This is a genomic window from Novosphingobium sp. Chol11 (assembly GCF_945870625.1).
Classification (GTDB): Bacteria; Pseudomonadota; Alphaproteobacteria; order Sphingomonadales; family Sphingomonadaceae; genus Novosphingobium.
Window position 1 is genome coordinate 1 of record NZ_CAMBTS010000002.1, and the last position, 56,356, is coordinate 56,356.

General features: G+C 63.7%; 53 protein-coding genes and 2 tRNA genes (1 of these 55 cut by a window edge). 22 read left to right on the forward strand and 33 right to left on the reverse strand.

The features are described 5' to 3' along the window. Positions 1-476 (reverse strand): crossover junction endodeoxyribonuclease RuvC (ruvC, locus tag Q0O40_RS00635; RefSeq protein ID WP_295524878.1); only part of this gene is annotated, 476 nt, incomplete at its 3' end. A 106-nt stretch (positions 477-582) separates the two neighbouring features. Beyond that, positions 583-1,347 carry a YebC/PmpR family DNA-binding transcriptional regulator gene (locus tag Q0O40_RS00640; RefSeq protein ID WP_295524881.1) on the reverse strand — a complete coding sequence of 255 codons (765 nt, stop codon included), beginning with the start codon at positions 1,345-1,347 and terminating at the stop codon, positions 583-585. Positions 1,348-1,466: 119 nt separating this feature from the next. Here Q0O40_RS00640 and Q0O40_RS00645 point away from each other — a divergent pair, with 119 nt between their 5' ends. Further along, positions 1,467-1,736, forward strand: a complete 270-nt coding sequence (locus Q0O40_RS00645) for a hypothetical protein (RefSeq protein WP_295524883.1) — start codon at positions 1,467-1,469, stop codon at positions 1,734-1,736. A gap of 84 nt (positions 1,737-1,820) precedes the next feature. Beyond that, positions 1,821-2,168 carry a hypothetical protein gene (locus tag Q0O40_RS00650; protein WP_367183701.1) on the forward strand — a complete coding sequence of 116 codons (348 nt, stop codon included), beginning with the start codon at positions 1,821-1,823 and terminating at the stop codon, positions 2,166-2,168. A 39-nt stretch (positions 2,169-2,207) separates the two neighbouring features. On the opposite strand, the gene Q0O40_RS00655 is transcribed toward Q0O40_RS00650, so the two are convergent. The 4 genes from Q0O40_RS00655 to Q0O40_RS00670 all read right to left on the reverse strand — a co-directional run bounded on the left by Q0O40_RS00655 (position 2,208) and on the right by Q0O40_RS00670 (position 5,043). Continuing rightward, on the reverse strand, positions 2,208-2,702 hold the full coding sequence (locus Q0O40_RS00655) for a GNAT family N-acetyltransferase (protein ID WP_295524885.1): 495 nt from the start codon (positions 2,700-2,702) through the stop codon (positions 2,208-2,210). 61 nt (positions 2,703-2,763) lie between these two features. Then, on the reverse strand, positions 2,764-3,006 hold the full coding sequence (locus tag Q0O40_RS00660; protein ID WP_295524887.1) for a DUF2312 domain-containing protein: 243 nt from the start codon (positions 3,004-3,006) through the stop codon (positions 2,764-2,766). Positions 3,007-3,098: 92 nt separating this feature from the next. Further along, entirely contained in the window at positions 3,099-3,770 is a 672-nt protein-coding gene (locus Q0O40_RS00665; protein ID WP_295524890.1) for an RlmE family RNA methyltransferase, read from the reverse strand. 10 nt (positions 3,771-3,780) lie between these two features. After that, on the reverse strand, positions 3,781-5,043 hold the full coding sequence (locus Q0O40_RS00670) for a Ppx/GppA family phosphatase (RefSeq protein WP_295524892.1): 1,263 nt from the start codon (positions 5,041-5,043) through the stop codon (positions 3,781-3,783). Between the two features lie 191 nt (positions 5,044-5,234). Between Q0O40_RS00670 and Q0O40_RS00675 the strand changes: the two genes are divergently transcribed. Together Q0O40_RS00675 and Q0O40_RS00680 are read left to right on the forward strand one after the other, a co-directional pair. Continuing rightward, positions 5,235-5,308 (forward strand) — tRNA-Gln (locus Q0O40_RS00675). 271 nt (positions 5,309-5,579) lie between these two features. Continuing rightward, positions 5,580-5,762 carry a Flp family type IVb pilin gene (locus Q0O40_RS00680; RefSeq protein ID WP_295524894.1) on the forward strand — a complete coding sequence of 61 codons (183 nt, stop codon included), beginning with the start codon at positions 5,580-5,582 and terminating at the stop codon, positions 5,760-5,762. 25 nt (positions 5,763-5,787) lie between these two features. On the opposite strand, the gene Q0O40_RS00685 is transcribed toward Q0O40_RS00680, so the two are convergent. Next, positions 5,788-6,771, reverse strand: a complete 984-nt coding sequence (locus tag Q0O40_RS00685; protein WP_295524896.1) for a rhodanese-related sulfurtransferase — start codon at positions 6,769-6,771, stop codon at positions 5,788-5,790. Positions 6,772-6,892: 121 nt separating this feature from the next. Here Q0O40_RS00685 and Q0O40_RS00690 point away from each other — a divergent pair, with 121 nt between their 5' ends. Together Q0O40_RS00690 and Q0O40_RS00695 are read left to right on the forward strand one after the other, a co-directional pair. Then, on the forward strand, positions 6,893-7,774 hold the full coding sequence (locus Q0O40_RS00690; RefSeq protein WP_295524897.1) for a TIGR00730 family Rossman fold protein: 882 nt from the start codon (positions 6,893-6,895) through the stop codon (positions 7,772-7,774). Between the two features lie 16 nt (positions 7,775-7,790). Then, complete coding sequence (locus Q0O40_RS00695) at positions 7,791-8,315, forward strand: GNAT family N-acetyltransferase (protein WP_295524900.1); 525 nt, start codon at positions 7,791-7,793, stop codon at positions 8,313-8,315. Here Q0O40_RS00695 and thiD read toward each other — a convergent pair. The 3 genes from thiD to glmM are packed head-to-tail and all read right to left on the reverse strand — an operon-like array spanning position 8,300 to position 10,625. After that, positions 8,300-9,052, reverse strand: a complete 753-nt coding sequence (gene thiD / locus Q0O40_RS00700; RefSeq protein WP_295524903.1) for a bifunctional hydroxymethylpyrimidine kinase/phosphomethylpyrimidine kinase — start codon at positions 9,050-9,052, stop codon at positions 8,300-8,302. The genes Q0O40_RS00695 and thiD overlap by 16 nt on opposite strands. Then, complete coding sequence (locus Q0O40_RS00705) at positions 9,049-9,276, reverse strand: DUF1272 domain-containing protein (protein WP_295524906.1); 228 nt, start codon at positions 9,274-9,276, stop codon at positions 9,049-9,051. Before Q0O40_RS00705 ends, thiD begins: the two co-directional genes overlap by 4 nt. A gap of 11 nt (positions 9,277-9,287) precedes the next feature. After that, a complete protein-coding gene (glmM, locus tag Q0O40_RS00710) occupies positions 9,288-10,625 on the reverse strand; it encodes a phosphoglucosamine mutase (RefSeq protein ID WP_295524909.1) in 1,338 nt (445 codons plus the stop codon). A gap of 85 nt (positions 10,626-10,710) precedes the next feature. Here glmM and Q0O40_RS00715 point away from each other — a divergent pair, with 85 nt between their 5' ends. Further along, positions 10,711-12,048, forward strand: coding sequence for a cation:dicarboxylase symporter family transporter (locus tag Q0O40_RS00715; RefSeq protein ID WP_295524912.1), 1,338 nt, complete (start codon positions 10,711-10,713; stop codon positions 12,046-12,048). Here Q0O40_RS00715 and Q0O40_RS00720 read toward each other — a convergent pair. Next, positions 11,997-13,208, reverse strand: coding sequence for an AI-2E family transporter (locus Q0O40_RS00720; RefSeq protein WP_295524914.1), 1,212 nt, complete (start codon positions 13,206-13,208; stop codon positions 11,997-11,999). The genes Q0O40_RS00715 and Q0O40_RS00720 overlap by 52 nt on opposite strands. Before the next feature lie 107 nt (positions 13,209-13,315). Continuing rightward, positions 13,316-14,494: an N-acetyltransferase gene (locus Q0O40_RS00725; RefSeq protein ID WP_295524917.1), complete on the reverse strand. Its 1,179-nt coding sequence runs from the start codon at positions 14,492-14,494 to the stop codon at positions 13,316-13,318. Between the two features lie 147 nt (positions 14,495-14,641). Here Q0O40_RS00725 and Q0O40_RS00730 point away from each other — a divergent pair, with 147 nt between their 5' ends. Then, positions 14,642-15,748, forward strand: a complete 1,107-nt coding sequence (locus Q0O40_RS00730) for a fatty acid desaturase (RefSeq protein WP_295524919.1) — start codon at positions 14,642-14,644, stop codon at positions 15,746-15,748. A gap of 4 nt (positions 15,749-15,752) precedes the next feature. Here Q0O40_RS00730 and lptG read toward each other — a convergent pair whose 3' ends face one another. From lptG to Q0O40_RS00750, 4 genes are all read right to left on the reverse strand, one after another. Continuing rightward, a complete protein-coding gene (gene lptG / locus Q0O40_RS00735) occupies positions 15,753-16,853 on the reverse strand; it encodes an LPS export ABC transporter permease LptG (protein ID WP_295524920.1) in 1,101 nt (366 codons plus the stop codon). Beyond that, the gene (lptF, locus tag Q0O40_RS00740) at positions 16,843-18,087 is read right to left on the reverse strand and encodes an LPS export ABC transporter permease LptF (RefSeq protein ID WP_295525065.1); all 1,245 of its coding nucleotides are present in this window, start codon (positions 18,085-18,087) and stop codon (positions 16,843-16,845) included. Before lptF ends, lptG begins: the two co-directional genes overlap by 11 nt. Positions 18,088-18,223: 136 nt before the next feature. Continuing rightward, the gene (gene clpS / locus Q0O40_RS00745; protein WP_295525068.1) at positions 18,224-18,571 is read right to left on the reverse strand and encodes an ATP-dependent Clp protease adapter ClpS; all 348 of its coding nucleotides are present in this window, start codon (positions 18,569-18,571) and stop codon (positions 18,224-18,226) included. Positions 18,572-18,845: 274 nt separating this feature from the next. Next, on the reverse strand, positions 18,846-19,283 hold the full coding sequence (locus tag Q0O40_RS00750; RefSeq protein ID WP_295524922.1) for a phasin family protein: 438 nt from the start codon (positions 19,281-19,283) through the stop codon (positions 18,846-18,848). Here Q0O40_RS00750 and Q0O40_RS00755 point away from each other — a divergent pair. Then, the gene (locus Q0O40_RS00755) at positions 19,276-19,815 is read left to right on the forward strand and encodes a hypothetical protein (protein ID WP_295524924.1); all 540 of its coding nucleotides are present in this window, start codon (positions 19,276-19,278) and stop codon (positions 19,813-19,815) included. The genes Q0O40_RS00750 and Q0O40_RS00755 overlap by 8 nt on opposite strands. Before the next feature lie 84 nt (positions 19,816-19,899). Here the strand turns inward: Q0O40_RS00755 and Q0O40_RS00760 are convergent, their stop codons facing one another. Next, a complete protein-coding gene (locus Q0O40_RS00760) occupies positions 19,900-21,777 on the reverse strand; it encodes a class I poly(R)-hydroxyalkanoic acid synthase (RefSeq protein ID WP_295524926.1) in 1,878 nt (625 codons plus the stop codon). Positions 21,778-21,922: 145 nt separating this feature from the next. Here Q0O40_RS00760 and Q0O40_RS00765 point away from each other — a divergent pair, with 145 nt between their 5' ends. From Q0O40_RS00765 to Q0O40_RS00775, 3 genes are all read left to right on the forward strand, one after another. After that, positions 21,923-23,122: an LL-diaminopimelate aminotransferase gene (locus tag Q0O40_RS00765; RefSeq protein WP_295524929.1), complete on the forward strand. Its 1,200-nt coding sequence runs from the start codon at positions 21,923-21,925 to the stop codon at positions 23,120-23,122. Positions 23,123-23,163: 41 nt separating this feature from the next. Next, complete coding sequence (locus Q0O40_RS00770; RefSeq protein ID WP_295524932.1) at positions 23,164-23,955, forward strand: crotonase/enoyl-CoA hydratase family protein; 792 nt, start codon at positions 23,164-23,166, stop codon at positions 23,953-23,955. Positions 23,956-24,040: 85 nt separating this feature from the next. Further along, positions 24,041-24,114, forward strand: a tRNA-Cys gene (locus tag Q0O40_RS00775). Positions 24,115-24,127: 13 nt separating this feature from the next. Here Q0O40_RS00775 and Q0O40_RS00780 read toward each other — a convergent pair. The 5 genes from Q0O40_RS00780 to Q0O40_RS00800 all read right to left on the reverse strand — a co-directional run bounded on the left by Q0O40_RS00780 (position 24,128) and on the right by Q0O40_RS00800 (position 30,422). Next, a complete protein-coding gene (locus Q0O40_RS00780; protein WP_295524934.1) occupies positions 24,128-25,591 on the reverse strand; it encodes a hypothetical protein in 1,464 nt (487 codons plus the stop codon). Between the two features lie 134 nt (positions 25,592-25,725). After that, on the reverse strand, positions 25,726-26,280 hold the full coding sequence (locus Q0O40_RS00785; protein ID WP_295524937.1) for a TetR/AcrR family transcriptional regulator: 555 nt from the start codon (positions 26,278-26,280) through the stop codon (positions 25,726-25,728). Between the two features lie 129 nt (positions 26,281-26,409). Next, positions 26,410-27,660 carry a thiolase family protein gene (locus Q0O40_RS00790; RefSeq protein WP_295524939.1) on the reverse strand — a complete coding sequence of 417 codons (1,251 nt, stop codon included), beginning with the start codon at positions 27,658-27,660 and terminating at the stop codon, positions 26,410-26,412. Next, the gene (locus Q0O40_RS00795) at positions 27,657-29,192 is read right to left on the reverse strand and encodes a class I adenylate-forming enzyme family protein (RefSeq protein ID WP_295524943.1); all 1,536 of its coding nucleotides are present in this window, start codon (positions 29,190-29,192) and stop codon (positions 27,657-27,659) included. The genes Q0O40_RS00790 and Q0O40_RS00795 overlap by 4 nt, the downstream gene beginning before the upstream one ends. 6 nt (positions 29,193-29,198) lie before the next feature. Continuing rightward, positions 29,199-30,422, reverse strand: a complete 1,224-nt coding sequence (locus Q0O40_RS00800) for a cytochrome P450 (protein WP_295524946.1) — start codon at positions 30,420-30,422, stop codon at positions 29,199-29,201. A gap of 146 nt (positions 30,423-30,568) precedes the next feature. On the opposite strand from Q0O40_RS00800, the gene Q0O40_RS00805 reads away from it, so the two are divergent. Next, positions 30,569-30,886 (forward strand): EthD family reductase, encoded by a 318-nt coding sequence (locus Q0O40_RS00805; protein WP_295524949.1) that lies wholly within the window; start codon positions 30,569-30,571, stop codon positions 30,884-30,886. Positions 30,887-30,895: 9 nt separating this feature from the next. Further along, positions 30,896-31,636, forward strand: coding sequence for an SDR family oxidoreductase (locus Q0O40_RS00810; RefSeq protein ID WP_295524951.1), 741 nt, complete (start codon positions 30,896-30,898; stop codon positions 31,634-31,636). Positions 31,637-31,649: 13 nt separating this feature from the next. Here Q0O40_RS00810 and Q0O40_RS00815 read toward each other — a convergent pair whose 3' ends face one another. The 3 genes from Q0O40_RS00815 to Q0O40_RS00825 all read right to left on the reverse strand — a co-directional run bounded on the left by Q0O40_RS00815 (position 31,650) and on the right by Q0O40_RS00825 (position 36,755). Continuing rightward, positions 31,650-33,233, reverse strand: coding sequence for a fatty acyl-CoA synthetase (locus Q0O40_RS00815; RefSeq protein ID WP_295524953.1), 1,584 nt, complete (start codon positions 33,231-33,233; stop codon positions 31,650-31,652). A gap of 95 nt (positions 33,234-33,328) precedes the next feature. Continuing rightward, a complete protein-coding gene (locus Q0O40_RS00820) occupies positions 33,329-35,740 on the reverse strand; it encodes a TonB-dependent receptor (RefSeq protein ID WP_295524956.1) in 2,412 nt (803 codons plus the stop codon). A gap of 88 nt (positions 35,741-35,828) precedes the next feature. Continuing rightward, complete coding sequence (locus tag Q0O40_RS00825; RefSeq protein ID WP_295524959.1) at positions 35,829-36,755, reverse strand: alpha/beta hydrolase; 927 nt, start codon at positions 36,753-36,755, stop codon at positions 35,829-35,831. A 327-nt stretch (positions 36,756-37,082) separates the two neighbouring features. On the opposite strand from Q0O40_RS00825, the gene Q0O40_RS00830 reads away from it, so the two are divergent. Further along, the gene (locus tag Q0O40_RS00830; RefSeq protein WP_295524962.1) at positions 37,083-38,111 is read left to right on the forward strand and encodes an AraC family transcriptional regulator; all 1,029 of its coding nucleotides are present in this window, start codon (positions 37,083-37,085) and stop codon (positions 38,109-38,111) included. A gap of 77 nt (positions 38,112-38,188) precedes the next feature. Here Q0O40_RS00830 and Q0O40_RS00835 read toward each other — a convergent pair whose 3' ends face one another. Continuing rightward, entirely contained in the window at positions 38,189-39,769 is a 1,581-nt protein-coding gene (locus Q0O40_RS00835) for an NAD(P)/FAD-dependent oxidoreductase (protein WP_295524963.1), read from the reverse strand. Positions 39,770-39,958: 189 nt separating this feature from the next. Here Q0O40_RS00835 and Q0O40_RS00840 point away from each other — a divergent pair, with 189 nt between their 5' ends. The 3 genes from Q0O40_RS00840 (at position 39,959) to Q0O40_RS00850 (ending at position 43,509) form a co-directional block, all read left to right on the forward strand. Continuing rightward, positions 39,959-40,432: a (2Fe-2S)-binding protein gene (locus tag Q0O40_RS00840; RefSeq protein WP_295524966.1), complete on the forward strand. Its 474-nt coding sequence runs from the start codon at positions 39,959-39,961 to the stop codon at positions 40,430-40,432. Between the two features lie 18 nt (positions 40,433-40,450). Continuing rightward, positions 40,451-42,643 (forward strand): molybdopterin cofactor-binding domain-containing protein, encoded by a 2,193-nt coding sequence (locus tag Q0O40_RS00845; RefSeq protein WP_295524968.1) that lies wholly within the window; start codon positions 40,451-40,453, stop codon positions 42,641-42,643. 317 nt (positions 42,644-42,960) lie between these two features. Then, positions 42,961-43,509 carry a cytochrome c family protein gene (locus tag Q0O40_RS00850; protein WP_295524971.1) on the forward strand — a complete coding sequence of 183 codons (549 nt, stop codon included), beginning with the start codon at positions 42,961-42,963 and terminating at the stop codon, positions 43,507-43,509. Between the two features lie 86 nt (positions 43,510-43,595). Here Q0O40_RS00850 and Q0O40_RS00855 read toward each other — a convergent pair whose 3' ends face one another. From Q0O40_RS00855 to Q0O40_RS00885, 7 genes are all read right to left on the reverse strand, one after another. Then, positions 43,596-43,883 (reverse strand): hypothetical protein, encoded by a 288-nt coding sequence (locus Q0O40_RS00855; protein ID WP_295524974.1) that lies wholly within the window; start codon positions 43,881-43,883, stop codon positions 43,596-43,598. Positions 43,884-43,888: 5 nt separating this feature from the next. After that, positions 43,889-44,374, reverse strand: a complete 486-nt coding sequence (locus tag Q0O40_RS00860) for a TspO/MBR family protein (protein WP_295524977.1) — start codon at positions 44,372-44,374, stop codon at positions 43,889-43,891. 4 nt (positions 44,375-44,378) lie between these two features. Then, positions 44,379-44,630 (reverse strand): hypothetical protein, encoded by a 252-nt coding sequence (locus tag Q0O40_RS00865; RefSeq protein WP_295524980.1) that lies wholly within the window; start codon positions 44,628-44,630, stop codon positions 44,379-44,381. Further along, positions 44,627-46,006, reverse strand: coding sequence for a BCD family MFS transporter (locus Q0O40_RS00870; RefSeq protein WP_295524983.1), 1,380 nt, complete (start codon positions 46,004-46,006; stop codon positions 44,627-44,629). The genes Q0O40_RS00865 and Q0O40_RS00870 overlap by 4 nt, the downstream gene beginning before the upstream one ends. Next, on the reverse strand, positions 46,003-46,911 hold the full coding sequence (chlG, locus tag Q0O40_RS00875) for a chlorophyll synthase ChlG (RefSeq protein ID WP_295524985.1): 909 nt from the start codon (positions 46,909-46,911) through the stop codon (positions 46,003-46,005). The genes Q0O40_RS00870 and chlG overlap by 4 nt, the downstream gene beginning before the upstream one ends. Positions 46,912-47,062: 151 nt before the next feature. Beyond that, a complete protein-coding gene (ppsR, locus tag Q0O40_RS00880) occupies positions 47,063-48,442 on the reverse strand; it encodes a transcriptional regulator PpsR (protein ID WP_295524988.1) in 1,380 nt (459 codons plus the stop codon). A gap of 82 nt (positions 48,443-48,524) precedes the next feature. Beyond that, entirely contained in the window at positions 48,525-49,421 is an 897-nt protein-coding gene (locus Q0O40_RS00885) for a cobalamin-dependent protein (protein WP_295524991.1), read from the reverse strand. Between the two features lie 296 nt (positions 49,422-49,717). On the opposite strand from Q0O40_RS00885, the gene bchF reads away from it, so the two are divergent. The 4 genes in view from bchF to Q0O40_RS00905 are tightly spaced (at most 4 nt apart) and all read left to right on the forward strand, a layout consistent with a single transcriptional unit that may run on beyond the window. After that, the gene (gene bchF / locus Q0O40_RS00890) at positions 49,718-50,278 is read left to right on the forward strand and encodes a 2-vinyl bacteriochlorophyllide hydratase (RefSeq protein WP_295525070.1); all 561 of its coding nucleotides are present in this window, start codon (positions 49,718-49,720) and stop codon (positions 50,276-50,278) included. Then, entirely contained in the window at positions 50,275-51,552 is a 1,278-nt protein-coding gene (locus Q0O40_RS00895; RefSeq protein WP_295524994.1) for a ferredoxin:protochlorophyllide reductase (ATP-dependent) subunit N, read from the forward strand. Before bchF ends, Q0O40_RS00895 begins: the two co-directional genes overlap by 4 nt. Before the next feature lie 4 nt (positions 51,553-51,556). Further along, on the forward strand, positions 51,557-53,140 hold the full coding sequence (gene bchB / locus Q0O40_RS00900; protein ID WP_295524996.1) for a ferredoxin:protochlorophyllide reductase (ATP-dependent) subunit B: 1,584 nt from the start codon (positions 51,557-51,559) through the stop codon (positions 53,138-53,140). Next, on the forward strand, positions 53,130-56,356 hold the 5' portion of the coding sequence (locus Q0O40_RS00905) for a magnesium chelatase subunit H (protein ID WP_295524999.1). 451 nt of this gene lie beyond the right edge of the window; 3,227 of the gene's 3,678 nt are visible here — the first part of the coding sequence; it begins with the start codon at positions 53,130-53,132; the stop codon falls past the right edge of the window. The genes bchB and Q0O40_RS00905 overlap by 11 nt, the downstream gene beginning before the upstream one ends.

Genomic DNA, 56,356 nt, shown 5'->3' on the forward strand with positions numbered 1-56,356 from the left:
CAGCGGTGACTGCCTAGCATGTTGGCATGGGTGATCGCCACCGCGAGCGCGTCCGCCGCGTCTGCGCCTGCCAGCTTCACGCCGGGGAGCAACACTTTGAGCATGGCCTGCACTTGCTCTTTTTCGGCCTTGCCAGTGCCGACCAGCGCCTGCTTGATCAGCCGGGTGGCATATTCGGCGACCGGCATCCCGGCGCGCGCCAGGCTGAGCATCGCCACCCCGCGCGCCTGCCCCAGTTTGAGCGTGGATTGCGGGTTCACGTTGACGAACACTTCCTCGACAGCGCCGGAATCGGGCCGGTGCAGCAGGATCACGTCGGTGAGCGCGGCATCGAGTTCGACGAGGCGCTCGGCCATTGAAAGCTTGGTATCGGTGCGGATCTGGCCGTTGGCAACGTGGCTCAAACGGCTGCCCGCCTTGGCGACAATGCCCCAGCCAGTGCAAGTGAGGCCGGGATCGATGCCGATGATGATCATGCTGCGCCGCCCGCCGCCCGCAGCAAGGGGCCGGAGGGCGGATTGATCCAGCGACGCGCAAACGGCGGCCCACCCCAAACCCCTCCCGCAAGCGGAAGGGGCTTTTTCAACCCAGCTGCTCCATCACTTCGTCGGGGATTTCATAATTGCCCCAGACGGTCTGGACGTCGTCGTCATCGTCGAGCACGTCGATCAGCTTAAGCAGGGTCGCGGCGGTTTCGGCGTCGACCGTGGTCTTCATGTTGGGCTTCCACGCGAGCTTGACGCCTTCGGCCTCGCCCAGCGTCTTTTCAAGCTCGCGCGCGACAGGGTGAAGCTGCTCGATCGCGACCCAGATCTGGTGGCTGCCGGGGTTCTCGTCGCCGTCGCCCATGTCGGATTCGACGTCTTCCGCGCCCGCTTCGATCGCGGCTTCGAGCACTTTCTCCTCATCGCCGACTTTGCCGGGATATTCGATCAGGCCCAGCCGCTCGAACCCATGGCTCACCGCGCCCGAAGCGCCGAGATTGCCGCCGTTCTTTGAAAAGGCGATGCGCACATTGGTGGCGGTGCGGTTGCGGTTGTCGGTCAACGCTTCGACGATGATCGATACGCCGCCGGGGCCATAGCCTTCATAGCGCACTTCTTCATAGTTCTCGCCGTCGCCCTTGCTCGCCTTGTCGATCGCGCGCTGGATATTGTCCTTGGGCACCGATTGCGCCTTGGCCGCGTTGACCGCGGCGCGCAGACGCGGGTTCATGTCCGGATCGGGCATGCCCATCTTGGCCGCCACGGTGATTTCGCGGCTGAGCTTGGAAAATTGCGCCGAGCGCTTTTTGTCCTGCGCACCCTTGCGGTGCATGATGTTCTTGAATTTGGAATGGCCTGCCATGGTCTGCTTCTTGGCGTCTTTCAGGGTGGGATGCGCGCTCCCTAGCCGAGGCGCGGGCAAACGGCAATCTTGCGGCGCGGTATCCCTGTTTTAACGCTTGGGCGGGCATAAAGCGCGCCATGAATACCGCCTCGCCCTCCGTGCGCCAAGACTTTGCCCGGTTTTTGCGCAGCCCCCGCTTGCTGACCCCGAGCGGACTGCGCTCGCCCGAAGCGCGCCGCGCATGGGCCGCGATGCTGGCGCTGCATCTGGGGGTGCTGCTGCTGATCGTGCTGCCGCTGATCAAGGGCTGGCAAGTGCTGTTCGGCCTGCCTTCGCCCGATGCGTTCGGCAAGATTCCGCCGATGCTGCTGGTGCCTGCGGTCGTGCTGGTGGCACCGCTGGCCTAGGAGATCATTTTTCGCGGATGGCAGACCGGGCGGCCGCGCGCGCTGTGGCTTACGCTGAGCGCCGCGCTGGGCATCGCCGCGATTGTGACCGCAGAACGCGCCGGATCAGACCTAGGCGTCGTCACCACTTTCTTTGGCGGTCTGCTGATCACCATCGGAGGCTGGGTGGCCATGCGCAAAATGCGCGCGGTGCCGCGCTGGTTTGCGGCGGGCTTTCCGGCGATCTTCTATCTGGTCGCGGGCGGCTTTGCGCTGGCGCATCTGGGCAATTATCCGGCATTCTCGCTGGTGGCGGTGCCGATGGTGTTGCCCCAGCTGTGGGCCGGGCTGACGCTCGGCTACATGCGCCAGCGCTTTGGCCTTGCCGCTTCGATCCTCGCGCATGCCTGCGCCAATGGCGCCGCAATCGCGCTGGCGTTCGTGATTGGCTAAACCTTTCGCGCCTTCCAGCCGCAGAGCAGGGCCAGGTGCCTAAAGCAGCCGCTGAAACCACGCGACATCGCGCCAAGCGCCAAGTTTCCAGCCCACTTCACGATAGGTCCCGACCGGCGCGAACCCGGCGGACAGATGCAAGGCCACACTGGCCGGATTGGGCTGGGCGATACCGGCAAATGCCGCATGGTAGCCGCGTTCGCGCAGCATGGGCAGCAGCGCGCCGTAGAGCAGACGCCCCAGACCCCTGCCTGCCGCCGCCGCCGCCACATAAATCGCCACATCGCACGAGCTGGCATAAGCAGCGCGCGAACGATGCGGGCAGCCATAGGCATACCCCGCGACGACCCCGTCCACTTCGGCAACAAACCACGCGTGACTGGCACCGTAGTCTTCGATCCGGCGCGCCATTTCGGCGTCGTCTGGCGGATCGAGCTCGAAACTGGCCCACGTGCCAGTAACATAAGGCCGATAAATCGCGCCGCAGGCACCGGCATCGTGCCAGGCGGCGGGGCGCAGCAGCGGCGCATTCATCGCGCCGCCATCCCGCGCACATCGCCAAGAAGCAGCTTCACCGCCCCGCTCTGCCCAAGCCTCAGGCGATGCCCAGCGCCGCCTTGTAGGTATCGAGCAGCATATCCATTTCGCGCCGGTCGTCAGACTTCATTTTGCGCAGCCGCACGATCTGGCGCATAATCTTGGCATCATAGCCTGCCGACTTTGCCTCGCTGTAAACATCCTTGATATCATCGCCGATGCCCTTTTTCTCTTCCTCAAGGCGCTCGATCCGCTCGATCAGCAGGCGCAGGCGTTCATCGGTGGTGGTGGCATCGGACATGGAACAGGCTCCGCACGGGCAAAGGAAATATCAAACACCGCCCTTAAGCTGCCCGCGCTGATTCGCGCAAAACCTGTCCTGTGGAAATCGCGCTATTCCGCCGCGCGCCCCTTGAACCCTTGCGCGATCACATACCATTCGGACGAATCCTTGCGGCTGGCAGGGGGTTTGGCGTGTTTCACCGTGGTGAAATTGCGCTTGAGAATGGTCAGCAGTTCGCCGTCCGTGCCCCCCGCAAACACTTTGGCGACGAACGCCCCGCCGGGAGCCAGCGCATGAATGGCATAGTCCACCGCCGTCTCGACCAGCCCCATCGTGCGCAGGTGGTCGGTCGATTTGTGGCCCACGGTGTTGGCCGCCATATCCGACAGCACCAGATCGGGCGGACCTTCGAGCGCGCCAGCCAGCGCGGCAGGGGCCTCATCGGCCATGAAATCCATTTCGAAGATCGTCACGCCATCGAGCGGCTCGGTCGGCAGGAGATCGATGCCCACCACCCGCGCGGCCGGGGCCTGCTTGCGCACGACCTGGCTCCACCCACCCGGCGCGATCCCCAGATCGACCACGCGCCGCGCGCCGCGCAGCAGGGCGAACTTCGCATCGAGCTCGATCAGCTTGAACGCCGAGCGGCTGCGCCAGCCATCGGCCTTGGCCTGCTTGACATAAGGATCGTTGATCTGGCGCGCGAGCCAGCGATTGGACGAGGCGGTGCGCCCTTTGCCCGTCTTGACCCGCTCGCCCGGATCGCGGCCAGAACGGCTCATAGGGTGCGGCTCATAAAGTGCGCTTGGCGCGGGCTTGGCCGGACGCACGCACCGCGGCGTGGCCCCGGTCGCCCTCGCCATTGGTGGCCATCAGGCTGCGCAGGATGCCCTCGCGGATGCCGCGATCGGCAATGCCGAGCCGCTCGGCGGGCCAGATATCGCAGATCGATTCAAGGATCGCGCAGCCCGCCACCACCAGATCGGCCCGGTCGCGCCCGATGCAGGGCACCGCCACACGCCCGGCATGCGACAGGCTGGCCAGCCGCTGGCTGACATCGCGCATCGCGGCGGCGGGCACGATCACGCCATCGACCGCGCGGCGATCATAGTGCGGCAGATCGAGATAAAGGCTGGCCAGCGTGGTCACCGTGCCGCTGGTGCCGAGCAGGCGCAGCGCGCCGCCCTCGCGCTCAGGCGCGATCCGCGCGGCGAAATCGGCGAAGTCCGCGTCCACCCGTGCGCGCATTGCGGCATAGGCGGCGGCGCGGGCTTCGGGCGAATCCGCGATCTCGCCGATCACTTCGGTGAGCGAGACCACGCCCCATGGCACCGATTGCCAATCGAGAATGCGCGGCGCGGCCTCGCTGGTATCGACCAGCACCACCTCGGTCGAACCGCCGCCGATATCAAAGATCATCGCCGGGCCATCGCCGTGTTCGAGCAGGATGTGGCAGCCCAGCACCGCCAGCCGCGCTTCTTCCTGCGCCGTAATGATATTGAGCCGGATGCCGGTTTCGCGGTGGACGCGCTCGATGAACGCTTCGCCATTGGCCGCCCGGCGGCAGGCCTCGGTCGCCACCGAGCGGGCGAGGTTGACGTTGCGCTTGCGCAGTTTCTCGGCGCAGATATGCAGCGCGGCGAGCGCGCGGTCCATCGCCGCATCGGACAGGCGGCCCGATTGCGCGAGCCCTTCGCCCAGCCGCACCGCGCGGCTGAACGCATCGATTACCATGAAATGATCGCCCGATGGCCGCGCGATAAGCAGGCGGCAATTGTTGGTGCCCAGATCGATCGCGGCATAAGCCTGACGATGCGCGGGCGGGGGTTTTTGCCACATCGGCTGGCCGGGGCTGGTCTTGGCCGCAGGCGCGGCCACGCGGACCTCCTGATCGGGCTCGGCCGGATCGGGATTTGGGCACGGCTGGCCCGCAGGGGTGCCGACGGCAGCGGCGGGGCGCGGCGCATGGCCAGAATCGACTTGCGGGGGAAACTTCCCCTGCTTCCGGCCAGGACGCGGATCCTGCGCACTCGTCGGCGGATCAAACTCCGCCATGACTTGCAATTCGCTTATGTTTTCCCGCCAGAATAATGCCCGGCGAGTACTTGACAACGATCCTAGCGTTAGTGCGCGTGCGCGGCAAGGTGTCACGACGATGTAAGGGGGAGACATACGTGGCTACGGGGGTATACGGGCCCGGATCACCTTGACTTGAAGCGTCGCCGCGCATATACGCGCGCCTCCTCTGCCCCGTCGTCTAATGGTAAGACACCGGATTCTGATTCCGTTTATCGAGGTTCGAGTCCTCGCGGGGCATCCAGTTTTTTGCGAATATTTGTGTGAACTATCAGTCGCCTAGACTGATCGTGGGCGCTTGGTTGCGGCCTGTTGCCCGCTGCGGGATGGGATGCCCGGTGCGGCGCTGCGCGCAGGGGCGCTGGCTGGCCCGATCACTGCTTTTGGCAGTGCGATTTTCCGCATTCACTGGCACCGAGTTGTTTGCGCGGCCTTCAGCGTCACGTTGCGTTTACTTTTTAGCAGCAAGTCTATGCGATACCCAAGCCACTGAATTCAGGCTTAGGGATCTGCAAATGTCAATTTTCAAGTCGGTGCTGCAAGATGAGACGGCCGCGACTGCGATCGAATATGGCCTGATCGCCGCACTGATTGCGGTGGCTGCAATCTCTGCCATGGGCGCGCTGGGCAATTCGCTTTCGAACACGTTCGTAACGGTTTCAGGCCGCATGAACAACGCTTCGGACGGCAAGCTCTAACAATCCGGACGCTTTGCCGCCTACCCTAGTTGCCGCCTGCATCCCCCACATGCACGCGGCCCCGGGCGGCGGCGAGCTGCTCCTGACGGTGGCGTTCGCGGTAGCCTGCGCGCTGCGCGGCGCTGCGTTCGCCGTGGCACGCCGGGCAGCTTTCGCCCTCGATATAAAGCGGTGAGGCCTGATCGGCGGGTGAAACCGGGCGGCGGCAGGCGTGGCACAGCACATGCGTTCCCGGCGCAAGACCATGCCCCACCGCCACGCGCTGATCGAATACGAAGCATTCGCCCTGCCACAGGCTTTGTTCGGGCGGGATCGTCTCAAGATACTTGAGAATGCCGCCCTCGAGATGAAACACTTCATCCACCCCTTCGGCTTTCAGGAACGCGGTCGACTTTTCGCAGCGGATGCCGCCGGTGCAGAACATCGCCACTCTGGGCGGCTTGCCTTCGCCTAACAAGCGCGCGCGCTCGCGGCGGAACCAGCCGGGAAAATCGCTAAAGCTTTGCGTTTTGGGATCGATTGCGCCGGTAAAGGTGCCAGCGGCAACCTCATAATCGTTGCGCGTATCGATCACGATGGTGGCGGGATCGGCAATCAGCGCGTTCCAATCGGTGGGTGCGACATAGGTGCCGACGCTGCCCAAGGCATCGATGCCCGGCTCGCCCATCGTCACGATCTCACGCTTGATCCGCACCTTCATGCGGTGGAACGGCATGGCCGCCGCCGCCGCGAACTTGACGCCGATCTGCGCGCAGCCGGGCATGGCGCGGATATGATCCAGCACCTGCGCCATGCCTGCGGGCGCGCCGGCGATGGTGCCGTTGATCCCTTCGCGGGCCAGCAGCAGCGTGCCCTTGATGCCATGCGCGCGGCAAACGCCGAGCAGCGGGCCGCGCAGGCCCGCAAGGTCGGCAAACGGGGTGAACTGATAGAGCGCGGCCACCACGATGGGGGCCGGATCGGCTGATGCCAGCCTCAATGCTTCATCCTGATCCATAAGCGCCGCCATTTCGCACGCCGCCGCGCGATCGGCCAGTCTGATTTGGCCCCGGACGTTTTTAGCCCCGCACGTTTTAACCCCGCACGATTTAACCTTGCGATGCAGCGTACCGCACGCGACAGCATGCCGTATGACCGAAGACGAAATCAATCACGAGCTGACCGAGCGCAAGTTCTATCCGGCCGAGCAGGAAGCGGTGTTTGCCGAATCGCATGCGCGGCTGACCCCGCAGCAGCAGGACCCGGCCTACCGGCTCGCGTTTCGCGATATCGATTTCCTGCTGCGCGAGGAATTGCGCCCGGTGCGCTTTCAGCTGGAATTGCTGAAGCCCGAAATGCTGCTCGATGAGGCAGAGATCGGCTCGACCCTAGTGGTCTATGGCTCGGCGCGCATCCCCTCGCCCGCCGATGCCAAGGCGGCGGTGGCGGCAGCGACAAGCCCTGAGCGCAAGGCGGTGGCCGAGCGGCTGGCGGCCAAAGCGCGCTATTACGAAGAAGCGCGCAAGCTGGGCTTCATCGCCAGCAAATGCGCGGTGGTAGAGGACGGCAAGCGCCAGTTCGTGATCTGCTCGGGCGGCGGCCCATCGATCATGGAGGCGGCCAACCGCGGCGCGCACGATGCGGGCGCAGACACGATCGGGCTCAACATCGTGTTGCAACACGAGCAGATGCCCAATCCCTATGTGACGCCGCACCTTTCGTTCCAGTTTCACTACTTCGCGCTGCGCAAGATGCATTTCCTGCTGCGCGCGCGGGCGGTGGCGGTTTTTCCGGGCGGGTTTGGCACGTTCGACGAGTTTTTCGAGCTGTTGACGCTGGTCCAGACTGGCAAGATGCAGCCGATCCCGATCCTGCTGTTCGGCGCAGAATATTGGAACAGGGTGATCAATTTCGCAGCGCTGGCCGAAGAGGGCGTGATCAACCCCGAGGATTTGAAGCTGTTTCACATGGTGGAAACAGCCGAGGAAGCGTGGGCGTTTATTGTCGGGTTTTACAATCTGGGATGTGATTGAGCTTCGGAGCGACGCGATGACGGTGATACAAACGCAGCGCCTTACCCTGCGCCCTGCGCGCGCCGACGATCTGGACGCGCTCTATGCAATCATGCGGCAGCCGCGGGCGATGGCCTACTGGTCAACCCCGCCACATGAACATCCAGATCAGACGGCCGATTTTCTCGAGGGAATGATGACGATCCCTTCAGACTTGGGCGAGGACTTCATCGCCGAGAATGAAGGCCGATTGATCGGCAAGGTTGGGCTCTATCGCTTTCCCGAACTTGGCTACCTGTTTGATCCCGATTTCTGGGGCAAGGGCTTTGCGCGCGAAGCGATGGTCGCGGTCATCACCCGCGCATTTGAAGTCCATTCCTTGCCGCGCCTGACTGCCGATGTTGATCCGCGTAACGACGCGTCAATTCGTTTGCTCGAGCGGTTGGGCTTTTGCGAAACCCACCGCGCCACGAAAACCATTCTGGTGGGTGAACAGTGGTGTGACAGCGTTTACTTCGCCCTTGACCGCGAGTCTTGGTCAGCGCTTCAACGCACGGCTTGATGGCCGAGCGGGCCATGGCCTGCACCATAGCCGGGGGCATGCTGCAGCGCTGCGCGGACGAACTGGCGCGCGCGCTCGATGGCTTCGGGCAGCGCGAGGCCTAGGCCCAGATACGTGGCGATCGCGCTTGATAGCGTGCAGCCGGTGCCGTGGGTGTGGCGGGTGGCGATGCGCGGGGCAGACCATGTGCGGTCGGGCTCGCCCGGCATGACCAGCCGATCGGTAACTTCCGGCCCATCCGCATCGCCGCCTTTGGCAAGATAGGAGCGGCCGCGCGCGCGCATGGCATCATCGCCGCCGAGCGCGGCCAATTCGGGCACATTGGGCGTGGTCAAGGTGGCCAGCTGCATCAGCCGCGCAAACGCGGCGATGGTCGCGGGGTCTGCCAGCGCCGCGCCGCTGCTGGCGATCATCACCGGATCGAACACGATCGGCACGCCGAGGGGCTCCAGCCGATCCGCCACCACGGCGGCGATTTCGGGCGAGCCGAGCATGCCGATCTTGACCGCGTCCACGCCGATATCGCCGAGGCAAGCATCGATCTGCGCGGCGACCATCGCTGGATCAACCGCCAGCACGCTCTGCACGCCCACGGTATTCTGCGCGGTCAAGGCGGTGATCGCGGTCATCGCATAGCCGCCGAGCATCGTGATGGTCTTGAGATCGGCCTGAATGCCCGCGCCGCCGCTGGAATCGGAGCCCGCGATGCTGAGAATGCGGGGGGGCTGGCCGGTCATTTGGCCTTGAACTTGCGCTCGGCAGATGGCGGAAACTTCGCGTGCAGCGCTTTGGCGCGGGTGGGACGGTCGGTCAGCTCGCCGCCGCAATTGGGGCAGCGATCATCGAGCGCCTCGGCGCATTCAGCGCAGAAGGTGCATTCGAACGAGCAGATGAAGCCGCCCGGCGCTTCGGCCGGAAGGTCGCTGCCGCAGCGTTCGCAATCGGGGCGCATGTCGAGCATGGGAATTCCTTTCAGGCGGCTTTTCGCACAGCCTCGCAGATCGTGTCGACCACTTGCGCGACTTCGCCCGCATCGTCGCCTTCGGCCATCACACGGATCACCGGCTCGGTGCCCGAGGGGCGGATCACCAGCCGGCCATGCCCCGCCAGCCGGGCCTCGCCTGCGGCAATCGCAGCTTTAACGCTGTCGGCCTCAAGCGGCTTGCCGCCGGCAAAACGCACGTTCTTGAGCAATTGCGGCACCGGATCGAACAGATGCAGCATCTCGCTGGCCGATTTGCCCGAAGCGACCAGCGCGGCAAGCACTTGCAGCGCGGCCACGGTGCCATCGCCGGTGGTGCCATGATCGGTCAGGATCATATGGCCCGATTGCTCGCCGCCCACATTATACCCGCCCTCGCGCATTTTTTCGAGCACGTAGCGGTCGCCGACCGCCGTGCGCACGAGATCGAGGCCAAGACCATTCAGATAGCGCTCCAGCCCCAGATTGGACATGACCGTGGCGACCACGCCGCCGCCGCGCAGCGCGCCCTGTTCGTGCAGCCGCCCGCCGATCAGCGCCATGATCTGGTCGCCGTCCACCGCCTGAGCCTTTTCATCGACCACGATCAGCCGGTCGGCATCGCCATCGAGCGCAATGCCGATATCGGCGCGCACTTCGCGCACGCGGGCCTTCAGCGCATCAAGATGGGTCGAGCCGACCCCGGCGTTGATGTTCTTGCCATTGGGCTCGACCCCGATGGCGATTACCTCGGCGCCGAGTTCCCACAGCGCGGAAGGGGCGACATGATAGGCCGCGCCATTGGCGCAATCGACGACGATGCGCAGTCCATCGAGCCGGACATTGTGCGGCAGCGAACCCTTGACCGCATGGATATAGCGCCCGCGCGCATCCTCGATCCGGCGCGCACGGCCAACATCGTCCGCATCGGCGAGCGGCAGATCCTGCTCGATCAGCGCCTCGATCGCCAGCTCCGCCTCGTCCGAAAGCTTGTAGCCATCGGGGCCGAACAGCTTGATGCCGTTATCCTCGAACGGATTGTGGCTGGCCGAAATCATCACGCCGACATCGGCGCGCATTTCGCGGGTGAGCAGCGCGACGGCGGGCGTGGGCATCGGCCCCAGCAGCACCACGTCCATGCCCACGCTGGTAAAGCCTGCGGTCATCGCGGTTTCGAGCATATAGCCCGAAAGGCGGGTGTCCTTGCCGATCACCACGCGGTGGCGATGATCGCCGCGCAGAAAATAGGTGCCAGCGGCCTGGCCGACTTTCATTGCGGTGGCGGCGGTCATCACACCAGCGTTGGTGCGGCCTCTGATCCCGTCGGTGCCGAAAAATTTGCGTCCCATGAAGCTTCGTCATTCCCTCGTTGCGCGCTGGTCCCTGCACGCTCCTCATTGCCTTATGGGCCTACACGATTAGTCTGACCATCCTATGAACCAAGCCAGACACGATCCGGCGGTGCCCGCCACCCCCGCGTTCACCCTCCCCCCGATCACCCAGATCCCCGCCGGATGGACTTTCGCCGCGCTGGTTTGCGGATTGGCGGGCGGATTGGCGCTGGCGTTTGCAGCGCCGGGCGCGCTGCCGCAGGTACTTGCGGTGGCAGAGCCGGTGGGCGAACTGTGGCTGCGCGCCTTGCAGGCCACGATCGTGCCGCTGGTGGCCGCGCTGCTTTTTACAGGGGTGGTGCAGACGGTGGCGACCGCCAATGCCGGCGCACTGGCGCGGCGCAGCCTCGGCATGTTTCTGGCCGTGCTCAGTTTCAGCGCGGTGGTCGCGCTGTTCGTGACCCCGCTTCTGCTGACATGGCTGCCGATCCCCGGTGCCGCAGGCGCAGCGCTGCGCTCCAGCTTTGGCGCGGTAACGAGCAGCGCGGCCCCGACCGTGGTGCCTACGGTGGCCGACTATCTGCGCTCGATCGTGCCGACCAATGTGCTCGATGCCGCCGCACATGACCGGATGCTGCCGATGATCCTGTTCATGGCGGTTTTTGCGCTGGCCACGACCCGGCTTGAGCCGCGCCAACGCGATCTGATGGCCGGATTTTTTGCAGCGCTGGCGGCGGCCATGCTCGTGGTGATCGGCTGGGTCATGGCGCTGGCGCCGGTGGGCGTGCTGGCGCTCAGCGTGTCCGTCGCTGCCCAGAGCGGCCCGGCAGCGATCGGCGCGCTGGCGCATTATGCGCTGATCATGATCCTGAGCGGGGGCGTGGTGTGGCTGAGCGGCTATCCGCTGGCCGCGATCCTGGCCCGGGTACCGCTTGGCCGGTTTGTAAAGGCGATGGTGCCGGTGCAGGTCTTTGCGCTGTCCACCCAGTCGTCGCTCGCCTCGCTCCCGGTCATGCTCGGGGCCTGCGCACAAATGGGCGTGCGCACCGTGACCGCCGAATTCGTGATGCCTCTGGCGGTCTCGCTGTTTCGCGCGACCAGCCCGGCGGTGAACCTGGCGGTCGTGGTCTATGTCGCAAACTGGTATGGCGTGGCGCTGTCGCCGGGCATGATGATCTCGGGCTTTCTGGTGGCGATCATGGTGTCGCTCAGTTCGGTGAGCCTGCCCGGCACGATCAGCTTTGTCGCCTCGGTCGGCCCGATTGCCATCGCCATGGGCGTCCCGGTCGAGCCGCTGGCGCTGCTTGTCGCGGTCGAAGTGCTGCCCGATCTGATGCGCACGCTGGGCAATGTCACGCTGGATGTGGCGGTGACCGCCGCGGTTGATCGCTACGCCAGCGCCGCCGACGAGCCCGCTTCGGGCCCGGCCTCGACCGCCTGAAACAGCGGCTCGCCAAACAGGAAGCCGATCAGATTGGGCCGCCCGAGATTTTCCAGTAGCGCCGAGATCGTCAGCAGAATCGGCACCGACAAGAGCGCGCCAAGCACACCCCAGATCCAGGTGAAATAGCTGATCGAGAGCAGGATCGACAGCGGATTGATCGTGAACCGTGCGCCCAGGATCGACGGTGTGACGACGTTCGATTCGACTGCATGGAGCGCGAGGAAGGCCAGCGCGGGGAGAAGGCCGAGCACGACCGTGCTCGCTGTGCCAAGGCCGACAAGCGCCAGCAGCGCCACCATCAACAGCGGGCCGACATAAGGCAGGAAATTGAACGCGAAGGCGAGGCCGCCCCACATCACCGGCGCGGTGAGGCCAAACGCAAATGCGCCGCCGCCGACGATGAGGCCAAGCCCGAAATTGATCTGCGACACGGTGAACAGATAGCTCGCCACCCGATCCTGCACATCGCGCATGACGCGGGCAATGCGCACCGAGGCATCGAAGCTGTGCCGTTCGATCAGCAGGCGGCGCTTCATCCGGATGCGCGATTCGATCATGAAAAACGTCATCAGGATGGTGATCAGCAGTTCGAGCACCACGCTGGGGGTGGCGAACGCGACCTGTTCGATCACCGAGGGGCTGGCGAGCACCACTTCGCGCGCGCTATGCCCCGTCAGCCGCGTGAGCTGGCGGTTGAAATCGTTGAGCCAGGCAAAATTGCTGCGCAATTCGGCAAACCGCCGGCTGACCACCCGCGCCATCTGCGGCACCTGATCGACCATGTCATAGGCCGGCTGGAGGATCACGGTGAGCGCGATCACGATGCCAACGAACAGCGCCACGATCGCCAGCAGCGAGGCCAGCATATTGGGCAAGCCGATCCGCACAAGACGATCGGCCAGCGGAGAGAGCACGATGCTGAGCACGATGGCGCAGACCGGCGGGCGGAACACCACCGAGCCGATCGACAGCACGAACGGCAGCGCCAGAAACAGCCCGAGCATGAGCACGAGCAGCATCGCCGATTGGAGACGCGCGCGGGTATCGTCGGCCACATCCCAGCCAGCGAAAACCGGCTCCGGGCCGCCGGGCGCGGCAACCGGCTTTGGGCCGCCAGGCGCGGCACCGGGCAAGCCTGCGGGCTGCGCTGGCATCATCGGATCTTCGAGCGCTGGCACTGGGCGAACTTTCAAATGGGAACCACTAGGAATGTTGGCGCAGGATTTTGTCAGGATCAAGGCCTGTGGTCGCCGCAGATCAAGCGCTATCCATCCAGCGGTTTGCCATAGATGGTGTACTGGCGGTTGACATGGCTATCGATCGCCTCGGCGATGGCCAGCATGCCCTGATTGTCATCGAGCACCCAGCCGATTTCGCCGCGCGTTGCGCCATAGCGCGCGATGGAATTGCGGCGGATGTATTCGATCATCATGAAGGCCAGTTGGCTGGCAAGACGCGAGGATTGGAGCCGCTTGCGCACGCCCATCAACGGCACGCGCATCGTGCGCACCTGCGGATTGCGCAGCCACCGCAGCAGCTTGATCCAGCCAAACGGAAAGAGCCTGCCGTTCATGGGCTTAATCGCTTCGTTGAGATCGGGAAGCGTCATCATGAAGGCGACAGGCTCGCCTTCATATTCGGCAATCATGATCAGATCTTCGCGCACGATCGGCTTGAACTTCTTGCCGGCATAGGCAATTTCGGTGTCGGTAAACGGAACAAAGCCCCAGTTTTCAGACCATGCATCGTTGAGGATTTCGAGAACCAGCCGCGCTTCGTCTTCGAACTTGCTCTTGTCGACATTGCGGATGCGGATCTTGGCGTTCTTCTCGCCCGAGGCGACGATACGCTGGATCAGCGGCGGAAAATCTTGCGTAATGTCAAGCTCATAGGTCAGAAGCTGCTTGGCAGACAGATAGCCATAGGCCTCGATATAGTGCTGATAACGCTCGCTTTGATGGCCCATCATGACCGTGGGCGAATGGTCGAAGCCTTTGGTGAGCTGGCCCGGCTCTTCCCAGATCGACATCGACAGCGGTGCCAGCACGCGGTTCATGCCCTTGGCGCGCAGCCATTGTTCGGCGGCGGCGATGAGCGCGTGTGCGGCAGCCTCGTCTGCGGCTTCGAGCAGGCCCCAGTTGCCCACGCCCGGCCCCATGCCCTGCGCCGGATCGGTGGCGATGGCGAGATGATCGATATGCGCCGAGATGCGGCCCACCACCTCGCCCCCGCGCCGCGCAAGGAACAGCTGGACATCGGCGTGTTCGAAGAACGGGTTCTTGCCCGGCGTCACCAGTTCCTCTGCCTCCATCCGCAAGGGCGCCACCCAATGCGGGTCTGATGCGTTGAGGCGATAGGCCAGCTCGACAAATGCCCTTCGGTCTGCCTTGCCGGTGACCGGGGTGATGGTTATGTCGCCTATAAGGCCTTTTATGCCAGCCACTATGTTGCCTTTGTTGGATCGTATGCTTGCGACCTGCGGCGCGGCTTCACTGGTTGTCAAGGGCCGCTGGTCCCTGTTCGCCGATCAGGTTCGTTCGTTCATGCCAGGTCGAGCAGGTTCGGCGCAGCGGCAGTGGTCTATTGGGAAATGAGCATGATTGCGGCAGGCACTTCATTTCAGGCAGCGCATGAAGCGGGGGCGGCGTCGGTGGCCGCCTGCCCGCGCATTGCGGGCATCGCCGAAGACAAGGCCATGCTGCGCGCCGCAGTCGAGCTGACCCGCGACATCTCCGCCGCGCGGCCAGGGCATTACTGGCCCGACATGCTGGGCTCAGCGTTCGTCGGCTATGCGGGGCTGATCGGTGCGATCACGCTCAGCAATCCGGCGCTGGCGGCGGTCTGCGGCATCGTGTCCGCCGCGGCGCTTTACCGCGCGCTGCTGTTCATTCACGAACTTACCCACATTCACAAAGCCGACCTGCCCGGCTTTCGCACGGCATGGAATATGCTGGTCGGCATCCCGCTGCTCACGCCCTCGTTCATGTACGAAGGCGTGCATACGCTTCACCACGCGCGCACCCGATATGGCACGGCTGAAGACCCGGAGTATCTGCCGCTGGCGCTGATGAAGCCGTGGACGCTGCCACTGTTCATTCTGATCGCGCTGCTGCTGCCAATCGCCTTGCTCGTGCGCTCGGCCGTGATGGTGCCGCTGGGATTGCTCTTCCCGCCGCTGCGCACGATGGTGTGGGAGCGATTTTCGGCGCTTGAGATCAACCCGCTGTTCCGCCGCCGCCCGCCCGAGGGCGAATTTGCGACGATGGTGCGCTGGCAGGAAACCGGCGCCTGCGCGTGGGCGCTGTTCGTGCTCGGCTGGTCGGCGACGTATGGCTGGCGGCCGCTGCTCATCGCGCTGGTGATTGTCGCGGCCGTAGCGGTGCTCAATCAGACCCGCACGCTGGTGGCGCATTTATGGCAGAACGACGGCGAAGTGATGACCGTGACCGGCCAGTTTCTCGACTCGGTGAATGTCCCGCCGCCTTCGCCGCTGGCGGCGCTGTGGGCCCCGGTCGGCTTGCGTTATCACGCGCTCCACCATCTGCTCCCCAGCCTTCCCTACCATGCGCTGGCCGAAGCGCACCGCCGCCTGCGCGCCGAACTGGGCAGCGGATCGACCTACGATCATGCCAGCTACACCGGCTCGACGCCGCTCGTCGCCCGGTTGGTGCGAAGCACGATGCGGCGCGGCCGCTGAGCGATCACTCTTCGGTGCGTAGAAGAACGGTCGTGCCGATCAGCAAAAACAGGAAAAACGGCCCCCACGCCGACAGGAATGGCGGATAGCCGCCGAAGCTGCCCACTGCGAGCGCTGCGTTGTCGACCACGAAATAGGCAAAGCCCAGCGCCATGCCGATGACCGCGCGGATGAAGAGCTGGCCCGACCGCGCCAACCCGAAACCGGCGACGGCGCCGAGCAGCGGCATCAACAGGGCAGAGAGCGGCCCGGACAGCTTGTGCCACCATTTGCCTTCCAGCTCGCTGGTGCGCGAGCCCGCCTCCTGCATCGCCGCGATCGAGCGCGAGAGCGCGGGCAGCGATTCGGCTTCGGGATCGGCCTTGCGGATCAGCACCTGCGACGGCGCGACCCCGGTGGCATAGATGCGCGGAGTGGCAGAGCGCTCGATCCGGGCGCTCTGCACCTCGAAGCTGACAGGGTCGGCAAAGCGCCAGCCCGGCCGCGCAAACGTCGCCAGCGGCGAGCGCACGATATCCGAAACCATGCCCGATGGATTGCGGCGATACCATGTTACCCCGATCAGGCGGGTCTGGTCGCCCTGCCCTTCGACCGCACTGGCGAACATGATATTGGCCCCGTCCTGAAGCCACAGATTGGTCTTCACGATGCCCGCACTGGGCAGCAGGCCATATTCCGCCGCCTGCCATGCTTTCAGCGTGGCGGTGGAGCGGGTGACGAACCGCTCGTTGAACCCCAGCGTCGCCAGCGAAACCACAAACGACACCAGAAACAGCGGCGCGAGGATCTGCACCGCAGACATGCCCGCCGCTTTCAGGGAAATGACCTCGCTGTTCTGGTTCAAGGTCATGAGCGTGACGATGGTGGCCAGCAGCACCGAATAGGGCAGGAAGCGGCTGATCAGCTGGGGGATGCGCATGCTCGCATAAGTCAGCAGTTCGGCCTGCCCATTGCCGGGCGGCGCGAGGATCTTGCCGCTTTCGCTCAGCAGATCGAGCGCCTGGAGCACCAGCACGAGCAAGACCAGCACTGCCAGGATGCGCACCGCGAACATCTTGCCGATGTACCAAGTGACCACGCGCGATGGAAAAACGTCAAACCCCACTGGCCGCCTCCCCCGCGCGCGCAGCGCTGGCCGGAGGCGCAAGGCGGCGGCTGGCCATCATCCGCTTGACCACGCTGGAGGCCTTGGCAAACAGCGTTTCGAGCCCGCCGAGGGGCTGCCCGCCCGGCACATAGGCGAGCCGCCAGTAAAGCCACGCGATAAGCGCGGCGAACAGCACGAACGGCCCCCACAGCGCCAGACCCGGATCGATCCGGCCGAGGCTCGAGACATCCTGGCCGTATTCGTTGACCTTGTGATAGGCCACCACCATCACGACCGAAACAAACACCCCGAGCGCCGAGGTCGATCGTTTGGGCGGCACCGCCAGCGCCACCGCCAGCAGCGGCAGCAGAAACATCATGGCCACTTCGACGAGCCGGAAATTGAGGCTGGCGAGGCTTTGGTTGCGGGCCGCGACCGACGAATCCTTGCTCCAGCCGATCTTGAGCAGTTCGGGCAGGAAGTATTCACGGTCCTTGTCGCCGCGGCGGCGGAACTGCTCGATCTTGGGCAGATCGATCGGCAGATCATGCGTGGCAAAGGTAAGCACGCGCGGCGATTTGAGCTCGGGGCCATCCTGCACGATCTGGCCATCGTTCAAGCGCAAGATGACCGTGTCGGGATTTTCCTTGCTGGCAAAGAACCGCCCCTCGCGCGCCGAAATCGACAGGATCTGCCCCTTTTCGCTCGCAATGCGGGCGAAGATGCCCTGCAGATTGCGGCCCTCGTCGCGGCTGGTCTCAACGCGCAGCGCGGTGCGGCCTTTCAAGGTGGTGAACTCGCCCACCTTGATCGAGGCGCCGAGCGCGCCCGACTGCAGATCGAACGACAGCTGCTCATAATAATAGCGCGACAGCGGCTGGAGGTAGCTGACAATGAGCAGATTGAGCAGCGCAAGGCCGACCGCATACATATAAGGCACGCGCAGCAGCCGATTGTAAGACAGCCCGAGCGCGCGCATCACATCGAGCTCGGACGAGGTGGCCAGCCTGCGAAACGCCAGCAGGATGCCGAGCATCAGCCCGAGCGGGATTGCCAGACTGGCATACTCGGGCAGCAGATTGGCCAACATCTTGAACACGATGCTCACCGGGCCGCCTTCGGTGGCGACGAAATCAAACAGCCTCAGCATCTTGTCGAGCATCAGCAGCGAAGCGGCGATGACAAACACCACCAGCATGGGCACGGCCACGAGCCGTGCGATGTACTTGTCAGTTGCGGTCAGGATGGTCACGGCGATGGGGGACTCGATGGGATCGGTCCGAAAACCTGCCACGGCCTAGGCGGGTTCGGCGCGCGGCGGAAGGTAAAAAACGCGCGCACCGATCGCCTGCTGCAAACCGGCAGGGTCACCGGAGGGCAAACCGGCCTTATGCCTTTTCGAGCGTGCACTGCAGCGGGTGGTTATTTTCCCGTGCGAAATCCATCACTTGATTGACCTTGGTCTCGGCAATTTCATAAGCAAAAATGCCGCAGACCCCGACACCCTTTTGATGAACATGCAGCATCACGCGGGTCGCAGCTTCCAGATCCATCTGGAAAAACCGCTTGAGCGCCAGCACCACGAATTCCATCGGCGTGTAATCGTCATTCAGCATCAGCACCTTGAACATGCTGGGCTTTTTGGGGCGGGTGCGGGTCTTGGTGGCGATGCCCACCTGATCCTTGTCATCACCATCGGGGATGCGCGGCTCATCATCCTCAGAAGCGCGAAACACCGGGGCCGCCGCGCACACAGCAAGAAGCGCGGCGAGGTGCGGATCGGCGGCGTAAGTCGGGGACTGATTCATCACATAAATATCGCATTGCAACGCGCTCGGTACAAGAGGCCGCACCCGCGTTCCTCCCAGAAAGGCATGAACTTTTTTTGTGCCGGGCGATGGATGGAGCACAAACCAATCGGGCCGGGCAGGAATGTCCTGCCCGGCCCGCTGTTTTTAGACGACCAGTAAAAGCGCGCGCATCGGATCGCGCGCGCTTTCAGGTGTATTTTCAGGCAGCGTGCTTGAACTTTTCGACAGCCAGGCTGACGCGGTTCGAGATCGGCTGGAACGCTTCGCTGGCGAGCTTGAGCATCGCTTCGCTGTTCTTCGAGCTGGCGGCAACCGCAGCGTCGAACTGCTTGCGCATCATCGCGCTCTGCTTTTCGAAGAACTCTGCCGGCGACTTGACGGCGGCGAGATCCTTGATTTCGGCGGTCATGGTTTCAACAACCGACTTGCTTTCGGTCATGTAGCCCTTGCTCATTTCCTGCATGCCCGAAGCGAGGATCTTGCCTGCTTCGACGACGGCTTCGACGTTGCCCTTGGCGAATGCGCCCATGTCGCCCATTGCGGCCTGGCTCTTTTCCATGGTGGCCTTGGCCTTCTCGGCAGCGTCCTTCATGGCAGTCTGAATGGTGTCGGTCATCGCGGTGGTGGTCGTGGTCATGGTGAAAACATCCTTCTTGCTGGTTGACGCGCCAACGGGTGCGGCGCTTTTCGGGGGGCTTGGCTTTACAGTTTCCGGTGCAGTTGAAGCTGCAACCGGCATTACAGGCATTTTCTCGATTTCAGCGACCGGCGCGGGCGCGGCAATTGCCTCGCTCTTGATCGCAGGCTCGCTTTGCACGGTGGGCTGCACCGGAGCGGCGGGGACATTCAAAGCCTTGGCAATAACCGGCGCAACAGAAACGGGGGCGTCTACAACAGGGGCGGCAGGAACCGCCGCCGCTTTGGGTGCCGCGGCCTTGGCAACGGGCTTGGCGGCCTTGGCAGGCGCTACGAACGGTGCCTTGGCGGTTTTCGCGCTCGCCGGATTAATGGCCAGCGGGATCTGCGCCGGGGCAGCAGTGCCAGCCGCTTTGGGGGCGGCAGGTTTGCGCTTGGGGGTCTTCAATTCTTCGGTCATCAAAAACCAACTCCTGCTCTGGGCAAGACATGGTGCTTTGAAAGCGCCAGCATTGCTGCACTGCACCATTTAAGATTTTTAACGTTGGAGTCAAGGTACCAATGGTGCACTGCAGCAATAAATCTGCGGGCGACTTTCGCCGCCCACACCGCCGCGCTCAGCGGGCCTTCACATAGCGCCCCGGCGCATCCTCGATCACCGGATCACCCTTGCCGCCGGGAACCCGCTTGCCCTCTGCCGCGACTTTGGCCGGGGCAAGCTCCGCGATCCAGTCGATCCAGTCCGGCCACCAGCTGCCTTTGGTCTCGCGCGCGCCTGCGATGAATTCGGCCAGCGTTTGCGGATCGTCATCGTTGCGCCAGAATTGATATTTGCCCGCCGCTGGCGGATTGACCACGCCCGCGATGTGCCCCGATCCGGCCAGCATGAAGCGCCAGGGTCCCGCCAGATGGCGGGTCAGCTTCCACACGCTTTCAGCCGGAGCGATATGATCCTCGCGGCCCGCCTGAATGTAGCAGGGCGTGGTGATGCGGTGGAGATCGAGCGGCGTATTATCGACGATCAGCGAATCCGGCACCACCAGCCGGTTGTCGCGGTAGAGGTCTTCAAGATAGGCCTTGTGCCACTTGGCGGGCAGATTGGTGGTATCGCCATTCCAATGCAGCAAATCGAACGCGGGATAATCTTCGCCCAGCAGATAATTGCTGACGACATAGTTCCAGATCAGATCGGTGCCGCGCAGGAGATTGAAGGTTGTCGCCATATAGCGCCCATCAAGGTAGCCATCAGTGACCATGCTTTCGAGCAATTTGATCTGCTGCTCGTCGATAAAGACTTTGAAATCGCCCGCCTTTTCAAAATCGACTTGCGCGGTGAAGAATGTGGCCGATGCCACTTTGTCGCCTTCGCCGCGCCGCGCCATCAGCGCCAGCGTGCCGGCCAGCGTGGTTCCCCCAACACAATAGCCGATCGTATGCACCGCCGGGACATCGAGCCGCGCACGGACAAAGTCGATCGCTTCGACTTGCGCCATAATGTAATCATCCCAGATGACATCGGACATGCTGGCGTCGGCCGATTTCCACGAGGCGACGAACACCGTCAGCCCTTGCTCCACCGCCCAGCGGATGAAGCTTTTCTGCGGGTTGAGATCGAGAATGTAGAACCGATTGATCCACGGCGGAAAGATCACCAGCGGCACGGCATAAACCTGCTCGGTCACCGGCGTATACTGGATAAGCTGGTACATCGGGGTTTCAAAAACGACTTTGCCCGGGGTGATCGCAATGTTGCGGCCAAGCTCGAACGCCTCCGGATCAGTGTGCGTCAATTGCCCTTTGCGCAGATCGGCGAACAGATGATCGGCCCCGCGGACAATGCTGTCGCCGCGAGTTTCCAAGATGCGCTCGATCACCACCGGGTTGATCATCGGGAAATTGGCCGGGCTCAGCGCGTCTGTGATCACTCGGGTCATGAAGCGCAGCTGCTCGCGGCGCTCGGGAGGCAGACCCTCGGCCTCTTGCGCCATAGCATTGAGCCGCTCCGCGATCAGCAGATACGTCTGGTGCAGCAGCGCGAACAGCGGCTGCTCGCTCCATTTGGGATCGGCAAAGCGGCGGTCCTTGCGCGGCAGTTCGCTCTGCCCGGCCTGCGGGCCGATGCCATACCGGCCGAGCACGCTCGTCCACAGCGCCAGCCCGTCTTCCCAAAGCTTCATCTGCGCTTCGGGCTGCGCCAGAGGCATCGCCTTGAACCAATCGTTGGCAAACGCCGACCATTGGCCAAGATCGCCGATTCGGGCGAGCGCCGGGGGCGTTTGTCCGGCTTGCTCGGCCCCGAAATCGAGCCACATCTTTTGCAACTTGGCAAACGACATCGCCCAATGCTGCAGATCGGCGGGATCGGCACCGGGGGTTTGCGCAGCGGGGGCGAACGGCGCGAAGAAGGCCTGCATCACCTCGCCCTGCTGGCGAAACAGATCTTCGAACACGGCCGGATCGGCGTTTGCCACGGGGGGTGTATCAGGTCCGGACATTGCGTTTCTCCTGCTCACAAGCGTCGTTGCATCATAGCGCACGCAGGACCTGCATGTTAGCCCCTGCTGTTTCCTTGCGGCAATGTTTCGCGTAAGGCCGCGCTGGTGCGGCGCATCTGCCGCCGATCAACCAAGAAGAGAGCCCGTGGAAGAAGAATTCTACCGCATGAAGCGACTGCCGCCCTATGTCATCGCCGAAGTGAATGCGATGCGGGCCGCCGCGCGCGCCAGCGGGCGGGATATCATCGACCTTGGCATGGGCAACCCCGATTTGCCGCCGCCTGCGCATGTGATCGAAAAGATGTGCGAAGTGGCGATGAAGCCCGACGCGCACGGATATTCGGCTTCAAAGGGCATTCCCGGCATCCGCAAGGCACAGGCCAATTATTACGGCCGCCGCTTCGGCGTGGAGGTCGATCCCGACACCGAAGTCGTGATGACGCTTGGTTCGAAGGAAGGCATCGCCAGCCTCGCGACCGCGATCACCGCGCCGGGCGATGTCGTGCTGGCCCCCAATCCCAGCTACCCGATCCACACCTTCGGCTTCATCATTGCGGGAGCGACGATCCGCGCGGTGCCGACCACGCCCGATGCGAACTATTGGGAATCGCTCGACCGCGCGATGCGCTTCACCGTGCCGCGCCCTTCGATCCTGATCGTCAATTATCCCTCCAATCCTACCGCAGAGACGGTTGACCTTGCTTTCTACGAACGGCTGGTGGCGTGGGCGCGTGACAACAAGGTCTGGATCCTCTCCGATCTGGCCTATTCCGAGCTTTACTACGACGGCAAGCCGACCCGCTCGATCCTCGAAGTGCCGGGCGCGCGCGATGTGGCGATCGAGTTCACCTCGATGTCGAAGACTTATTCGATGGCGGGCTGGCGCGTGGGCTTTGCGGTGGGCAACAAGCGGCTGATCGCAGCGCTCACCCGGGTCAAATCCTATCTCGATTACGGCGCGTTCACTCCGATTCAGGCTGCTGCTTGCGCCGCGCTCAATGGCCCGCAGGACATCGTCGAGCAGAACCGCTTGCTCTATCAAAAGCGCCGCGATGTGATGGTCGAAGCCTTCGGCCGCGCCGGATGGGATATCCCCAGCCCGCCCGCCTCGATGTTTGCCTGGGCCCCGCTGCCCCCGGCGCTGCGCCATATGGGCAGCCTTGAATTTTCCAAGCAGTTGCTGCTCCACGCCGAAGTCGCGGTCGCCCCCGGGGTCGGCTATGGCGAGGACGGCGAAGGCTTCGTGCGTATCGCAATGGTCGAAAACGAGCAGCGGCTGCGCCAGGCCGCCCGCAACATCAGGCGCTACCTTGCCAGCATGGGCGTCAACGCCAGCGCCGCCTGATGGCATGCAGACCAAAGCCAACCCCCTGACAGGAACCGACCATGAGATTTCATGACCGCGTGAGCATCGCCATCGAAGACCATGTCGCGCACGTGCTGCTCGACCGCGCCGACAAGATGAACGCGCTCGATGATGCGATGTTTGAAGGCATTATTGCTGCGGGCCAGCACTTGTTTGGCGCGAACGGCGTGCGCAGTGTCGTGCTCTCGGGCGTTGGCCGCTCGTTTTGCGCAGGGCTCGACATGGCGAGCATGGGCCGCACCGAGCGCGAAATGTCGCTCGTCGAACGCACGCACGGCAATGCCAACCGCGCGCAGGAGGCGGCGATGGTCTGGCGCAAGCTGCCCATGCCGGTGATCGCGGCGGTGCACGGGGTGTGCTTTGGCGGCGGCCTGCAAGTGGCCAGCGGCGCGGACATCCGCATTATCGCGCCTGATGCGCGGCTGGCGGTGATGGAAGTGAAATGGGGCCTCGTGCCCGATATGGGCGGCTACCTGCTGTGGCGGGGCAATGTGCGCGATGATGTGCTGCGCGAGCTGACCTATACGCACCGCGAGTTTTCGGGCGAGGAAGCGGTTGCTTATGGCTTTGCCACGCATGCCGATCCCAATCCGCTGGCGCGCGCCATGGCCTTGGCGCAGACCATCGCGGGCAAGAGCCCGCAAGCGGTGCGCGCCGCCAAGCTTTTGTCGAACCGCGTCCCCGAACTTTCGGGCGATGATGTGCTGATGGCCGAGAGCCGCGCACAGCACGAAATCATGTATACGCCCAACCAGCGCGAGGCGGTGATGGCCGGCATGGAGAAACGCGCGCCCGAATTCGTCGACCCCTAGGACGGTTTACCATAAAGAATCAGATTGCGGGCGGCGCGCGCCTCGGCTAACCGCCCCCCTCTCCACACGGTTATGCGTGCATCGAGGCCCGATGGCGGAGTGGTGACGTAGAGGACTGCAAATCCTCGCACGCCGGTTCGATTCCGGCTCGGGCCTCCATTCTTTCCAAAGCCTATGACGCCGGGATAGTCAGCGTGCGGTTATAAAGCAGAATCTGCTTGTTGCTGATGGGACCAGACCACGCCACCAGCTGCACCGATGTCCCCGCACAGCCTGCCGCGCCGGTGCGGAGCAGCGAAACATCGACGATACGCTCGCTGACCGCCGTTGGCCTGAAAGTCCCGGTCGTTTGAGTAAAGCATCGCGCTGGATTGCCTTGCCCAAGCGGCTCCAGCACCCAATGATAATCTCCAAGCGACTCTGTCGGGAACAGATGAAACCGAACTGCGGCGCGGTTTGTCACCGTCCCGGTCAGTGCGCCGATCGCGCGGCTGCCGGTTAAATCCGTGTTGAAACGGACCGCCGGTTTGGTCAGCGGGTTGAGCTCCAGCCGTTCCACGCCAAAACCGGTAGCGGATTGAACGATCAAATTTAGAGTGCGCGTTTGGCCGCCCGAAGGATTGCGAACGATAATTGGCATGCGGACTTGGCCGACGATCGCGCGGCCCAGCGCAGAGCCAAGAACGATATTGACCGCCCTGTCCTCTGGTACTGTCAATGTGCGCGGCGTGGAGCTAAAAGCGCGTAAGGTGCCCCCAGCCACATTGGGCAGCTCCACGATAATTCCCTCGCCAAAGCGAGCCGTCAAATGGACGGTACCTACCGAAGCGGCATAATTGCGGGAAACGCGGATCGGCAGATTGCGCTCGAAGCAACCGCGTGCCGCCGCGCTCGCCCGGAGATCTGGCAGCGTCAAAAACAAGTCAGCGCCGCTGATCCGCGCAGCCGACCCTGCCAGATCAGCGATACAGGACAAGACCGGCCGCTCGAAAGTCGGGCCGCTGCTGACCCCCGTCGATCCGGATGGACCCAGATAAACTACGGACGTGCAGTTTGTCACAGCAGTGCAATTGGTCGAAGGTGGCGGGGGCGGGGGCGGGGGCGTCGGCAGGGGCGACCCGGCTTGCTCTGCACGACTCTCCCGTCGCAAGTTGATCGACGACCAGTCGGCAGCGGTCAAGCGTTGGCGGGTGACAATACGCATCGGGACGCGAACACCAGTGCCGATGCGCAATGCCGCATCGACATCAGTGGTCAAAGTGTCGGGTAGCTTGACATCCATCTTGATCGAACCGATTGGCCCACAACCTCGCTGGGTTGCATTCTGAGCACCATTGTAGCGTTTCACGAAACTGATCTCTTCTCCCGAGACCCCTTCGATGACCGGCAGCGCGGAACCCAAGTCTATGCCATGACCAAAGACTTCGATTATGGAGAGCGAGCCTGCCGCTGCGACCAGAGGACGGTTATCGCTCGCGTTCAGGAACGCAGTCCGGCACATATCGGGTAACACTGTCCCGTCGGTTGGGAACGCATAAATGCTGACCCAGCCAGCACTGCTTTGAGCATGCGCTGTTGTCGCAGCCACAAACGCAGCGCCGATCATTGGAGCAAAAAGCGCAGATCTTCTGGTCATGTGAACCCCTCGTCTTGCAAACAGATGGGGGCATGATGAACACTTGGCGCGTTCCGCACATCGGCCAAACGGGCTAGCCCAATGGCCGAGGCCGGGTGGCGGGGCACATGTTCTTTCAGGGGGTCGCCATTGTTTCACATCTCGCCGGCGTCGCCATGTCCCCGCCCGCGCAAGATAGCGATGAACGCGGCGGCGAGGTCTGCGGGGGTGTAGCGGCCTTGGCGGTACCATGTTTGCGACCAATTGAGGCTGCCGAACAGCGCCACCTTGAATAGCCAGCGATCGGTCGCCGGGTTCAGCGGCAGCGCCGCGATCAGTTTTTCAAAGTGGCGTTCATAACGGTCCCGCTCGGCGTTGAGCATGGGCACCATCGCGGGCGGAAACGAGCGCACGAATTCGGGGCTGACGATCCGCGCATAAGGGCCGCCATTGAGCAGGATCGAGAGATGCGCGGCGCATGCGGCTTCGAGCACCTGCCAAGGCTCCCCATTGCTGTGGGCCAATGCGGCGTCGATGGCCTCCTCGAACTGCGCCACGCCTTTGCGATAGACGGCCAGCAGCAGGTCTTCCTTCGAGGGAAAGTGATAATAGATCGACCCCGGCAGCATGCCGACCGCGCCGGTGATGCTGCGGATCGAGGTGCCGTCATAGCCTTTGGCGGCGAACATGGCGGCGGCAGTATCAAGCAAGGCCTCGCGCCGACTTTCGCCCCCGCGCGCTTCGGCCTTTGCCCCCGTTTTCGCCCCCGTTTTCGCCCGTTTTTGCGGCCCTTGCTCTGTCACCTCTGGCGCTCCGTTGCCGCGCCCGATTATGCGGACCTAATCGCGCTGTAAAATGATAACCGAACAGGCCGCTTCATCGAAGCCCATGACCCCGCCGCCATTCTCGGCCAGCGCGGTGCGAGCGCCGCTCACTTGCCGGGGGCCTGCTTCGCCGCGCAGTTGCAGCATCAGCTCGTCGATCATCGACAGCCCGGTCGCGCCGACGGGATGGCCTTTGCTGACGAGCCCGCCCGACAGATTGATCGGGATCGATCCGCCAAGTGCCGTCGCGCCGCTTTCGGCCAACCTGCCGCCTTCACCGATGCCGCAAAAGCCCAACATTTCGGATTGATAGAGCTCGCAAAACGAGGTCGCATCGTGGACTTCGGCAAGGTCGATGTCCTGCGCCGCAAGCCCGGCGGCGTGATAGGCCTTTGCGGCGGCGAGCTGCGAAAGCCCCGGCTCGTCCAGCCGACGATACTTGCCCGCAGTCATCGTGCTGGCGGCAATGCGCACCGCGCGGGCGCGGACAGCGGCAGGCTGGCGCGCCAGCCACGCGCCCGAGCAAACCAGCGCCGCCGCCGCGCCATCGCCAATCGGCGCGCACATCGCGCGGGTGAGCGGCCAGCTGATCGGCCGGTCAGCAAGGACATCCTCTGCCGTTAGAGGAAAGCGATATTGCGCCTTGGGATTATGAACCGAAGCAGTGTGGTTTTTGGCGCAGGCGACGGCGATCTGGCGTTCGGTGGTGCCATGGGTGCGCATGTGCCATGCGGCTTGCATGGCATAAGTGTCCATGAAGATCGTGCGGCCCGGCCCCGGGGCAAACGGCTTGCCGGCGGCTTCCCCGGCGGCAGCATAGTACGTGAGCCATTCGTCGCGGTCGTATTGGTCGATGCCGCCGTCGAACAGTTGCATGGTCCGCTCTGGCGAGGAGGGGTTGAACGTCTTTTCAACGCCGATGGCGATGCTGAGGTCGGTCTGGCCGCTCAGCACATCCTTCCAGGCACCGTGCAGCGCGATCGACGCGGTGGCGCAGCCGCCTTCGACATTGATCACCGGCACCCGCTCTGGAAACAGGCCTTCGCGCACCAGCGGGGTAAGGCAGACCTGCCCGCGGATGCTGCCCTGGCCATCTGTCCACATGCCGCAATTGCCGAACCAGGCCATGCCGATGTCGTTGCCATGGGCAAGGCCAGCATCGGCCAGAACGCCGAGATAGACCTCGCGCGTGAGATCTTTGTGCGAGCGATCAGGGAATTTGCCAAAGCTGCTCGAATAGCTGCCGACAATGTAAGCGTCTGTCATTTCGGCTTGTCCCACCAGGCGCTGCGCAGTTCGCGCTTCAACACTTTGCCCAGCGCATTGCGCGGGAATTCGCTGCGCAATTCGAGGCCCGCCAGCCGCTGGGTGCGCGCCAGCCGGGCATTGGCCCATTCGAGCAGCGCCGCCGGATCGGGTTTGCCACGCGGAATGACCAGCGCGAGCGGGGTTTCGCCCCACTTGGGGTGCGGAATGCCGATAACGGTCACGTCTTGCACCTCGGGATGCTCACCGATCACCGCTTCCAGATCGGCCGGGAAAATATTGAACCCGCCCGAGAGGATCATGTCTTTCTTGCGATCGACGATGTGGAGGAAGCCCTCGTCATCCACATAGCCCAGATCGCCGCTGCGCAGGAACGCAGCGCCTGACGGATCGTGCCACAGGATCGCCGCATTGAGATCAGGCCGGTTGCGGTATCCGGCCATCGCGCCAAGGCCGTGCCCGACGATTTCGCCGACTTCGCCGCGCGCGCATTCCGCATCATCGGCGCCCACGATGCGCAAATCGAAGCCGATCACCGGACGACCGACCGCGCCGGGCCGCGTGGGCGCGTCGCCGGGTTTGCGCATCGTGGCGAAGCCTTCGCTGAAGCCATAGAGCTCATAGACATGCGGGGTCATGCGCGCGATGACCGCTTCGCGCGTATCGGGACGAAGTGACGACCCGGCAGAGAGCAGGCATTGCAGGCTGGACAAGTCATGCCTGCCCAGCGCCGGATCATCGAGCGTGACGATGCACTGGGTCGGCACCATGAAAGCGTGCGTGACCCGGTGCTGCTCGATCAGCGCGAGCGCACCCGCAGCGCTGAACTGCTCCATGATGACGACCGTGCCGCCCAACAGCAGCGGCGGCAGCACCATGAACATCGTGCCGTTGGAGTAAAGCGCGGTTGTAACAAGCGCTACGCTGTCTCTCGCCATGCCCAGCTCAAGCGCATTGGACCAGGCAAAATGGGTGCGCGCGCCGTGGCTTTGCACGATCCCCTTGGGCAGACCGGTGGTGCCGGAGCTGTAGATGATGTTGAAGCGGTCTTCGGGGCGACTGCGCACGCCTGGATCGGCATCGGGCGCGGCGGCGAGTATTGCGTCGCCATCGTCCCAGCCCTCGCCGGTGAACCCGATGGCAATGCGTCGGACATTGGCGGGAAGGCCAGCCGCATCGACAAGCGCGCGATTGGCGGCGGAAACGAAAACCGCCGCAGCGCCGCTGTCGGCAATCATGGTGGCGACTTGCGCCGGGGTGAGCAAGCCGCTGACGGGCACCATGCAGGCCCCGGCCTTGACGATGCCGAACATGACTTGCAGCATTTCGAGCGAATTGGTCATGACCAGCGCCAGTGGCTCGTCGTGGCGGACTCCCATCGCCAGCAAGGCATGGGCGACCCGGTTGGTGCCCCGGTCAAGCGCGCCCCAGCTCAGCCGCTGGTCGCCGCAGATGGCCGCAATCCGATCTGGCGCGAAGCGGGCATGGGTTGCCCAAATGCTGGCGAGGCCAAAGGCAGGCGCATCAATCATGGCAAACTACCCTGTCACCATCGGCATTTCGCGCACGCCGCGCATGGTCAGCGTGTCCATGTATTCCACCGTGTCGCTCGCCATCGCGACGTTGGGGAAGCGCGTGAACAGGCGGCTGATGGCAATGCGCCCCTCGGCCCGGGCCAGCGGCGCGCCAAGGCAGAAGTGGATGCCGTGGTTGAAGGTGAGGTGGCGATTGGGCGTACGGCCGATGTCGAAACGGGCCGCCGCTTCAAAAACCTCAGGGTCATGGTTGGCCGCGTTGACCATGGCGAACACCCGGTCGCCTTGGTTCAGCGTTTTCCCGCGCAGTTCGAATGGCGCTTTGACGACGCGGACGACCGCGCCGGTTGGCCCTTCGAAGCGCAGCATTTCTTCCACAGCGCTGGCGATCAGCGAGGGGTCTGCAAGGAACCGGGCCTTCTGGTCCGGATTTTGGAGCAGCGCGCGGATGCCGTTGCCGATCAGGTTGGTGGTCGTCTCGTGGCCCGCAAACAGGAACAGAATGCACGAACCGATCAGCTCATCCTCGGTGATCTGGCTTGTTTGCTGGAGCATCACGAAGTGCGAGATCACATCTTCGCGCGGCTGGCCAAGCCGGTCCTTCGCCGCATCCCGGAAATAATCGGCCATCGCCACGATGCCCGCGCGCCCGGTTTCATACTTATCGCCGCCGCCGGTGGCATTGCCGAGGAATGGCTGCAACTGCATCGACCAGTCGCGCAACAAATCCATATCCGCGCGCGGCACGCCGAGCAGATCCATGATGACGCTGGCGGGCAGCGGATTGGCAAATTCACTGATGCATTCAAATTGCCCATCGCCGCGCGCCGCGATCCGATCCAGCAGGCTGTCTGCCAGTTCGGCGATGCCATCCTCAAGCCCGCGCATCACGCTTGGGGTCACAACCTTGTTGAGCAAGCCGCGCAGCCGGGTGTGATCGGGCGGATCCTTAAATACGACCCATGTGTTCAAATACCGGATCAAGTCGCTCAGGCGGCTTTGCTCGCCGCCCTGCTGGCTTTCGAAAAACGGCGTCAGCCGGTCCGACGAGATACCGCCGTTCATCTGCACCGCTTTGACATCGTCATGACGGGTGAGCACCCAGCCTTTGAGCAAGGGCGACCAATGCACCGGATCTTCGGCCTGCAGGCGCAGCAAGGTCTCAAGCGGGCGCTGGATCACATCGGGATCGCGCGGATCGAAGACCAGAGGGGCGGCAGTTGGCATGATGCGGGAAGGACTCCGGATTTGTCATTCGGCTATCATCGCGCCCTTGCCATAGCAATCGCTTGTTTGGTAGCATCAGGTCAAGGCGTAAGGCAGGCGGGACATACCCGCGATGATCGAGCGGAAGCGCCGCAGGAGAGAATGCCATGTTGAAGCTCGTCGCCGTGTGGTCGCCGCCCAAGCCCGAGGACCGGGACGCTTTCGAAACCGCCTATGCCAACGTCCACGCGCCGCTTGCGCGCGCGCTGCCGAACCTCACCAGCCTTGATACCATTCTGGTCAGCGAGGGTCTGGAAGGCGCGCCCGCAGACGCTTATCGGTTCGCGATCATGACCTGGCCCGACAAGGCCGCGATGGAGCGCGATGAGCATACAGCGGAATGGACCGCGCTGCGCACCGATGCCGGCCAGATGATCGAGCGCTTCGGCGTGACTTTGACATCCTCCATCGGCCACGAAGGCTGAGCGCGGGCCATGGCCATCCTCGTCACCGGCGGTACCAAAGGTATCGGCCTTGCCATCGCCCGGCGCTTTGCCAAGCCTGATGTCGATGTATTTCTCAATTTCCGGGCGGACCATGACGCTGCCGACCGGGCAAAGGCGGAGATCGAAGCGGCGGGCGCGCGCTGCCATCTCATCCAGGGCGATGTGAGCACGCCGGCGGGCGCGAGCGCGGTGCTCGCCGTCGTCGCTGCACAGACCGACCGGCTCGATCAGCTGGTGCACTGCGCGGTGAAAGTGATCCCCGAACCGCTGCTCACCATCGATCCGGTCAGCCTGACCGAGGCGATCAACCTCAACGGCACCGCGCTGGTCTATCTGGTGCAGGCGGCGGTGCCGCTGTTCAAGCCGGGCAGCACCGTGTTTTTCCTGTCCAGCCGGGGCAGCCGTTCGCCGCTGCCGAACTATGCGGCGGTGGGCGCGGGCAAGTCGCTGGCGGAGAGCCTGGTCCGCTATCTCGCGATGGAACTGGCTCCGCTGGGCGTGCGCGCCAATTGCGTCGCGCCAAGCGCTGTCGATACGGAGGCGCTGCGGCAGGTATACGGCGCGCAGACCGAAGAAATCATGCGCCAATCGGCAGCGGCCAGCCCCAGCGGGCGAAACGTGGTCGATGACGATTATTGCAGCCTTATTGAATACCTTGCGAGCCCTTCGGCGGCGATGATTCAGGGTCAGGTCGTGTTCGTAACCGGCGGTGCCTACCTCGCCGCCTGAGCAATGATGCCGTTCAAAGCAGCGATTGGCGAAGCTCTCGCTTCAAAATCTTGCCGCTGGCGTTGCGCGGCAAGTTATCCGCAAACACGACCTTCTTGGGGATCTTGAAGCCGGACAGATGGTCGGCGCAATGTTCGAGCAATTCGGCAAGCTCAAGCTGGTGCCCCTCGCGCAGCACGATCACGGCGGTAACGGCTTCGATCCAATTCGGGTCGGGCATGCCGATCACCGCCACTTCGCTGATCGCGGCGTGGCGATAGAGCACTTCTTCCACTTCACGCGAGGCGACATTTTCGCCGCCGGTCTTGATCATGTCCTTCTTGCGGTCGACCACGGTGATGTAGCCCTGGGCATCGGCCACGCCCAGATCGCCGCTGTGAAACCATCCCCCCGCAAAGGCTTCGGCCGTGCGGACAGGATCGTTCCAGTAGCCGCTGAGCAACTGGGGCGAGCGATGCACAATCTCGCCGATCTCGCCCGGCGCGACCGGGTTCATCGCATCATCGACAATGCGCGTTTCGACATGCAAGGTCGGCCGCCCAGCCGAACCCAGCCGCTGCGCGTGCTCTTCGGGAAACAGGATCGTGGCGACCGGGGCAATCTCGGTCTGTCCATAAAGGTTCCACAGGCGCAGTTGCGGCAGCCGCTCGCGCAGTTCGCGCAGCACCTCGACCGGCATGATCGACGCGCCGTAATAACCCTTTTCCAGCGCCGAAAGATCGCATGTCGCCATCGCCGGGGCGCGCAGCAGCGAAATCCACACGGTCGGCGGCGCGAAGAACGAGGTGATGCGATGCTGCGCCAGCAGCCCGAGGACATTGTCGGCAGCAGGCGAGCCGGTGATCACGTTGCACGCGCCGACATGCAGCGCCGGGCCGATCATGCAATCAAGCTGCGCGCAGTGAAACAGCGGCATGGCATGAAGCGCCACGGTATCCCGGGTCCATTCGCAATCGATGATGCAGCTTTGATATTCCCACAGCACGCTGTTGTGCGAGAGCATCGCGCCCTTGGGCCGCGATTCCGTGCCGCTGGTATAGACGATCTGCAGCAGATCCTCGCCGCCCCGCTCCTCCGGCGGGTGCGGCTCATCGCACAGCAAGGATGTCCACGAGGGGATGCCGGGCGGCGGGGGCGCGTTCTCGCTATCGATCCCGAGCAGGTGCTCGACCTGTTCGCTGCGGGCGCTCAGCGCGGTGTCGATGGTGCTGACATCGACAAACAGCGCGCGCGCGCCCGAATGATCGAGAATGTAGCGCACGTCATCGGCGTTCAGCATGAAGTTGATCGGGACCAGCACCGCATCCGCGCGGGCGATCGCGAAACGCAGCGCGATGAAGGCATGGCTGTTGCGCGCGAGGATCGCAATCCGGTCGCCGGGCATCAGGCCAAGGCGGCGCAGGCCCGCTGCAAGGCGGTCCACCTCGCGGCGAAAAGCGGCATAGCTCCACGTGACCTCGCCGCAGATGATCGCGGTTTTCTCGCCGTGCCGCTCTGCCGCGCGGGCCAGCATGGCGGAGAGCGATTGCGACCGCGCGCGGGCTATCAATACATCAGGCGAGGGGTCAGGCAAATCAGCGGCAGAATCGAGGTGCATGCTGGGCTTTCAAGCTGGCAACCCCGCCAGCGCGGGCAAAAAACAACCGAAGAGAGCAGCACGTTCGGCACTGCTCCCTTCGGCCATGGGTACTTTTACTTCATGCGGACTTTGAGCGACACGCCATAGGTCACCGGCTGGCCGGTCGCCTGGGTGATGATGTTGTTGTACGAAATCACGTTCTGCACGTTGAACGCGTTGAACACGTTCTTGCCGAAGGCCGACACCGTCAACTTCTCGCCCGGGAAGGTGTAGCCGATGCGGGCATCGACCAGCGCATAACCGTCGATGCGGAACGGTGTGCGGTTCAGCCAACGGTTCACGCCATTGTCGGGAATCTGCAACTGGCTTCCGGCGATATAGGCATCCTGATAGGTCCGGTAATTGATCCCGGCACCGACGAAGAACTCGCCGCCCGAACCTGTCGGCAGCCGGTAATCGATATCACCGACGAGCGACCATGTCGGCGCGAAGGGCAGCCGGCTGCCGGCAAAGTCATTCTGCACGCCGAACACCGTGATCCCCGAATACTCATCGACCCGGGTGTCGAGGTAGCTGGCCGATCCCGAAAGCGTCAGCCCCGCCGTTGGCCGCACCGTCGCCTCGAGCTCGACCCCGAAGATGTGCGACTTAGGCACGTTGTCGAGCCGCTGCAGCAGCCCGAACAGTGCCGTGTTGACAGTGCCCTGGATCTGCTTGCCGCGATAATCCTGATAGAACACCGCGCCGGCCAGCGAGATGGCATTGTTGGCCAGCCGGGTCTTGACGCCCGCTTCATACGAAGTGACCGATTCCTGCCTTGCCGGCGTGAACACCGATTGCGTCGCGCCGGTGATCACCGGGAACGCGCCAGCCTTATAACCGCGCGAAATGTTGGCATAGAGCAGCGTGTTGGATGAGGGCTTGAAGTCTACGCCCGCGCGCCAGGAGACATTGCTTTCCGACAAGGTGATGTTGATCGGATCGCCCGGCAGGTTTTGCGCATTGAGCGAAATGCAATCGCCCGGGCCGATGGGAATGTCCCGTCCGCCAAGGAGATTGCCGAGCAGCCGGAACAGGCTCGACAACTGCTGGTCGCCAGTGGTGTCAGACCCGCACATGCGGTTCTTGTTGCGTGAATTGGTATAGCGCACGCCGCCCTTGAAAGTGATCTGGTCGGTCAGATCATATTCGCCGTTCGCAAATATAGCGAAGATATCCATCCGGCCCCGGTTGAGCACGTTGGACTCATGGATGAAGTTGGTGCCGGCGTTGCTCAGCGAGTTGTCACCGTAGGTGATGATCTGAAGCTCGTTGACCTTGCTGTTGTTGTAGTTTCCGCCGACCGTCCAACGGAACTTCGTGCCCGGTGCCGCGGCATTGGACAGCCTGATTTCCTGGTTGAAATCCTGGATCGTGCCTTCGCCGCGCGGATTGTCGACCAATTCAAACTGCGAGCCATCAAGATCAAACGCCATGTCTTGCTTGAAGCTGTTGTAAGTGGTGATCGAGGTTAGCACGATATCGTCGGTGACATTAAGATCCCCGCGCAAAAACGCCTGGAATGTCGTGCGATTGCCGCGTGGGCGGGCGGACTCTGTATCCGATTGGGTGCCGACGCCGCGGCGGCCCGAGAAGGACCAGTTCGCCGCACGGAGATTGCGCGGAGTCAGCGGTGCCGTCAACTCCTGCGGCGTGGGGGCTGCCGGGTTTGACGGCAGCGAGGCGATGATATGCAGCGCTTGCGGCTCGGAACGATCAACCGAACCATTGAGGTTGAGTTCGAGCTTAAGCTGGTCGTTGACCTGCCAGTCGGTGATCAAACGGGCGGCGATATAGTTCTGTTCGCCGTTCGTGTCTGCGCGGGTGTAGTTGTACTGCCAATCATCGCGGTGCAATGCGTCGATGGCAACGCGCATGCCTACAGTCTCGCTGATCGGGCCGCTGACGTACAGGCTGCCATGCACTTCATTGAAGCGGCCATAATCAAGATTGAAGCCAGCCTCGAGTTCCTTGGTCGGCTTGGCGGCGACAAAGTTGATCGCACCGCCGGTCGAGTTCTGGCCGAACAGCGTGCCTTGCGGCCCTTTCAGCACTTCGACACGCTCAAGATCATAGAGCGAATGCCCAGCCAGCACCGGGAAAGGCATCGGCGCCTGATCGAGCGAGAGGCTGACGGCGGGATAGACGCCCAGCGAGTCGGAGTTGAAACCGATGCCGCGCAAAGTGAACACTGGCGTGCCGTGGGTCGATGGCGCGAGCGCCAGATTGGGAACCGCCTTGGCCAGTTCGTCGAGGCGGACGATGCTGCGCTTTTCGAGCAGCGAGGTGTCGAAAGCGACGACGCTGGCGCCGACCTTGCTGATGCTCTCGTTCCGCTTGTTGGCGGTCACGATGATCTCGCCGGCCGGAACCTCTTCGGCTGCATCGGCAGCTGCTGGAGCAAGGGCCGCGAACGCGGGATGAGCGATGCTTGCGAGACTTAACGTCGTGGATGCCGCCAGAACGGTGCGCCGGATAGTGTTCATTTCCCTCTCCTTTGGGTTGTCATTTTCTCTTTTTTTGGCGTGCTGCCTGTCGAACGTCCGGACAATCGGACGCCCTAAAGGGTGCACGTCAGCTTGGCATTGAACTGGCAAAGGCCGCGACCGCGCGGCGCATGATATGATCGGCGGTGGGGAAAGCGGCGCGCATGGTCGCCAGCCCGTGGATCAGGCCTTTTGCCTCGATGAAATGCACCTCGATGCCCTGCTGGGCGATGCCGGCCGCGAGCGCCCGGCCCTGATCGCGCAAGGGATCGAGCCCGGCCGTGACGAGCACGGTCGGCGGAAGTCCGGCGGGGATCGGGTGGAGCACGGGCGAGGCAGCGGTGCCCCCGGCATCTGCCGCTTCCGGCAGATAATCCGCCACGAACCGGTCGAGCAGCTTGCGATCAAGGATGTAGCCCTCGGCGAGATCCTGATAAGACCCATGGTCAGGGCTGGTACAATCGACCCAGGGGTAGATGAGCAACTGCGCCAGAACGCCGCCGGGCCCCATGGCGCTGGCCACGTAGAAAGCAAGATTGCCCCCCGCGCTGTCGCCGGCCACGGCAAGGCCCGTCACAGGCGCTTCCAGTGCGGACGGGCCCGCCAACACGAAGCGCGCGGCTGCCAGGCAATCGTCGTGGGCGGCAGGGAACGGGTGCTCGGGCGCGAGACGATAATCCACCGCCACCACGCGCAGCCCGGTCTCGGCCGCAATCATCGCGCAGAGCGGATGGTGCGTCTCCAGATCGCCGATCACCCAGCCGCCGCCATGCATATAAAGGATGACCGGACCGGCCTTGGCCTCGCCGGGGAAATAGGCGCGCAGCGGGCAGCTTGCGCCGTCCACATCGGTCCAGCGCACGCTAGGCTCGAGCGGCGCATCGAATGCGGCGCCCATCTGCTGATAGGTGGTGCGCATGTCCGCCGCCGAAAGATCGGCCAGATGCGGGCCGCCTTGCTCGGCGCCTGCCGCAAGCACAGCGGCGACCTCGGGCAGGATAAAGGGCTGCTCCATCACGAGGCTCCCGCTTTGCAGCGTGACAAACCGGGCCGACGAGCGGCATTGCGGCAAGGGTCAGCGCCAAAGTCAGCGCCAAGGTCAGTGTCGGTCTGCTGCGGCGAGGAAGGCGCAGCATAGCCCTGTCCCGCACCGGCCAAGACCTTACCAAATCTCTGTGAGATAACGATTCCCCCGAATTTTCTTCTGATTAGGCAGAAAGCTAGGCAGTTTCGATTCGCTGCGCCATGACGCTGCTCGCCAAGTTATTGACGGATGTGGCCAGTGCCCGCTACTCTGCACGGAAGAGGATTGTATAATAATAATCGAGAGAGGGACGGCGTCATGGACTCCAACGCACTCTACGCAACATTGCCGGATCTGAGCGCGCGGATCATGTGCAATGCGCTGGTCAACGAGTTCAAGGTCGATTGGGAAACGTTCTGCCGCAACAGCCAGATCCGGCCTGTTCGCTTTGACGAACAGGCGCGCGATTTGCTCGCGCAGGAAGAAATGCTGCTCCAGCACGCTTTCGCCGATTGCACCGCAAACACACGGAACATCTGGTTCGACGTCGGTTTGCGCTACCGGGCCATCAAGTATGGCGAGCTTGGCCTCGCCATGATGACCGCGCGGACGCTGGGCGAGGCGCTGGAGATCGCCTGCCGCTGCCAATCGCTTACGTATTCGTTGATCAACTATCGCTTTGCCTCTGCGCCGAACGGGGCCTGCGCGTTGATCGGCAGCTGCGGCAAACTTTCCGAGCAACTGCACGATTTCACCCATTACCGCGATCTTGGCGCGATCCGCACCTTGATTGCCGATCTGATGGGTGGGGACCTGCCGCTTGAACGCGTCACCCTAACCACACCGCCGCCGCCAAACTGGTCGCGGCTGCGCCAGCATTTTTCCTGTCCGGTCGAATTCAATGCCGACCAGACGCAGTGGCTGTTCCGGCCGGGCGCCGCCAGCCTGCCGCTGCCACTCGCGGATAGCGATCTCCTGATGCTTTATAGCTCACGCTGCGACTCCATGCTCAAGCGCGCGCAAGCCGACTCCACGATCAAGGCCCGGCTGGCGGCCCAGCTCAGCCGCACCAATGGCGAATTCCTGACTGCAGGCGAAGCTGCGCGCCTGCTCGCGCTTTCCGAGCGGACGCTGCACCGGCGGCTGGCCGAAGAAGGAACGCGGTTTTCGGCGATGGTGGACGAGGCACGCTATGGCCGCGCGCGCGAACTGCTGATGGATCGGCGCATGACGATCGAGGGGATTGCCTTCGCGGTCGGCTTTGCCGAACCATCGAGTTTCTCGCGCGCATTCAAACGGTGGTCGGGGATGGGCGCGCTGGAATATCGGCGGCAACGTCAGGGTTAGGGCCAGAAAAAGGGCCAGCCCCCCTCGATCCGCCTCAGGATCGAGGGGGGCTGGCCCAGCTTTGTCGCGGCACTTGCTCAGCTATAGGCAAACTCTTCGCCATCGAGATTGATCGCGGGGATATCGACCGCCTCGCGCCAATAGTCTTGCGTGTGGCGCCATTCGGGTTGCTCGCCAAGCCGCTTGGGCAGCTTGTCCATATCGCGCACCAAGTAGCTCGGATTGAAGTTATCGTCCTCGATCCACGGCATCAGCGTCTCGCCCGCCAGCCCAGCCGGCACCACAATGTTCACCTTCGCCGCACCCTTCGCATCCATATGGCGCAGCAGCTCGCACACGAAATCGCCCAGCAGATCGACCCGCAGCGTCCACGCCGCGCGGAAATAGCCGAACACCCACGCCATGTTCGGCACGCCTTCGAACATCATGCCGCGATAGGTCGCCTTCTGCGACCAATCGACCGGCACGCCGTCCACCTCGAAAGCGATGCCGCCCATCACCAGCAGATTGAAGCCGGTCGCCGCAACGACGATATCGGCTTCCAGATCCTTGCCCGAGCTGAGCTGGATGCCGCCGGGAGTGAAGTGGTCAATGGTATCGGTCACCGCCGAGACTTTGCCCTCGCGGATGCGCTCAAACATGTCGCCATCGGGGATGAAGGCCAGGCGCTGTTGCCACGGCCGGTATGTCGGGGTGAAATCGGGCTCGAACTGGAAGTCCGGTCCGGCATACTGGCGGATCAGTTCCTTCAGTTCTTCGAACACCATGTCGGGCTCTTCGCGCGCCCGGCGGTCTAGCATTTTGAGGTTGTGCAGATAATCGAGCCGCACACAGCGGTGCACGGTATCCTCGTCCACGCCGATTTCGCGCAGCCGGTCGGCCAGATCGCTGCGGTTGGGGTAGCAATAGAAATAGGTCGGCGAGCGCTGCAGCATGGTGACGTGCTCTGCCTTGTCCGCCATCGCCGGGATCACCGTCGCGGCGGTCGCGCCCGAGCCGATAACCACGACCTTTTTGCCGGTGTAATCGATATCGTCGGTCCACTTCTGCGCGTGAACGAGCAAGCCCTTGAAGTCGCCCGCACCCGGCCATGCCGGCAGGTAGGGGTTCTCGTGGTCGTAGTAGCCTTGGCACATCCACAGGAAGTTGGCGCGGTAAGTCGGCCCCGCAGCCCCGCCCGGGGTGCGCGTCTCGACCGTCCAGAGCTTTTCTGCGCTCGACCATGAGCAGCGGTTGATCACCGTGCTGAAGCGGATCGACGAATCCAGATCGTTCTCGGCCAGAACATCGCGCAGATACTTGCGGATTTCCTCTGCCGTGGCGATTGGCGGGCCGATCCACGGCTTGAACCGGTAACCAAAGGTGTAAAGGTCAGAATCCGACCGTGCCCCGGGGTATTTGTGCGTGTGCCAGGTGCCGCCGATATCGTCCTTGGCCTCCAGAATGGCAAAGCTCTTGCCGGGCAACTGGGTCTTCAGATGATAGGCGCTGCCAATGCCGGAAATGCCTGCGCCGATGATCAGGACATCGAAATCCTGAACCCCGCTGGCGACATCTTGCTGCTGTCTTTCCATCACTTCGGTCACATCAAACTCCACTTCGGTCCCAGCCCGGTCACGGTAACGGTTTGGCGGGGAGGCAATCAGGATAGTCGTCATGCACGCCCCGCGATGCAAGGTCGCAAGCCGCCAACAAACTGGCCGGGTTCGCCATTTGGCAGGGCTTCTTGCCGCGCCGAACTTGCCGCCGGTTCGCTTGCCCAAGATGTCTGTGGCCATGCCCGATATGGGTTGCTATACGCAACCTTATGGCGAAGACGCACGTAAGCGTGCACGGGGGCAGGCAGCATGGCAATCGAAGCAAAGGTCAACGGCAAGCCGGTGTCGTTCGAAGGAGAAACGGATACGCCGCTGCTCTGGGCGATCCGCGAAGAACTGGGCATGACGGGCACGAAGTTCGGTTGCGGAATTGCCGCTTGCGGGGCCTGCAGCGTGCATATCGATGGCCAGATCGCCCGCTCGTGCAGCGTGCCGATCAGCGATGTGGCCGGCAAATCGATCACCACGATCGAAGGGTTGGCCGCCGCAGATGGCAAGCTGACCGCGTTGCAGGCCGCATGGATCGCGCATCAGGTGCCGCAGTGCGGCTATTGCCAATCGGGCCAGATCATGGCGGCGGCGGCGCTGCTCGCGGCCACCCCCAAGCCAAGCGATGCGCAGATTGACGCCGCAATGACCAATATTTGCCGCTGCGGCACCTATCCCCGCATCCGCGCGGCGATCCACGACGTAGCTGGCAACGCCGCCGCCGTTCAGGCCTGAGGAGACAAGCAGATGGGCATGATCCGTAGAGCGTTCCTCGTGGGCGGAGCCGCTGTGATCGGCGGCGGGGTGTTTGCGATCAAGTACGCCGACGGCGCGGCGGAATCGTCGGCAGCGGCGATGACCAATGGCAAGGACGGGCACAACTTCGCCACCTGGCTGCGCATCGGCGAAGACGACACCGTCACGCTTTATTCGCCGCACACCGATATCGGGCAGGGATCGAACACGGGCCTTGGGCAGATGCTGGCCGAGGAGCTCGATGCCGCGTGGGACAAGATCGCGGTGGTTTCTGCGCCTGCCGAATCCCCCTTTGCCAATGTCGTGCTCGGGCGCGGCTTCCTTAGCGAGATGAGCGGTTATCCCGGGATCGTCGCCTCGCTGCCCGAATCGCTTCTGTCGATGGTCGCGCGTTCGATGAACCTGCAGATCACTGGCGGTTCTTCCGCGCTGCGCTTTACCGGCGAGCGCGGGTTTCGCGTGATCGGCGCGGCGACGCGCATGGCGCTGGTCGAAACGGCGGCCAAACGGCTGGGGGTTCCCGCAGCCGAGCTGACCACGGCGGACAGCAAGGTCCTTCACGCCAAGACCGGCCGCGCGCTGCGCTATGGCGAACTGGCCGCCGAGGCCGCGACCCGCTCGCTCGATACCGCTCCGGCGCTGAAAGCCGCAAAGGATTTCCGCTATATCGGCAAGTCGGTGCCGCGCTTTGACATCCCCGCCAAAGTCGATGGCACCGCGCAATATGGCATGGATGTGATCAAGCCCGATATGCGTGTGGCCACGGTGATCGCCGCGCCCGTGCGCGGCGGCAAGCTGCTATCGGTCGATGCCGCGCCCGCCATGGCGATCAAGGGCGTCGAGAAGGTGATCAGCCTCGATAGCGCGGTGGTCGTCGTGGCCAGGGGATATTGGCAGGCGCTCAAAGGCGCGCGCGCGCTCCAGCCCAAATTCAGCGATGGCGGCAACGAAAAGATCTGGACGGCCAATATCTTTGCCGAGCAGGACAAGCTGCGCGTCGCTGGCAAGCCGGACAAGACCGTGGGCAATGGCGATGTCGAGGCCGGGTTCATGACTGCCGGCGCGAAGCTGGTCGAGGCTGATTACAAGCTGCCATTCCTGCACCACGCGATGATGGAGCCGTTCGCGCTGACCGCGCATTTCAAGGATGGCAAGCTCGATGTCTGGGGCGGGCTGCAGGATCCGCTGGGATCGAAGATGCAGGCGGCCAAGGCCGCTGGCCTCGCCGCTGACAAGGTCACCTTCCACCCGATGCTGATTGGCGGCAGTTTTGGCCGCCGCTTGCCCATGTATACCGAGATCGTCGATCAAGTGGCGCGCACTGCGATGCAGGTGCCGTATCCGGTCAAGCTGATCTGGTCGCGCGAGGAAGAAGTGAAACAAGGCGCCTATCGCCCGCAAAGTTCGGCCAAGCTAAAAGCCGCGCTGACGGCGGATGGCAAGATCGCGGCCTGGAGCTACGATTTTGCCCAGCCCGAAGACGGTCTGCGCGAAGTGCCGCTGTTTTACGATCTGCCCGCAGCCACACGGCGGCATTTCAAACAGGTGTCCAACCAGACAGTGGGCGCTTGGCGCTCGGTCAACGCGACGCAGCACGGCTTTTTTGCCGAAAGCTTCATCGACGAGTTGGCGCATGCCGCCGGGGCCGATCCCTTCGAATTCCGCAAGCGCCACCTGAAGCCCGGCTCGCGCCATCTCGCGGTGCTGGAAGAAGCGGCCAAGCGCAGCGGCTGGGGAACTCCGCTCCCCGCCGGCACCGGACGCGGCATCGCCATTGTGGAATGTTTCGAGACGATCGCCGCGCATGTTGTCGAGGCAACGCTGAAGGATGATGGCACGCCGAAAGTCTTGAAAGTGACCGCGGTTGTCGATTGCGGCACCGTGGTGAACCCGGTCAATGCGGAGGCGCAAGTCATGGGCGGTATCGTCATGGGCCTTTCCACCGCGATCAGCGAAGCGATCACGCTCGAAAAGGGCATCGTCGTGCAGAGCAATTTCAATGATTATGAAGTGCTCAAGCTTGCCGATACCCCAGCGATCGATATCCATTTCCTGAGCAGCAGCGCCGCGATGGGCGGTCTTGGCGAGCCCGGTCTGCCGCCCGCCGCGCCCGCGCTAGCCAATGCGCTGTTCGCTGCCACCGGCAAACGCGTGCGTCAGCTGCCGATCGGTGTGCAAGCAAAGGCCTGAACCCTAAAGCACTTTCCAGCCGCGTCTCACCGGGGCGCGGAAACTTGCTTCTCGGATCGGCTTCACGGTGTCATCCTGATCGCCGGGCCATTGCCGCTCGGCCAAGTTGGGCGGCCTGCGACCATCGCCGCAGCACCGCGCTCACGGCGCTGACTCCTCCCGAAGTTCCGCCGCATGGCGCGTTGCGGGCCGGAAAAAATGCCTTTCTGGGATAGTCGTTTTTTGATAATCGCTACACTATGGTTCTATCACGAACCGTGCGCACAGGGCCGAAGGCGGCTACGTTCGGTGGGTTTGCAGCCAAGAGGAATGACACAATGAAGGCAGTATCAAACAATCGTTTTGGGCTTTTGGTGATCGGCGTTGCAGTAAGCACGCTGGCGCTTTCCGCATGCGGCGGCGCGAAGCAGGAAGAAGCAAGCGCGGACGCAGCGCCAGCGGCTGATGCAGCCCCTGCAGCACCCGCCGCAGATGCAGCCGCCGCACCGGCAGCAGCCCCGGCAGCAGCCGCAGTTGCCGCCGACAACACCGACACGACCGACGGCCTCAAGTATGCCAGCTATACCGGCGATGCGGCCAAGGGCCTTGCTGCGTTCGCCACGTGCAAGACCTGCCATGCAGTCGAAGAAGGCGCGAACCGCATCGGGCCGTCGCTGCACAAGATTGTCGGCCGTGCGGCGGGCACCGTTGCGGGCTACACTTACTCGGCAGCCAACAAGAACAGCGGCATCACCTGGTCAGAAGCCAAGCTGTTCCAGTACCTCGAAAAGCCGGCACGCGTTGTGCCGGGCACGAAGATGTCGTTTGCCGGTTGGTCTGATCCGCAGAAGCGCGCGGACGTGATCGCCTACCTCAAGACCATCTGATGGCGTGTGCGGCCCGGGGACAATCGTCTCCGGGCCGCATGAGCACCCGCGACAACCGCTTGGTTGCGCCGTGATGTGTAACGCAGCTAACGCTTGTGCCGCGCAAGATCGGCAAGATGGACCGGAAACGACATCAACAGCGGCGCAGCAATCCAGACCCAGCCCCATCCACTGAGCGCGGCGCGCAGCGCCACCAGCATCAGCGCCCCGGGGGCCAGCCGCAACGCAGCATCGGCCATGCGCCAGCGCCCCGCGGTGACCAACCAGCCAAATTCGAAGACGATCACCGCCAGCACCACATCGGCGGCGCGTCCGCTGGCGAAAAACCCGGCCATAGCTTGCGCAGCGCTTCCGGCCAAAACGCTCAGGGCCATCAGACTCAGGGGAACGGTCCGTTCAAACGGACGACCATCAGATTGAGATACCCGGCGAAACTCACCCACAACAAATAAGGGAGGAGGAGCAGCGCGGCGACCTTTGATCGGCGCGAGGTGAGGATCACCAGCGCTGCAATCGACAACCACAAGCCCACTACCTCAACCAGCGCCCAATCCGGCCGGTGAAAACGGAAGAACAGGAAGCTCCACAGCAGATTGAGAAAGCCGTTCAGCGCGAACCATCCGATCAGCCATTCGCGCTCGCGCCAATCAGGGGTGGCGAGCCAGGCGTTGACCCCCGCGATCGCGATCAGCGCGAAAATGATCGTCCAGCCAATCGCATAAACGAAATCGGGCGGGGCCCACGCCGGTTGGGCGAGGCTGCGATACCATGGACCGATTTCGGTGATCGTCGCGCCCATGATCGCGACCGCGAAGGCCACCAAGGCAGCGATCACAACGGGGAACAGCCATGCGCGGTCGGTCATGGGTTCACCGCGCCGTCTGCAACACGTGGCGCATATCTTTGAAGAAGATGCGCAGATAGGCCATCGGGCGCGCGTAGACGAGCTTCTTGTTCATATCGGCGGGCCACAGCAGGTTCTGCACATCGCGGTTGTCGCACATGCACGGGATATTGACAGCTATATCCCACGGCCCGATCATCCGCGCCATCATCGAACGGCCGACGACCACCCAATCGTAAACGGCAGGTTCGCCGACGCTCCGGCCAGCAAGGCTCATGCCGGTTCGCCCCCGAACGCCGCAGGCTCTGCAGGCCTTGCCGCGCCGCGCAGCACGAGCATCGCGGCAACGATGAACAAAAGGGCCTCGGCGCCGAATACCATCAGGAATGTGCCCGGCGTCGAGCCGGTGATCGTCCGCCCGACATCGACGCCCACCGCGCCGACCAGCCCGCCAAACCCGAACGCCATCGCTTGCGCCGCACCCCAGACCCCCATGCGGATGCCCTCGCGCCCGCCATCTGCGCTGGCCAGTGCCATCATCTGGCCGATCGCGGCGACAGCGAACACCCCGTTGGCAAAGCCGAGCACCGCGACATTGGCAGCCAGCGGCCAGCCCGGACCGATTACCGCCGCCAGCGCCAGCCCGGCCAGCGCGATGGCCGACCCGGCACACCCGCCCACGATCCAGCGCGCCAATCCCGCCGAGCCCCGCCCGGCGAATGCTCCGCCGCCGATCCCGACGAGGATCATCCCCACCAGTACGCCCCCGTTCTGGACACCCGACAGCTTGGTCGATTGTCCCGGTGTAAACCCGAACAGCAGGCCGGAAAACGGTTCAAGGATGAGGTCCTGCATCGCATAGGCAAACATCGACAGAAACACGAACAGGGTGAACCGCCGCGCGGCGGTGTCGGCCCACATCATTTTCAAGGCAACGCCAAATGCCTGCGCACTTCGCGCATCGGCAGAGGGCTTGGCTGCTATCAGCGGCGGCGCACCTTCAACGCCCCATATCGCCAGCAGCGCGACCACAAAGGCCCCGCCAGCGACACCTTGCGCGACCATCGTGAGACGGGCCAGCGAAAATGGGTCGATCATCGATCCAGCGACACCGGCCGTCACGACAATGCCGGCCACCATCATGATCCACGTGATCGATGCCGCCGCCGCACGCCGCCCGGGCGCGACGCGCGTTGCCAGCAAGGCCAGCAGCGATGTGCCCGCTGCGCCGACGCCTGCGCCGATCAGCGTGAACGCGAGGATCGCGAGCGCATAGCCCCACGCGGCAGATCCATCCGGCACGCGGGCAGCGAGAAGCCCCAGCGCCCGAACGGCCAGCACCGCGCCCAGCGCCAGCGTGCCCATGCCAAACACGATCCACGGGGTGCGCCGCTGGCCGCGGTCCGATCCGTGGCCCCATGCCGGACGCGACAGTTGCACGGCATAATGCCAGGCGACAAGGCCGGCCGGTAGCGCCGCAGGGAGGGCATATTCGACGACCATCACGCGGTTGAGCAGCGACGTGGTAAGCATCACAATCGCGCCGATCGCGCTCTGCACCAGCCCGAGGCGGACAATGCCGAGCCAGCCGAGCCCGTTTTCGTTCGGCCCGTTTTGAAGCGGCCCTTTCCCGCCCAGCGGCGCGGTGGTCATAGCCCCGCCACCCCGCCAAGCCCGAAGGCCGAGGCGAGCATGCCCAGCACATAAAGCGTGGTGCCCGTGGCATTGTACCAAGGTGTATGTGCGCGCGGATCGCTGAGCAGGCGGTTCATCAGCCCCAATTGCACCAGCAGCAGGACGCCGACGATGCCGCCAACCAAGGCATGCCCCCAGCTGAGCAGGAGCGCCACGACCACGATCTGCGGCACGGCCATCACCACGCAGGCAATCCGCGCCGCCGGGCCCACGCCGAGTGTCGCGGGCAGCGAGCGGATGCCCATCGCGCGGTCGCCTTCGACCGCCTTGAAATCATTGAGCGTCATGATTCCAAAAGCACCCGCCGAATAGAGCGCGAGGATCGCCAGCACCTGCGGCGGGGGCAGCGCGCCCGCCATCACGCTCGCGCCGGTAAACCAGGTCAATCCTTCATAGGTCAGCGCGACCGAGGCCGGTCCCCACACGCCGCTCATTTTGAGGCGGAAAGGCGGCGCGCTATAGGCCCAGGCGAAAAACAGCGCCACGATCGTCGCGGCAAACACCCAGAACCCCATGAAGGCGGCCGCAACCAGCCCGCAGGCGGAGCCGATGAGCGCGATCCGCAATCCCCAGGTTCCCGCGATCCGGCCCGAGGGGATCGGGCGGTTCGGCTCGTTGATCGCATCGACATGGCGATCAAACCAGTCATTGACTGCCTGGCTCGTTCCGCAAACCAGCGGCCCTACCAGCAAAATGCCCGCGATAAGGAACTGCCAGCGGCTGGAAATGGAGACGCCCGACGACACCACACCGCACATGAACGCCCAGATCGGCGGAAACCAGGTGATCGGCTTCAGCAGCTCGAGGATGTCCCGGGGGGCGGGAATTGATGTCGCGAATCCCGGGGTTTTTGCAGTTTCCATCGCAGAAAGGCTAACCTTGACAGCCAGTGGCGTCAAATCCAATTGACGGTTTTGCCGCAATTTGCCCCTTCGGTCGCCGCCTAGTCAGACCGAAATCCCGCGCCCCCTGCCCGGCGCTGCGCGCCCAATCGCGACCGGCGAAAAAGGGCTTCTAAACGTCGGACGACATCAGATTGCCAAGACCGTGGCGATGCAGCTTGGAATAGAGGCTCTGTCGGCTGACGCCGAGGATTTCCGCCGCCGAAGCCCGATTGTCGGAGGTATAGACCAGCGCCGCCTCGATGCACAGGCGCTCGATCAGATCGGTACTTTCGCGCACGATATCCTTGAGCGACATCCGGCCCACCAGCTCGGTCAATTGCCCTACCGAGCGCGGCACATCGCCTACGCTCTCGCCGCCATTTCTCTCGCGGCGGCCGACATCGCGAATGGTGAAGCCATAGCACTCACCATCCCCCATCGGCGCGGACACGCCCGAGACTTCGATGGAATCCTTCGATCCTGCTGCGCCGCGCAGGATGGTCGCGACATTGCGGACCGAGCCATGCTCGCGCAACTGCGCGATGATCAGGTCAAGATCGATGCCCGGTCGCCCCAGCCACGTATCCAGCCGCGCGCCGACCACCCGGTCCATCGAGGGCATCTGCGTCATTTCAAGGAACGCGGCGTTCGCGCTCAGTACATTCAGATCGCTGCCGACGAGGACGAACGAATCGGGCATCCGCTCGATCACTTCGCCGAGCGTGGCATCCATCGCCTTTCCGCCGACGGCTCCGCCGGCCACGTCGATCCGGACAATGAACAGCGCTTTGCGAGCCTGACGAAACAGGCGCGCCGAAATTCTCGCGTCACCGCGGCTATCGACCAGACGCAGTGCGATCGGAGCCAGATCATCGGCGGCTTCCGCAGCGCCGAGATAAGCGATCAGGTCATCGCGCTGCCCGTCGGCGACGATGGTCTGGACGGGGACACCGGCAAGTTCGCCCGGCATCGCATCCAGCAACCGATAAGCCGCCGGATTGGCCTCGCTGATCCGGCGGTCGTCGGCATCGACGATCAGCACGGGTTCGGAAACCACATCGAACAGCAGGCGGTAGCGGGTTTCTGTTTGCCGCAGCCGGATATAGTCGCGCTCGATTGCCTGCTGCGATTGGAGCAAGCGCTGCTGAAGTGCAGCAGTGGCGCGCATATCGCGCCCGATCGCGATGAGGCGGCCCCCATCGCCCAGCGCCATCATCAGATAGCGCACCGCGACATCGCCGCCCGCCGCGACATGGTTGACCTGCCGCCAGCGAGGCGCACCACCAGGTTTGGCCGCCTCGGTCAGCATGTCATTGATCTTCACCCGGCTTTCCACCGTGACTGTATCGATCAAGGGCGTGCCCACCCAATCGGCAAAACCGTGCTTGGCGAGTTCGCCGTCCGAGACCGAGATATCGAGAACGTCGCCTTCAGGAGAAAGAATGAACGCAACGTCCCCCACAGATGCCAGCATGTTGGCGGCCGCGCCCGCAGACAAGGCTCCCGTCATGCTGTCACCCGACGCAAATGGGGTCGTCCCAGAGGGAGCATTATGCATGTTCATTGCCGAGCGCCGCGCTCCACCTATCGTATCAACTAACAGCCAAGGCTTCTCGTTCGCGCTTGCGAACAAGGGCCAAGGCAACTTTCAAGGCAAGCTTTGCGTCAGAAGCCGTAGCATCCGCCCCGATTTTCGCCGCTAAATCAGGATCTGTGCAGAAGACCGGGCCGCCAACCATGATGCAAACGCGCGAATTTCTGGACACATTCCGCAGTGCAACAATCAGCGAGCTAACTTTTTCGATATGGCAATCGCAGCTTACCGTCAATCCGATCAAGTCAAACCATTCGCGCCTGACCCCCCTCAGAAGATCGGATGTCTCGGCGCTGGTCATGCGTTCGGTAATCCAGCCCTCACGGCGAAAGAGTTCGTCCATGACGACAGTGCCAAAGTTATGCTGGTCGCCCGGCATGGCGGCAAACAGCGCGCGGTGGCCGCCGGCCGCAAGCAATCGCTCCGACGGCGCGCGCGCCGCGATCTCGCGCACCACTTCCTGCAAACGCCATAGCCCCATCGTTACGTCGATGAAGTCGCAGCGGTCACTTTCCCAATATTCGCCCAACAAGCGCGCCGCCGGCCCCAGCAAATCGACCATGACCGTATCGACGCCCATGCCCCGCGCGAGAACCGCCTCGACACTGGCCAGCAACGCATCGGCTTCGACTTCGAGCACCAATTCGGCAAGCGCCGCGACCTCGCCAATGCCGATCTCCGCAGCCGAGGGGCTGCGCGCGTCCCCGACATGCGCAATTACCAGGCGGGGGATGATCTCGTTTTCGATCAGTTTCGACAGCGACTTGTCGTGTTCCAAGGCCCCATCATGCGCAAAGGCTGCACCATGATCCGGGCTGTCATGATGGTTGACGGCGTCATGGGCCATGCTGGCGAACGCCAGAAACGCTTCGGAGCCTTGCGCCTCGTCGATCAATCTTTGCGTATGCCTCGCGCGACCAATTGATCCAGATTGTGAGCCTGAAGGAGCCAATGATGCCACAAACGGCCCCCCTGCCAACGCGTTAAAAGCTTAAAGACAACCTAGCGCAACTGCCGCGGCGCAAGGAGTCCCTCTGCCGCGAATCGTATGCTGAACGCTCCGGTCTCGCAATAGCATAAATGCACTAAAGGGCAAAAAGTGTCAAACTATTTGGACGTCAATTTTTATTGACACCCCCTTGATCGCTGACCTAGTCTCTCTGTCAGACAGGTTGGGGATAGCGGGACGTGATGCGGTCAAACGACCAGAACTTCTCAGATTCGGCGAAAGAACGTGGCCCGGCACCGCTTTACACGCCCGAACAGCGCGCCCGGCGCGACTCGACTCCTTGGACTATGGTGCAAGGCATCCTGGCTCCCGTTCAGTTCGTGATTTTCCTCATCAGCCTGGTTCTGGTGCTGCGCTATCTGGACACGGGCGAAGGCGCATTTGCGGCGAACGTATCGGTCGTGGTCAAGACATGCGCGCTTTACCTGATCATGATCACCGGCGCGATCTGGGAGAAGGTGGTTTTCGGCAAGTATCTGTTCGTGCCGGCATTCTTCTGGGAAGATGTTTTTTCAATGCTCGTGCTCGCGCTGCACACCGCTTATCTGGTGATGCTGTTCGGCGACTTGGGCAGCGAGCGCGAACGCCTGCTGCTAGCGCTCGCGGCTTATGTCACTTACGCGATCAATGCGGGCCAGTTCATTCTGAAGTTGCGCGCGGCACGGCTTCAAGGCAGCGCTGAAGCCAAGGTATCTGCGACAAGTGAACCGGCCACTGGCCCGGCCATGGCGGTATCGGCATGAACGCCGTGCTGCCCCTCCCGACGCTGGGCTGCGAATCGGCGCCGGTGCTGCGTGAACGCGGGCAGCGCGAAGTGTTCTGCGGCCTTACCGGGATCATCTGGCTCCACCGCAAAGTTCAGGACGCTTTTTTCCTCGTCGTCGGTTCACGCACTTGCGCGCACCTGCTGCAATCTGCCGCCGGCGTGATGGTGTTTGCCGAGCCGCGCTTTGGCACGGCGATCATCGAGGAGCGCGATCTGGCCGGGATGGCCGATTGCAACGAGGAGCTCGACCGGGTGGTCGACCGGCTACTGGCGCGGCGGCCCGATATCAAATTGCTGTTCCTCGTCGGCTCCTGCCCGTCCGAGGTGATCAAGCTCGATCTGTCGCGCGCCGCATCGCGGCTCTCGGTCAAGCACGCTGGCGCGACGAAGATCCTCAACTACTCGGGCTCGGGGATTGAAACCACCTTCACCGAGGGCGAAGATGCGTGCCTCGCGGCGCTGGTCGCCGATCTGCCTGCGGACACCTCGGAAACGCTCAGCCTGATGATCGTGGGCGCGCTGCCCGATGTCGTCGAAGACCAGTTCCTGCGGCTGTTCGCGCAGCTCGGCATCACAAGCGTGCATTCGCTCCCTGCGCGCCGCGCCAACCAGATGCCGCCTGTCGGGCCGAACACGCGCTTTTTGCTCGCGCAGCCCTTTCTGGGTGAAACGGCGCGCGCGCTCGAAGATCGCGGTGCCCAGCGGCTCGATGCGCTGTTCCCGTTTGGCGCTGAAGGCACCACGAACTGGCTTCATGCCGCCGCGAGCGCCTTCGGCATCGACGAGATGCATTTCCGCAACACCGTCGCCCCGGGCCGCGAACGTGCCAAGCGCGCGATCGACCATGTGCGCGCCAAGCTTGAAGGCAAGCGCATCACCTTCCTGCCCGACTCGCAGCTTGAAGTGCCGCTGGCACGGTTCCTTTGCGCCGAACTCGGGATGATCCCGGTCGAGGTCGGCACGCCCTATCTGCACCGCCGCCATCTGGCGCAAGAACTTGCGCTGCTGCCATCGAACACGCTGATCAGCGAAGGTCAGGATGTCGACAAGCAGCTCGACCGGGTCCGCGCCGCGCGGCCGGACATCACCGTGTGCGGCCTCGGCCTTGCCAATCCGCTGGAGTCCGAAGGGCTGACCACCAAGTGGGCGATCGAACTGGTGTTCTCGCCGATCCATGGTTTCGATCAGGCTGGCGATCTTGCCGAACTGTTTGCCCGCCCGCTGCGGCGGCGCGACGTGTTGAAGGTCTGAGGCGATGCAGCTCACTGTCTGGACCTACGAAGGACCTCCCCATGTCGGCGCGATGCGGATCGCAACCGCGATGGAGGGCGTGCATTATGTGCTCCATGCGCCGCAGGGCGATACGTATGCCGATCTGCTGTTCACGATGATCGAGCGCCGGGGCAAGCGTCCGCCGGTCACCTACACGACGTTTCAGGCCCGCGATCTTGGCAAGGATACCGCTGAGATGTTTCAGTCGGCGGCACGCGGCGCGTATGCCCGGTTCCAGCCGCAGGCGATGCTCGTCGGCGCTTCGTGCACGGCCGAGCTGATTCAGGACGATCCGGCCGGCCTTGCCGAGGCGATGCGCCTGCCCTGCCCGGTGATCGCGCTTGAACTGCCCAGCTATCAGCGCAAGGAAAACTGGGGCGCGGCGGAGACCTTTTACCAGTTGGTGCGTAATCTGGCCGACAAGGATGCCAGGCCCGCCCCGCGCGAAGGCCGCAAGCCATTGGCCAATCTGCTCGGCCCCACCGCGCTGGGTTTCCGCCACCGCGACGATGTGATCGAGATCACCCGGCTGCTGGCGACGCTCGGTATCGAGGTTAACGTCACCGCCCCGCTGGGGGCCAGCCCTGCCGATCTGGCGCGGCTGGGCGAGGCCGATTTCAACGTGTGTCTCTATCCCGAAATCGCCGACACCGCCTGCCGCTGGCTGGACAAGACCTTCGGCCAGAAGACCGTGCGTACTGTGCCGATCGGCCACGCCGCTACGCGCGATTTCATCGCCGAAGTCGCGGCGCTGGCCGGCGTCGATCCTGCCGCTGCGCTCGATACCTCGAACATGCCGTGGTGGAGCCGGTCGGTCGATTCGACTTATCTGACCGGCAAGCGGGTGTTCATTTTCGGCGACGCCACGCATGCGGTGGCGGCAGCCCGGGTGGCGCGCGACGAGCTGGGTTTCGAAGTGGTGGGCCTTGGCTGCTACAACCGCGAATTTGCCCGCGATGTGCGCGAGGCCGCCAAGCTTTATGGCCTCGAACCGCTGATCACCGACGATTATCTCGAAGTAGAGGACGCGATTCAGGCGCTGCAGCCCGAACTGGTGCTGGGCTCGCAGATGGAGCGGCACATCGCCAAGCGCCTGCGCATCCCCTGCGCGGTGATCTCCGCCCCGGTTCACGTGCAGGATTTCCCCGCGCGCTACAGCCCGCAAATGGGCTTCGAAGGCGCAAACGTGCTGTTCGATACCTGGGTTCATCCGCTGGTGATGGGGCTGGAGGAGCATCTCCTCACCATGTTCCGCGATGATTTCGAATTCAGCGACGCCGCAGGCGCATCGCATCTCGGCCATGGTTCCGCGCCAGCCGCCGCGCGCCGCGACATCCATGATGACGCGCCCATTGCAGTTCCCGAGGAGCCCGTCGTCATGGCTGCGGCCGAGCACGGCGTGACAGCCACCGGCTGGTCTGCCGAGGCCGAAAAGGAACTCTCCAAGATCCCGTTCTTCGTGCGCGGGAAAGCACGGCGGAACACCGAGCGTTATGCCGCCGAGCAGGGCATAGCCGCTATCACGCTCGAAACGCTCTATGACGCGAAGGCGCATTATGCCAGCTAATTCAGCAATTCAGGCCCCAGCCATTCCCGTGCGCGTGGTCATCATCACGCTCGACAACCACCTGTCGGGTGCAGTCACGCGGGCACAGGCGCATTTCGACCGTGCTTATCCCGGCGTGACAATCGGGTTTCACGCCGCAGCTGATTGGGAAGAAAAGCCCGAAAGCCTTGAAGCGGCGCGCGCCGACATTCTGCGCGGCGACATCGTTCTGGTGACGATGCTGTTCCTTGAAGACCATATCCGGGCGGTGCTGCCGCAATTGACCGCGCGCCAGAACGAATGCGATGCGATGGTCGGGCTGATGTCGGCCGCCGATGTGGTCAAGCTGACGCGGATGGGCGATTACCGGATGGACAAGCCCGCCACTGGGCTGCTGTCGATCATCAAGAAAATGCGCGGCACCAACAAGGCCGGGGCCAGCTCCGGCGCCGGGCAAATGGCCGTGCTGCGCCGTCTGCCCAAGCTGCTCAAGTTCGTGCCCGGTACCGCGCAGGATGTGCGCGCCTATTTTCTGACGATGCAATACTGGCTGGCCGCGTCTGACGACAACGTGTTCGACATGATCAAGGCGCTGGTTGATCGCTATGCCGATGGCGAGCGCCGGATCTTGCGCGGCAAGATGAAGGCAGTTCTCCCGCGCGAGTATCCCGAAGTCGGGGTGTATCATCCCGCGTTGCCGCAGCGCATGGCGCGCACCGCCGACGCGCTGCCCCGCCGCCGCGATGCCAAGGGCACGGTCGGTTTGCTGATGCTGCGGTCCTATGTGCTGGCGAACGACGCGGGTCATTACGACGGCGTGATCGCCGCGCTGGAAGCGCGCGGGCTGAACGTGATCCCGGCCTTTGCCGGCGGGCTCGACGGCCGCCCGGCAATCGAAGAGCTGTTCATGAAGGACGGCGTGCCGGTGGTTGACGCGGTGGTGAACCTGACCGGGTTCAGCCTGGTCGGCGGTCCGGCCTACAACGACACCGCCGCCGCCGAGGCCATACTGGCCAAGCTCGACCGGCCCTACATCGCCGCGCATCCGGTTGAGTTTCAAACACTGCAGGCATGGGGCGCGAACCGGCAGGGGCTGTTGCCGCTCGAGGCGACGATGATGATCGCCATTCCCGAGCTTGATGGCGGCACCGTGCCGATGGTGTTCGGCGGCCGTTCCGATGGCTCCGATACCCCCTGCACCGGTTGCCAGCGCGGCTGCACGTTCCCGGCGACCGGCCAGGTGCGCACAATGCAGACCTGCAGCGAGCGCGCCGAAATGCTCAGCGCGCGCGTGTTCAAGATCATCGAACTGCGCCGCGCGGCCAATGCCGAGAAGCGCGTTGCCGCTGTCTTGTTCAATTTCCCGCCGGGCGCCGGCGCGGCGGGCACGGCGCAGTTCCTCGCCGTGTTCGAATCGCTCTATGCCACGCTCACGCGGCTGGCGCGCGAAGGCTATACGGTCGATGTCCCGGCCTCGGTCGATGCCCTGCGCGAACGCATCCTTGGCGGCAACGCGGCGCGCTATGGCACCGAGGCCAATGTCCATGCCCGCGTCAGCGCCGACACCATCGTCAGCCACGAGACATGGCTCGCCGAAATCGAAGCCTCGTGGGGCCCCGCGCCCGGCAAGCTGCAGTCGGATGGCACCTCGGTGCAGATCCTCGGCGCGCAATTCGGCAACGTGTTCGTCGGCATCCAGCCCGCGCTGGGGTATGAAGGCGATCCGATGCGCCTGTTGTTCGAGGGCCGCTTTGCCCCGACCCACGCATTCGCGGCGTTCTATCGCTGGCTGAAGGAAGACTTCCGCGCCCACGCGGTGCTGCATTTCGGCACGCATGGCAGCCTCGAATTCATGCCCGGCAAGCAGACCGGGCTGAGCGCCCAGTGCTGGCCCGACCGGCTTATCGGCGATCTGCCCAACATCTATCTTTATGCCGCCAACAACCCTTCCGAAGGCGTGCTCGCCAAGCGCCGCTCAGGCGCGGTGCTGGTCAGCTACCTGACCCCGGCGCTCACCAATTCGGGGGTGTACAAGGGCCTTGCCGACCTCAAGGCCTCGGTCGAACGCTGGCGGCAGGCTGAGCCGGGCAGCAATGAGCTGGCCGATCTTGCCGAATTGATCGCCGATCAAGCCGACGCCCTCGATCTTGACGGCAGCAACATCTCCGCGCTTGCCGCCAAGCTGTATGAGATCGAGCGCGAACTGATCCCGCAGGGGCTCCATGTCGCGGGCGCTGCCGCGACCCGCGAAGAGCGCGCCGATATGATCGCCGCCTCGGCCAGCGCCCGCGGCCAGTTGCTCTCTGTTGACATGATCGAGGGCATCGTGGCGGGCACGATCAAGCTCGACACGCCGCTGCTCAAGGAAATGGCTGCGCTCAACACCGCGCTCAGCGCGAACGGTGAGCTTGATGGCATCGTGCGCGCGCTCAATGCGCAGTATATCCAGCCAGTCACAGGCGGTGATTTGCTCCGCTCGCCCGAGATCCTGCCGACTGGGCGCAACATCCATGGTTTCGATCCGTTCCGCCTGCCGTCCGCTTATGCCATGAAAGACGGCGCGGCGCAGGCGCAGCGCCTGATCGATCGCAGCCTCGCCGATTCGGGCCACATCCCGGAAACAGTGGCGATGGTGCTGTGGGGCACCGACAACCTCAAGAGCGAAGGCGCGCAGATCGCCCAAGCGATGGCGCTGATGGGCGCGCGGCCGCGCTTCGATAGCTACAACCGGCTTGCCGGGGCCGAGCTGATCAGCCTTGAAGAGCTGGGCCGCCCGCGCATCGATGTGGTCGTCACCCTTTCGGGCGTGTTCCGCGACCTGCTGCCGCTGCAAACGCGGATGATGGCCGAGGCCGCGTTGCTGGCCGCACAAGCAGACGAGCCGAGCGAGCTGAACTTCATCCGCCGCCACAGCCTGTCGCATCAGGAAGAGCACGGCTGCGACATCGAAACCGCCGCGCTGCGCGTGTTTTCGAACGCCGAAGGGGCATATGGCGCCAACGTCAATCTGATGATCGACAACGGCGGCTGGTCTGACCCCAACGAACTGGCGGACAGCTTCGAACGGCAGAAGGGCTATGCTTACGGCGTGAAGGGCACACCCATGCGGCAGGCGGCGATCCTCGGCTCCGCGCTCAAGACCGTCGATTGTGCCTACCAGAACCTCGAAAGCGTCGAACTCGGCATCACCGCGATCGACCAGTACGTCGATGCGCTGGGCGGCATCAGCCGCGCCGT

What these genes read in the sequence shown, in the direction of transcription:
- Q0O40_RS00825 (WP_295524959.1), bottom strand. Translation starts at nt 36,755, where the DNA reads ATGGAGCAGCCCTTTATCCTGCCCGAGGTCGCCGCTGTGCTTGCGGCA.
- Q0O40_RS00800 (WP_295524946.1), bottom strand. Translation starts at nt 30,422, where the DNA reads ATGCCAACTGCCGCCCCTCTGGTCTTCGATCCGCGCGATCCCGATGTG.
- Q0O40_RS00795 (WP_295524943.1), bottom strand. Translation starts at nt 29,192, where the DNA reads ATGATTGATGCGCCTGCCTTTGGCCTCGCCAGCATTTGGGCAACCCAT.
- Q0O40_RS00845 (WP_295524968.1), top strand. Translation starts at nt 40,451, where the DNA reads ATGATCCGTAGAGCGTTCCTCGTGGGCGGAGCCGCTGTGATCGGCGGC.
- Q0O40_RS00640 (WP_295524881.1), bottom strand. Translation starts at nt 1,347, where the DNA reads ATGGCAGGCCATTCCAAATTCAAGAACATCATGCACCGCAAGGGTGCG.
- Q0O40_RS00665 (WP_295524890.1), bottom strand. Translation starts at nt 3,770, where the DNA reads ATGAGCCGTTCTGGCCGCGATCCGGGCGAGCGGGTCAAGACGGGCAAA.
- Q0O40_RS00870 (WP_295524983.1), bottom strand. Translation starts at nt 46,006, where the DNA reads ATGACCACCGCGCCGCTGGGCGGGAAAGGGCCGCTTCAAAACGGGCCG.
- bchB (WP_295524996.1), top strand. Translation starts at nt 51,557, where the DNA reads ATGCAGCTCACTGTCTGGACCTACGAAGGACCTCCCCATGTCGGCGCG.
- Q0O40_RS00805 (WP_295524949.1), top strand. Translation starts at nt 30,569, where the DNA reads ATGTTGAAGCTCGTCGCCGTGTGGTCGCCGCCCAAGCCCGAGGACCGG.
- Q0O40_RS00780 (WP_295524934.1), bottom strand. Translation starts at nt 25,591, where the DNA reads ATGACCAGAAGATCTGCGCTTTTTGCTCCAATGATCGGCGCTGCGTTT.
- Q0O40_RS00835 (WP_295524963.1), bottom strand. Translation starts at nt 39,769, where the DNA reads ATGACGACTATCCTGATTGCCTCCCCGCCAAACCGTTACCGTGACCGG.
- Q0O40_RS00715 (WP_295524912.1), top strand. Translation starts at nt 10,711, where the DNA reads ATGAACCAAGCCAGACACGATCCGGCGGTGCCCGCCACCCCCGCGTTC.
- glmM (WP_295524909.1), bottom strand. Translation starts at nt 10,625, where the DNA reads ATGGGACGCAAATTTTTCGGCACCGACGGGATCAGAGGCCGCACCAAC.
- Q0O40_RS00770 (WP_295524932.1), top strand. Translation starts at nt 23,164, where the DNA reads ATGAGATTTCATGACCGCGTGAGCATCGCCATCGAAGACCATGTCGCG.
- thiD (WP_295524903.1), bottom strand. Translation starts at nt 9,052, where the DNA reads ATGACCGGCCAGCCCCCCCGCATTCTCAGCATCGCGGGCTCCGATTCC.
- Q0O40_RS00680 (WP_295524894.1), top strand. Translation starts at nt 5,580, where the DNA reads ATGTCAATTTTCAAGTCGGTGCTGCAAGATGAGACGGCCGCGACTGCG.
- Q0O40_RS00750 (WP_295524922.1), bottom strand. Translation starts at nt 19,283, where the DNA reads ATGACCACGACCACCACCGCGATGACCGACACCATTCAGACTGCCATG.
- Q0O40_RS00815 (WP_295524953.1), bottom strand. Translation starts at nt 33,233, where the DNA reads ATGCACCTCGATTCTGCCGCTGATTTGCCTGACCCCTCGCCTGATGTA.
- Q0O40_RS00850 (WP_295524971.1), top strand. Translation starts at nt 42,961, where the DNA reads ATGAAGGCAGTATCAAACAATCGTTTTGGGCTTTTGGTGATCGGCGTT.
- Q0O40_RS00760 (WP_295524926.1), bottom strand. Translation starts at nt 21,777, where the DNA reads ATGTCCGGACCTGATACACCCCCCGTGGCAAACGCCGATCCGGCCGTG.
- Q0O40_RS00830 (WP_295524962.1), top strand. Translation starts at nt 37,083, where the DNA reads ATGGACTCCAACGCACTCTACGCAACATTGCCGGATCTGAGCGCGCGG.
- Q0O40_RS00810 (WP_295524951.1), top strand. Translation starts at nt 30,896, where the DNA reads ATGGCCATCCTCGTCACCGGCGGTACCAAAGGTATCGGCCTTGCCATC.
- Q0O40_RS00695 (WP_295524900.1), top strand. Translation starts at nt 7,791, where the DNA reads ATGACGGTGATACAAACGCAGCGCCTTACCCTGCGCCCTGCGCGCGCC.
- Q0O40_RS00670 (WP_295524892.1), bottom strand. Translation starts at nt 5,043, where the DNA reads ATGGCGGAGTTTGATCCGCCGACGAGTGCGCAGGATCCGCGTCCTGGC.
- Q0O40_RS00860 (WP_295524977.1), bottom strand. Translation starts at nt 44,374, where the DNA reads ATGACCGACCGCGCATGGCTGTTCCCCGTTGTGATCGCTGCCTTGGTG.
- chlG (WP_295524985.1), bottom strand. Translation starts at nt 46,911, where the DNA reads ATGGAAACTGCAAAAACCCCGGGATTCGCGACATCAATTCCCGCCCCC.
- Q0O40_RS00820 (WP_295524956.1), bottom strand. Translation starts at nt 35,740, where the DNA reads ATGAACACTATCCGGCGCACCGTTCTGGCGGCATCCACGACGTTAAGT.
- Q0O40_RS00690 (WP_295524897.1), top strand. Translation starts at nt 6,893, where the DNA reads ATGACCGAAGACGAAATCAATCACGAGCTGACCGAGCGCAAGTTCTAT.
- Q0O40_RS00685 (WP_295524896.1), bottom strand. Translation starts at nt 6,771, where the DNA reads ATGGCGGCGCTTATGGATCAGGATGAAGCATTGAGGCTGGCATCAGCC.
- bchF (WP_295525070.1), top strand. Translation starts at nt 49,718, where the DNA reads ATGCGGTCAAACGACCAGAACTTCTCAGATTCGGCGAAAGAACGTGGC.
- Q0O40_RS00855 (WP_295524974.1), bottom strand. Translation starts at nt 43,883, where the DNA reads ATGGCCCTGAGCGTTTTGGCCGGAAGCGCTGCGCAAGCTATGGCCGGG.
- Q0O40_RS00895 (WP_295524994.1), top strand. Translation starts at nt 50,275, where the DNA reads ATGAACGCCGTGCTGCCCCTCCCGACGCTGGGCTGCGAATCGGCGCCG.
- Q0O40_RS00790 (WP_295524939.1), bottom strand. Translation starts at nt 27,660, where the DNA reads ATGACAGACGCTTACATTGTCGGCAGCTATTCGAGCAGCTTTGGCAAA.
- Q0O40_RS00645 (WP_295524883.1), top strand. Translation starts at nt 1,467, where the DNA reads ATGAATACCGCCTCGCCCTCCGTGCGCCAAGACTTTGCCCGGTTTTTG.
- Q0O40_RS00840 (WP_295524966.1), top strand. Translation starts at nt 39,959, where the DNA reads ATGGCAATCGAAGCAAAGGTCAACGGCAAGCCGGTGTCGTTCGAAGGA.
- Q0O40_RS00705 (WP_295524906.1), bottom strand. Translation starts at nt 9,276, where the DNA reads ATGCTCGACATGCGCCCCGATTGCGAACGCTGCGGCAGCGACCTTCCG.
- Q0O40_RS00730 (WP_295524919.1), top strand. Translation starts at nt 14,642, where the DNA reads ATGAGCATGATTGCGGCAGGCACTTCATTTCAGGCAGCGCATGAAGCG.
- ppsR (WP_295524988.1), bottom strand. Translation starts at nt 48,442, where the DNA reads ATGACGGGAGCCTTGTCTGCGGGCGCGGCCGCCAACATGCTGGCATCT.
- Q0O40_RS00655 (WP_295524885.1), bottom strand. Translation starts at nt 2,702, where the DNA reads ATGAATGCGCCGCTGCTGCGCCCCGCCGCCTGGCACGATGCCGGTGCC.
- Q0O40_RS00865 (WP_295524980.1), bottom strand. Translation starts at nt 44,630, where the DNA reads ATGAGCCTTGCTGGCCGGAGCGTCGGCGAACCTGCCGTTTACGATTGG.
- Q0O40_RS00660 (WP_295524887.1), bottom strand. Translation starts at nt 3,006, where the DNA reads ATGTCCGATGCCACCACCACCGATGAACGCCTGCGCCTGCTGATCGAG.
- Q0O40_RS00720 (WP_295524914.1), bottom strand. Translation starts at nt 13,208, where the DNA reads ATGATGCCAGCGCAGCCCGCAGGCTTGCCCGGTGCCGCGCCTGGCGGC.